This is a genomic window from Halostagnicola sp. A-GB9-2, assembly GCF_030068615.1.
GTDB lineage: Archaea > Halobacteriota > Halobacteria > Halobacteriales > Natrialbaceae > Halostagnicola.
Window position 1 is genome coordinate 57,672 of the sequence record NZ_JASJOC010000007.1, and the last position, 57,671, is coordinate 115,342.

Sequence of the window (57,671 nt, forward strand, 5' to 3'; positions counted from 1 at the left end):
GGTTCACACCGGTTGAACAACCTGTTTTACAATACGGCCGCATTCGACGAAGCAGGTATCGACGCGGAGGATCTCGGGAGCACATCCGACCTGCTCGATGCACTCGAGACGATCGATCAAGACACAGACTATGTCCCGTTCGCTCACGGAATGCGGTCGGCGTTCCTCGGGTTACAGACGTGGGTCCAGATCCTCGCGAGCCAGAGCGGTGTCGACGCCTACACGGACTTCATCGAGGGGGACGGTGACAGGGACGCCATGATCGACGCGCTGGAAACGCTACAGGAGATCCAGGAGAACTATATCACCGACGACGCGTCTGCGATCGGCTACACCCAGGCCGCACAGAACCTCATCTCAGATGAAGCCGCATGTATTCACGGCGGAAATTGGCTCTATGGAATGTTTCGCGCCGACGACGACTTCAACTACGGGGAGGAGTGGGACTGGATCCCGTTCCCCGGAACTGAGGGCGTGTATTTCTATCACCTCGACGCGTTCGTTACGCCGGGAGACAACCCGAGTCCGGAAGAGACCGTCGAGTGGCAAAAATTCGTTGGAACGCAGGAAGCACAAATTGAGTTCAATAACCTCAAGGGATCCGTCCCGCTTCGAACAGATATCGAGTCGGACGAATTGGCGGACTTCCTCAAGATGACATACGAGGACCTCCTAGATTCCGATGAGTATCCGCCGACGCTCGCACACGGACTCGCAGTCGAGCCCGAACAGCAAAACGACTGTGAAGGTGCAATCGGCGATCACTTCATGGATCCATACGATGCCGAAGCGGCGGCGGACGGGTTGCTCGATGCCGTATCCGAGTAACCGCGGAAACCCAATCCAAGTGAGATCGACATGCTACAACTAACAAATCCTGTATCAAGGTATAGTAGAGCAAATAGTTAAATGGCAACACACGACACGACCGAAGCGACGGATTCGACGACGGGACCGAGTAAAGAGGTGGTAACTTGGAAGACCAAACTTCGATACTTCCTCAACAGTGACTTCGTTCGGTCGTCACCATACTGGGGGATACCATTCGTTCTCATGGGAATCGCAGTGTACGGCGGAATCGGTTACAATCTCGCAATTTCCTTTACGGATTACGCAGGAATCGGTCGTCCGGAGTTTTCTAACTTGAGCCTCGAGATGTATCGAACAGCGCTTGCAGACGGGTCGTTCCGACAAGCCGCGTTTCAAAACTTCGTTCTCCTCGTCGGTTTTACATCGGTTTCTCTCGCCCTCGGACTGTTTCTCGCCGTCCTCCTCGATTACGGTATCAGGTACAAGGAAACGATCCAGACGATCTATCTCCTGCCGATGGCCCTCTCGTTCGTCGTAACGGCGCAGGTCTGGTTGTGGATGTACAGCCCCGGGAATGGCGTGTTAAACGTCTTCGTGACGGCGCTCGGGTTCGGTTCGATCGATTGGCTCGGCAATCCCCGGATCGCACTCGCAGCGGTTATATTCGCGCTCGTTTGGCAGTTCAGCGGGTACGCGATGGTCGTCTTTCTGGCCGGGCTTCAGTCGCTTCCGTCGGACCAGTTCGAAGCGGCGAAAGTCGACGGCGCGAGTACGGCCAAGACCTACATTCGGATCATCATTCCACAGCTAAAACAAGCGTCCGTCGGAGCCGCCGTCGTCCTCATGCTGTTCGCCCTCAAAGCGTTCGACTTCCTTTACGCTATCACCGGCGACTATCGGCCGCCGAACGGAACCGACATCCTGGCGACGCTGATGGTTCGAGAAGCGTTCCAGTACGGACAATGGGCGTACGGCGCGGCGATCGCAACGATGTTGTTACTGCTGTCGCTCTCCGTTATCGCACCGTATCTCGTCTACCAGTACCGACAAGGGGCGCTCTAATAATGTCACAATCAACACCCGACACGAACATCGACGTTGCATCGGTCGTCGAGGACGTCAACCTCAGACGGATCGGTCACTATACGCTGATCATCTTCTTCCTCGGATTCTTCCTCCTCCCCTTAGTGACGGGGATCATGACGGCGCTGAAAACCAACGAAGCCATCGCCCGGACGGTCCCGTTCATGCCACCACTGGGTGGAGGATTCACGCTAGCAAACCTCGAGTACGCGTTTAGCCAGCTATCGCACGCGTTCATCAACTCGCTACTGATGGCGATCCCGGCGACGATTATCAACGTATTGCTAGCGAGTATGGCGGCGTTTGGTCTCACGATGGTCAAATGGCGCGGCCAGCTCGTGATACTGATTTTGTTCCTCATCGGGATCTTCGTCCCGTATCAGGCCGTGCTGGTGCCACTGGCTCGGTTCTGGAACAACACCTTCCCGCTCGCAGACATGTTGTCGCCGCTGTTCGCGGGGATACCGCTCCTGCAGAGCTATCACGCCGATCTCGTTCCGTTGATAATCACCCACGTTGCATACGGCATTCCGATCTGTATGATCCTCTTTCGGTCGTACTACCAGAGTCTACCGAATTCACTGGTCGAAGCGGCCAAAATCGACGGCGCGAGCATCACGAAGATCTACCGACGCATCATTCTGCCGATCTCGAAACCGATGTTCGGGGTCGTTTTCATCTACCAGTTCACCCAGATCTACAACGAGTTTCTGTTCTCGTTCACCCTCGTTTCGAGCGCGAGTTCGCCGGAAGCGCCGGTCACCCTGATCATCCCGGCTATTGGAACCTCAACTTCCGGGATCGATTTCGGGATCCGGATGTCGGCGGCGTTCCTCGCGGCACTGCCGACGATCATCCTGTACGTTGCGTTCGCCGAACAGTTCGCCAAAGGACTGGAAACGGAGAGTGGATAACAAATGGGAAGCATTCAACTCGATCACCTGACGAAGCGGTTCGGAGAGACGGTCGCTGTCGAGGACGTCACGCTCGACATCGCGGACAGCGAATTCTTGGTCCTCGTCGGCCCCTCCGGCTGTGGGAAATCGACGACGCTCCGCATGCTGGCCGGTCTCGAAACGCCGACAGCGGGAGACCTTTACATCGCCGGCGAGCACATGAACTATCGCGTTCCGCAGAATCGGGATATCGCGATGGTCTTCCAAGATTACGCACTCTACCCGCACATGACGATTCACGAAAACGTTCGATTCGGGCTGGAAGAGGAAGCGGGGTACACGGATAGTGAGATGGACGAACGAGTCGAGGAGGTCGCCGAGACCCTTGGAATCGACGACCTGCTAGATCGAAAACCTGGAGAGCTTTCCGGCGGACAGCAACAGCGGGTCGCGCTCGGCCGAGCAATCGTTCGCGATCCGGAAGTGTTCCTGATGGACGAGCCGCTTGCGAATCTGGACGCCAAACTCCGCGCGAAGATGCGGACGGAACTCCAGCGCTTGCAGGCGGATCTGGACGTGACGACGGTGTATGTCACCCACAATCAGACGGAAGCGATGACGATGGGTGATCGGATCGCAGTGTTGAACGACGGACAGCTACAGCAGGTGGGCGAACCGCTCGAGCTCTATCACGAACCCGCGAATCAGTTCGTCGCCGGATTCATCGGCGAGCCTATGATGAACTTCCTCCACGGGAATCGCGCCGACGCGGGATTTGTCGGCGAGCACATCGAGTATCCGTTCGACGAACGGCTCGAGCGAGCCGTCGACGGTGTCGACGATCTCGTCCTCGGGGTGCGTCCCGAAGCTGTAGACGTTCGCCGCGCCGACGAGTCGTCAGCACCGAACCTCGGTCCGCACGAGTTCGAAATGACCGTCTCAGTCACCGAAACGCACGGCGATCAAAATATACTGTCACTCACACACGCAGCCGAGTCGGTCGACCACGACGTGTTACGTGCGGTCACCGACGGAATGCACATCGTCAAACCGGGCGAACCAGTCACCGTCGCTATCGATCCGGAGACGATTCACGTCTTCGATGGAAAGACCGGCAAAACGATTTGTAATCGTCGAATCGAAACCGCACGCGAACTCACGATCTAATATGGCACGCTTAGCACTCGACGACGTGACCAAGGAGTACCGGGACGGAGAGATGAGTGTCGTTGCCGTCGAGGACGTCTCTCTGGACGTGGCCGACGGGGAGTTTCTCGTTCTCGTCGGTCCCTCCGGCTGTGGGAAATCGACGACGCTCCGAATGATCGCCGGCCTCGAAACGATCACCGACGGGGAGATCACACTCGACGATCGATCCATCAACGACGTTCCCGCACAGGAACGAGATATCGCAATGGTGTTCCAGTCGTACGCGCTGTACCCGCACAAAACCGTTCGGGGAAACATGTCCTTCGGCCTCGAGGAGTCGACGGAGCTTTCCGACTCGGATATCGCCGAAACGGTCGAAGAGACGGCTGGTATGATGGGTATCGAGGACCTACTGAACCGCAAGCCCGGCGAGCTTTCCGGCGGTCAGCAACAGCGGGTCGCGCTCGGTCGGGCGATCGTTCGCGATCCCGACTTGTTCTTGATGGATGAGCCGCTGTCGAATCTCGATGCGAAACTCCGCGCGGAGATGCGAACGGAGCTTCAGCACCTTCAAGAACAACTCGGAGTAACATCGGTTTACGTCACGCACGATCAGACGGAGGCGATGACGATGGGCGACCAGATCGCGGTCCTAAACGAGGGAACCCTCCAGCAGACCGGTACCCCGCTCGAGTGTTACCACCAACCCAACAACCTGTTCGTCGCGGGCTTTATCGGCGAACCATCGATGAATTTCTTCGACGGCTCTCTGGAAGAGAACGCCCTCGTGACCGAATCGCTCGCGTATTCCCTGTCTCCGGATCTGCGGCGAGATATCGAAGCGGGAACCGATCTCGTGCTTGGGATCCGTCCGGAAGACGTTCGAATCGACGAGCCACGGACGGATGGTCAACGGTTCGCGGCCGAAGTCATCGTCGTCGAGCCGATGGGTAACGAGAACGTCATCCACCTTCGGTTCGATGACGCGATGGCCGGTGACGAGTTCATCGTAACGACCGAAGGAGTTCCAACCGTCAGCGCCGGTGACCGGGTCGACGTCGAATTTTCAGAGGCGGTAGTCCACCTCTTCGACGGCGATAGCGGCGTCGCGATCAAAAACAGGACGTTGTCGTTTTCTGGAACGCCTGACGAGGTCATTCCGTAGGAACTGATCGAAGCGGACGTTTCGATACTGACGGTGGACCCCGACGGTCTGCAGGCAGTAAACCGAGGAGAGCGGTTCGAACGTCCGGTGCTATACGATCGTTTTCGTAGCGAGGACGATCCCTTCAATACACCTCAGAAGATCGACGTTGTGAGTCGCTTCGATAGTGTTCTGTAAAGATGAAAATTGTTCTGTAGTAGGAAACAGCGTTCCGAGGCACCAGACGCGTTATCTCCGTGAGAAACGCGAAGATGACTGTGCAGGTGTTTGGTCCGGCAATCACCGGAATCGACGCACCGCCCGATGGGATCACCAGTTAGAAGAGCGTCCGTACGCAATCAAAAATCGTGGCCGGCGCTGGGTCAGTCGCCCGTTAGAAGGTATCGTAGACCGTCTTCTCGATCGTATAGAAGTCGATGCCGGCGTCACCCTGTTCGCGCCAGGTTTCGCTCGAGGAGCGTTTGAACCCGCCGAAGGGAACGTGAAGTTCGAGACCGGTCGTCTTTGCGTTGATCTTGGCGACGCCAGCCTCGACTTCTCGGACGAATCGCTCGGCTTCAGTATGGTCGTCGGTAACGATGCTCGCCGACAGGCCGTACTGCACGTCGTTCGCCGTTTCGAGACCCTCCTCGTAGTCCTCGACTTCGATTACCGCGAGGACGGGACCGAACACCTCCTCCTGGGCGATTCGGTACTCGTTGTCGACATCGGAGAAGACCGTCGGTTCGACGTAGTAGCCGTCTTCGAACCGCTCGCCTTCGGGCCGGCCGCCGCCGGTCTCGAGGGTCGCACCCTCCTGCTGTGCAACATCGATGTAGTCGAGGGTTCCCTCGAGTTCGCTTTCGGTGACCTGCGGCCCCATATCGTACTCGTCGCCGGGGCCGATTTCGATCGACTCCGCCCGATCGACCACGGCGTCGACGAACTCGTCGTAGACATCGGTGTGGACAATCGCACGGGAGCAGGCCGTACAGGCCTGCCCGGTGACGCCGAACGCACCGTTGGCGACGATATCGGCGGCTTCCTCGACGTCCGCGCTGTCGGAGACGACCGTCGGATTCTTCCCGCCGAGTTCCGTCTGGACGCGCTTGCCGTCGTCGGTCGCCTTGTCGTAGACCATGTGGCCGACTTCGCCGGAGCCGGTAAAGGAGACTCCATCGACATCCTCGTGTGTAATAATCGCATCTCCAACCGTGCTCCCGGGACCGGTGACGACGTTCGCGACGCCGTCCGGGATGCCGGCCTCGTCGAGTGCCTTGAACAACTCGAGCGCGACGCCGGGCGCGACGGAGGCGGGGTTGAGCACGACGGTGTTTCCGGTCGCCAGCGCCGGTGCGAGTTTCCAGGCCGGGATAGCGATGGGGTAGTTCCACGGCGTGATCAGTGCGGTGACGCCGACTGGTTCGTTGACCGTGTAGAGGTTCGTCCGCGGTCCACTCGCGGATTTAACCGAGCCGCCGAGATCTCGAGTCTTCTCGGCGTAATAATAGAAGATATCGATGGCGCGCTGGACTTCGCCGCCGGCTTCGGCGTGGGTCTTGCCCTCTTCCCGGGTGAGCAGTTCGGTGAGTTCGTCCTTCCGATCGGCGAGGATCGAGCCCGCCTCTCGAAGGATTGCGCCTCGCTCAGGCGCGGGCGTGTTCGCCCACTCGGACTGGGCGTCGCTGGCCGCTTCGACCGCAGAATCCGCGTCGTCAGCTGACGCCTGTTGATACGTCGCGACGACTTCTTCGGGAGCTGCTGGATCGGTGGTTTCGAACGTCTCGGTCGTTTCTGCGTCGGTCCACGCACCGTTTACGTAATTTTGGTAGTTTGCGGTCACGAGAATCCCTATGTGATGCTCGTATACGGATCTTATGATTCTTACAGGATTCTCCGGCTCGCGAGAATCTGAAAAATAGCAAACGAGCACCAGACCTATTACGGATGCGAATAAACTAACTGGTACTCACATGCGTTATTATCAGCTTCGCGAGGAAGGAGACCCCCGCCTCGCGGTCGAAGCGGCCGGATCGGTGTACGACCTCACCGCAGCGAAATCGCGATTACAGACGTTCGACGACCTGCTCAGTGCGGCCGACATCGCGAATCGGTCGGTCGACGCACTCGTCGACCAGCTCATCGAGGAGGCCAACGTCCGCCAGATCGAATCGGTGAACGACCGGGCAATAGAATCCCCTCTCTCGTCGGGTGAGGTCTGGGCTGCCGGCGTCACCTACCAAATCAGCGAGAAAGCGCGAAAAGCAGAGAGTTCGATGCCGGACATGTATCTCGAGGTGTACGAGAGTGACCGTCCGGAGGTGTTTTTCAAGGCGACACCCAACCGAACAGTCGGGCCGGACGAGACAGTCGGTATCCGTGCAGACTCGGACTGGGACGTTCCGGAACCCGAACTCGGCGTCGTCCTCTCCCAAGACGAAATCGTCGGGTACACGATCGGCAACGATATGAGCAGTCGATCGATCGAAGGAGAAAACCCGCTGTACCTTCCGCAGGCGAAAGTCTACGATCGGTGTTGTTCGATCGGCCCCTGCATCATATCGGCCGACGCCATCGACGACCCCCACGAGCTCGAAATGTGGATGCGGATCTCTCGCGACGGCGAAATTCGTTACGATGAATCGACGAACACGTCGAAGATGGTCCGTTCGGTCGAGGAATTGACCGAGTACTACGTTAAACACAACGCCGTTTCCGACGTCTCGGTGCTGTTGACCGGAACGTCTCTCGTCCCGGGCGAGGAGTTTACGCTCCAGGAAGGGGACGTGGTCGAAATCGGTATCGAAGAGATCGGTACACTCACGAACACCGTTGTCGAAGTCTGAACGATCGATCGGGGCCGGTTCCAATATCGTACTTGAGACCAGTTTCTCATGCGGGAGTTGCGGCTAAGTGATGGAGAACAACGTTTACTGTGACAGAACCATTTATATATCCGTTATGTCTACTAGGCGAATATGGCTGAACCGAATCATCCAGTTCGTACGGTCGGCCGGACCTTCGAGATCCTCGAGGTAATTCAGGAGCTCGACGGTGCCGGGGTTTCCGAGATCGCTGATCGCGTCGATATCGGCAAAAGTGGCGTTCACAACCATCTCACGACGTTGACGAACTGCGAGTACGTCGACAAGGAAGACGACGAATACCACATCGGGCTGGCGTTTCTCGGTCTCGGAGCGTACGCCAGAAATCGAACACCGATCTACGACACCGCACAGGCCCAGGCCGACGAACTCGCGGAAGAGACGGGTGAACTGGTAAACCTACTCGTCGAAAAAAACGGCAAAGGGATCTATCTCTACCAGGCCAAAGGCGACAACGCGGTCGAGCTCGACACGCACGAAGGCAAGCGAGTCAGGTTGCACTGCACCGGCCTCGGAAAAGCGATCCTCGGGTTTCGACCGGAAACGGAGGTAGAACAAATCCTCACAGAGCATGGCCTCCCGGAAGCAACGTCGCACACGATCACCGATCGGGACAAGCTCCTGAGCGAACTCGAGGAAGTTCGCGAGCAGCGATACGCGATCGATCGCGAGGAACGACTCAACGGATTGCGCTGTATCGCCGCCCCGATCACCGACGACGAGGATCGGAGTATCGCGGCCATCAGCGTCTCCTGTCCGGTCCACCGCGTCGGCGATGAACGGTTCTACGAGGACCTGCCGGAATCCGTCCTCGCCGCGGCGAACGTCATCGAACTCGAGTACAACTATTCCTAATTCGGGAGGTTCAACCATCGAGCGACCGGTCGAACCGGACGAAACTGTCGATCAGGTGCAAACGACCGTGGAGACACACGGACGGGTCACGAAAAAACGAAAACCGTTCTCAAAAGAACGGATGGTGTGGAATAGCGAACGAGTGTTCTAATTATCGGATCGAGATCGCTGCGACCGTCGACGGTGGCAGCTCGGTCGTAAGGGTGCCGTCACCGTCGACCGAAACGGCGAGGTCTTCGGGACCGAACTCGTCGGCGTTGTTCGCCGTGACCTCCATATCTGGCTCCTGACCGGCAAACAAAACGGTTCCGGTAACGTCCGCTTCGCTTGGCGTAGGGCCCTCGAGTCCGATTTCGACGGCGTGAGAATCACGGCAGTCGAGGTTCGTGAGCGTGACGTAGGTTTCGTCCGCACCGACCGACGCCGAGGAACCGACCAGCGGCAGTTCGCGGTCGTCGTCGAGTTCTCGGGCGGGCGTCGTTACGGATGTCTGGACGGCTTCGTTGCCCTTGTGCGGGGCGTAGAGGTCGAACACGTGGTAGGTCGGTCGTGCCCAGGCGTCGTCTTCATCCGTTTCGACGAGACACTGGAGTACGTTGACGGTCTGGGCGATGTTCGTCATCGTCACCACGTCGCTGTTGTCGTTGAAGATGTCGAGAACGGCCCCGGCGGAGAGTGCGTCAAGAACGGTTCCAGGCTGTTCGAGCCCGTTGTCGGCCGTCGCTTCGGGATGCCAGGACCCCCATTCGTCGATGATGACGCCGATATCGCGGGTCGTCGCGACCGCGTTGATCGCCGCGGCGATCCGGTCGATGTGTTGTTCGGTCTCGAGTGCGTCCGCGAGGAACGTATCGTACTGGTCCTTGTCAGCCTCCGAGACGGTCATTGTCTGCCCGTAATAGTGATGGAGCGTCAGATGATCGAGCGGGAACTCCGTCCCCCACGGTGCACCCGCGACTTCCTCCATGAAGCGTCGGTTCCACTCGTGGCCTTCGAAGCCACAGGCGATAAGTTCGAGGTCCTCTTCAACCAGCAAGTTGTCCATGGTTCCGACATATGTCGCGTACCGGCGGTACTCTCGAGCGTACTGCTCGGGGGTCATGCGACCGCCACAGCCCCAGTTTTCGTTCCCGAGCCCCCAGTATTTGACGCCGTAGGATTCTTCGCGGCCGTTCTCGCGACGGCGGTCCGCCAGTTCGGTGTCGCCCTCGTAGTTGCAGTACTCGACCCAGTTTGCGGCTTCCTGCGGGTCGCCGGAGCCGACGTTCGCCGCGAGGTAAGGCTCCGTTCCGATTCGTTCGCACAGTTCCAGAAACTCGTCGCTGCCGAAGGCGTTCGACTCCTCGGGAATCTCCTCGGGGCCCTGCGCCCAGAAGAGGTTTCGTCGGCGCGGCCGGTCCTCCTGTGGACCGATTCCATCCTCCCAGTGGTAATCGTCCGCGAAACAGCCGCCCGGCCACCGGAGCACGGGAAGCTCGAGATCGTTCAGGAGAGAAAGTGTATCCTCGCGAAATCCGTCCTGATCCGCGCTGTCGGCATGCCAGATACCGCCGTAGATACAGCGTCCGAGGTGTTCGGCGAAGTGGCCGTGAACCTCGGGCGCGATGCGATCGATAGTCGCCTCCGTATGAACTGCTACTCGTGCGTCAGTCATGCACTAATTTGATATTTTCGGAGAACGATATAAATACTTCGAATTATATCAATTATCAGACCGGAGTGAGGTGTAAACGATCGGTCATCGCCGCCGACGCGGCGTGTTCGGTTGCACGACTGAGACGCTCCGAAAGACGGAAATCATCCAAGGGACCGGGTGAGAAAGGCGTTGGTCGATCCATCGATGGAAACGTTGATAATACAGGATAAGGTTGTCCTGTATATGCAGGAGTATTCACACGCACCCGTTTCAGTCGCGGGCAAGCGTGCGATCGTTATCGGTGGGACGAGCGGACTCGGACAGGCAATCGCCGTCGGGTTTGCGGCCGACGATGCCGACGTCATCGCGACGAGTCGCGGCCAAGCGGCTGTCGAGGACACTGCCGCACTTCTCGAGGACCGCGGCGCAACCACCGCTCGAGTCACGTGTGACGTCACCGATCGCGAGTCGCTCGAGAACGTTCGTGACGTTGCCGAAGACGAGCTAGGCGGCATCGATATCGTCGTCGCCTCGCAGGGAGCGATTTCGAGAGAAACCGTCACCGGAATCGAGGACGACGACTGGGAGTTCGTCACGGACGTTGCCCTCGACGGCGTCCGGCGCGTAACACAAGTGTTTGCCCCCGCAATGGACGACGGCGGGTCCATCATCAACATCTCCTCGCTCGCAGCGCGTCTCTCGATGGAAAACCTGCCGGCGTACTCGGCGGCCAAAGGTGGTGTGGAGGCCTTCACTCGAGCCTCGGCCAAGGAGCTGTCGCCACAAATTCGAGTCAACGCGATCGCGCCGGGATTCTTCATCACACCACAGAACGCGGATACCTACGCGGAAGGAACGGAAAAGCGCGGACGAATCGACGAGCGAACGCCGCTCGGACGGGTCGGCGAGCGCGAAGAACTAATCGGGGCGGCGATCTACCTCTCGAGCGATGCCGCCTCGTTCGTCACCGGCGAGGTGCTCACCGTTGACGGCGGATTCGCGGATAGTGCGTTTTGACACCGAGATTACGATCTCACGCGACCGTCGTCTACGGTTGAATCACGTTGGACGACGATTGTGAGTCACGGATGCCGGGTCGGTCCGGACTTCGTTCAGCATATCAGTCGATAAACCAAATACTTATGTGTTATGGATATGATCTTACCGACATGGCAGACAGAGCCACTCATGGGGATAGATCCCTCAGCCGTCGGACCGTCTTAGGTGGTCTCGGCGCCGGGGGACTGACCTCGTTGTCGGGATGCATCGGCCTCTTTACCGGCGGCGGTGCCGTTCCGGACGGGGCCGGGAGCGACGATACCATCGTCACGTTCTGGGAGCGGTTCGGCGGTGGTGACGGCGAGGCGCTCGAGGGGATCGTCGAATCGTACAACGAAGACGCCAGTGGAACGTTTATCGATCGGCAGCGAATTCCGCCGGACGACCACTACGACCGCTTGTACACGTCGTTCACCGGCGGCGACGCACCCGACCTGACGATCACCCACGGAAGCGTGCTCGGTCAGTACAACGATTATTTCATGGATCTGAGCGACGAGTTCGCCGATCTCGAGGACGAGTACACTGAAGCAATCTGGGAAAGCGGCCAGTACGACGACGAACAACTCGGGATTCCGATGGACGCCCACCCGCAGGGGATGTACTACAACAAGGACCTTTTCGAGGAAGCGGGGCTCGACCCCGAAGATCCGCCGGACGGCTACGACGAGTTCGCAGATGCCTGCGACGCCATCGTCGAAAACACCGACGCCTACGCGTTTCGGTCCGCGATTATCGACAGCGAGTTCTTCATGTTTCTCCGCCAGTACGGCGGACAGATGATCAACGAGGATAACACGGCGGTGAGATACGACGAGGAAGCCGGAATCAAAGCCGCGGAGTTCCTCTACGAAATCGGCGAACGGGGGTGGGACCACACCGATATGGCCGCCGGTCTGGACGGCTGGCGCGGTGGAAACGTCGCTATGGTCTACGAAGGAACGTGGGCGTATCCGGTCGCGGCCGGCGCCGAGTTCGACTGGGGCTACTTCAAACCGAATATCGCCCCGGACGTCGAACAGGTCGTTACCCGTGCGGACACGCACCTCGTTTCGGTCCCGGTACCTGAGCTACGCCACTCTTCGACGAGCGTGGAAACCGATGCAGGTATCGAGTTCACGAGGGAACTGACGACCGAATACATCGAGGAATGGGCGTTGAACGGCGGTCACCTGCCGGGGAGCATCGCCGCGACCGAATCCGATACGCTGCGGGAAGCAGAGTCCTGGAAAGTCCAGGGGCCGCTACAGGAAATGGCTGCGGACGACGCTCTCGCGTATCCACCCCGAACCGAGTTCGGTGACCGGTGGTGGGAGCCGCTGAACGAAAACCTCGGCGAGCTGTACTCACATCGGATGGAACCCGAAGAAGCGATCGAAGACGCCGCAGAACGATCGAACCGGATCATCGAGGAAGAACGAGAGTGGACACTATGAGTACTGGTTCAACAGCCGACACCGACCGACCGAAGGGATTGCTCGAGCGACTGCCGTTCGTCTCCGACAGTCGTTCGGCTCGAGAAAGCCTCGCGGGTATCGGGTTTGCAAGCCCGTTTCTCGCACTGTTCGGTTTGTTCCTCCTCTTCCCGCTCGCGTACGGGTTCTACATCAGCCTGTTCAACTGGGATCCGGTCTTCATTGGCCAGTCTGAGTTCGTCGGACTGAGCAACTACACGCGAATGTTCGAGGACCCGGTGTTCTGGACATCCCTGACCAATAGCCTCCTGTGGACCCTGATGATCGTTCCGCTGGTCATTACGGTACCGCTCGTGCTCGCACTCGCTGTCACCAAAGACGTGAGAGGCAAGTGGTTCCTCCGGACGGTGTTTTTCAGTCCGAGCATGCTCACGGTCGCCGTCGTCGCGCTCATCTGGATGCAACTGTACGAGCCGACGTACGGTCCGATAAGCTACTATCTCGGCTTCATCATGGAGAACCCGCCGAACTGGCTGAACTCCCACACGTACGCGATGCCGGCGGTCGTGATCGCTTCATTGTGGGGCGGCATGGGCGTCAATTTCGTCATCTTCATTGCCGCCCGCCAGGGGATCCCCGAACGCCTCTACGAGGCGGCACGACTGGACGGAGCGAGCACGTGGCAGATGTTCCGGGACATCACGCTCCCCCAGATGAAACACGCGCTGCTGTTCGTCATGATCACGTCCCTGATCGCATCGTTCCAGGTGTTCGAGATCATCTTCATCATGACAGACGGCGGCCCCGGACAGAACACCCAGACGATGGTCGTCTTCCTCTACGAGGCGGCCTTCGGCAACCAGAACTTCGGCTACGCCGCGGCGATCGGCTACGTCCTGTTCGTGATCCTATTCGTCATCTCGGTCGCGAACTACTACCTGCTCGAGGGGTACACGTCTCGGGTCGAGGGGGAAGTCATCGAGGGTGATACCAATGAGTAACGAAACACAGTACGCGCGCGGCTACGAAATTGGCGGCATCGAAATCAGTAAAAGTCAGGTGCGATCCGTCGTCCTCCACCTCGGACTGTACGGCTTTGCAGGGCTGTTCCTGGTTCCGTACGTGTGGATGGCCTCGACGTCGATCAAACCCGAATACCTCATCTACGACTCCAGTCCGCACTGGTTGACCACGGACGTCACCTTCGAGTGGTATCGCGTGATCCTGTTCGAATCTCCCGTCGTCTCGTGGACGATCGCGACGTTTGCCCTCGCGGCCGTCGGAACGCTCGTCGTCGTCCTCGTCGACTCGATGGCCGCCTACGCGCTGGCCAGACTCGAGTGGCCGGGTCGACGAATCGTGATGGGAATCATCCTCGCGAGTTTCATGGTTCCCGCGGCCGTCAACCTGATTCCGATCTACGCGATCGTCTCCGAGCTCGGGCTCGTGAACAACCTGCTGGGGATCATCTTCCCGTACGCGGCCGGCGTCTTCGGCGTGTTCATGCTCTACCAGTTCTTCAAGAACATTCCCGAGGAACTCGAGGAAGCCGCGAGACTCGACGGCTTTTCGACGACCCGGATCTTCTTCCGGATCGCCGTCCCGATGCAGTTCCCCGCGATCGCCGCGCTGGGACTGTTCTCGTTCATCGGGCTGTGGAACTCCTTTCTCTGGCCGCTGATCATCCTCCAGAACGAGGCGATGTACACGCTCCCGATCGGCCTCGTGACCCTCGAGACCCAGGAAGTGACCGATCCGGGGCTCGTGATGTCCGGCGCGATCATCGCCTCGGCGCCGCTTTTGATCCTGTTCCTGGCGATGCAGGATTACCTGTTCAAAGCGGTCGCATTACAAGGGACGGTGAAATAACGTGTCGGCGACCATCGATTCGGACGGCGAACGGTTCATGTCAGCTGTCGGTGATACCGGCCGGTTCGTCTTCCAGAACATCCACCGGCTTATCGTCGTGAGCGTGGGCTGGTTCCTCGCGTCGCTCCCAGTTATCACCGCCGGCCCGGCAACGCTGGCCGCCTACGCCGCGATCCAGTCGATGCGCTCGAGTCCGGCGGGAACGATCGATCGGGCTCACGTCCGTCACGTCGTCAAAACGAACGGCGCAAACGCCGCCGCCCTCGGTCTCCTACCGGCCGTGTTCACCGTTATCGGCTCGCTGTACCTCTATCAGTACACCGTTACGGGAGCGCTTCAGTTCGGCGCGCTCGGCGTTCTCGGCGTTACGGCGGGGATGTACGCCGTCATCATGCTCATTCCGACATTCGTCTCGATGGCCGGTGGGGCGTCGATGGGCGATTCCCTTCGAACCGCTCGCACGTGGACGGCCGGTCGTCCGACGCTCAGCCTGACGACGCTGGTGCTCACGACCGCCGTTGCGATCGTCACGATCCTGTTAATGGTCGCGTTCGTCCTCATCTTCGCCGGAGTCGCCTTTAGTTATCACGTGGTCCTCTACGGCGAGGATCGACCGCAGAGACGATCAACCGACCACTCGACTGTGAGGACGATCACGCCATGAACACTCCGAGCACGAATCGATCGACCGTAGGTGAGTGGGCGGCCGTCAGCTTCGCCCACCCAACGCGAAATGAGCATCGACCGAAGAAACAAGACACTAGCGACCAATACACACAATACCAATGAGCGATATCAGCTTCGAGAGCGTCCGGAAGGTGTACAACGAGGAAATTATCGCGGTCGACGACTTCGATCTGACCATCGAAGACGGCGAATTCGTCTCTATCGTCGGCCCGTCGGGGTCGGGGAAATCGACGCTGTTGCGCATGATCGCCGGCCTCGAGGAGATCTCGAGCGGAACGATTGCGATCGGCGATCGACCGGTCAACGAGATTCCCCCACAGCATCGAGGGGTCGCAATGGTCTTTCAGAACTACGCGCTGTATCCCCATATGAACGTGCGAAAGAACATGTCTTACGGGTTAAAGCTCACGAGCGATCTTCCCAAAGACGACGTGAGAGAACGCGTCGAGGAAGCCGCGGAGATGATGGGGATCGAGGATCTGTTGAACAAGCGCCCAAGCGAGCTTTCGGGCGGCCAACAACAGCGGGTTGCGACCGGCCGTGCAATCGTTCGGGACCCCGAAGTCTTCCTGATGGACGAGCCGCTTTCGAACCTCGACGCGAAGCTCCGACTCCACATGCGCACTGAGCTCCAGCGGATTCAGGACGATCTCGAGACGACCACGGTGTACGTCACGCACGATCAGGAGGAGGCGCTGACGATGAGTGACCGAATCGTGGTCCTCGACGCGGGCGATCTTCAGCAGGTCGGAACGCCGGAGGAAGTGTTCGAGCAACCAGCAAACCTGTTCGTCGCACGCTTCATCGGGAGTCCGACGATGAACTTCCTCGAGGTAAGCTACGACGAGGGGGCGCTCGTTGGCGATGGGTTTAGCGTCGATCTTCCGGCGGCAATGGCGGATCGGATCGAAACTGGACGGTCGGGATCCGGGCTCCGGCTAGGGATTCGACCCGCGGCGCTGTCAATTGCGGATGAAACCGATGAGTGCCGAATTCCCGCAGAGATAGACGTCGTCGAACCCGCCGGGAGCGACACGTACGTCTACCTGGAGCGCGACGGTGCAGAACTCACCGTCCGAACGGAGAGTAGCACGGAAATTACGGCTCAGGGCGCAGTAGAGGCAACGTTTGACGTGTCGGACATCCACGTCTTCGACATCGATAGCGAGCAAAACCTGCTACTCGACGAAGGGGAAGACGTCTCGATAGAAGCGACCGCCTCGAGCGCGTCGTCGGCGTCCAAGACGTAGGTAGCGGCTCAGGGACGTATTTCGCGAACGGGAACCGATTACTGGCCCATATGCGTTTCAGCCGACACCGCGACGATCGCTTGCCGGATAGCGGTTCTGACACGTCGAGAGGCGGCGGCTTCGAACGCAGAGGGGATCGTCACTCGAACAGAGTGTGAAATCGTGGTTTCGGTACGGAGACGAACAGCGAGTGATTCGGTCGGATTCTTCAGTTGTAACCCATAATCCAACATCTATAATCAGTACTATTATTATCTCGCAATACGCAATAATACGCGTGGCTACCAATAACAATCACACCGACTCGAGTAGCGCGTGCTCCCGCCGCACGTACCTCGCTCTGAACGGCGCGGCCGCGACCGGTCTACTGGCCGGCTGCACCGATTTCAGGTCAGACGGCGACGAACAAGCGGACGAGCCGATGGAAGCGACGGTGACGGCAAATGACGACGAGCGCGGTGATCGAACGGTTCCTGAGACGCTGTTCGGTCGGTTCGCCGAACACTACGGCTATCACGAGATATATCCGGGTATCTACGCGGAACACGTGACAAACACCTCGTTCGTCGACTGGCCCCAGATTCACGGAAACGACTCGCACGTCTACGGAATGGACCAGATCGGCGAATACGACGACGTCCCGTTTCCGTGGGAACCGTTGGGTGAGAGCGTAACTCTCGAACGGCCCGGCGAGGGAGGCGTTCGCGGCTACGGAACGTGGGAGTCCGATGGCGGCTGGCCGGAAGTGGGTCAAGAACACAGGGACACCCACCAGCGAATCATCCCGGAAGATGGTAAATGCGGAATTCGTCAACAACTCGTCCTCCCCGACTGGCGAACGCTCACCTACGAGTTCGCCGTCTCGGCCAGAGCCGAAGGTATCGACGACCTCGAGGTCCGCTTGACCGCCCCCGATGGCGATGAACTGGCGAGCGTAGTGATCGATGATCTCGCCGACGAATGGGATCGATACGAGGAGATCGAACTCGAGTTGCACGACCAAAGCGGGAGTCAACTCGAGGGGGGATCGCTCGACGAAATCGAGTCGCCCTACGGCGAATACGTTCTCGAAATCGTCACCGAAGGGACGGGCCACGTGGATCTCGACTGGGTTTCGCTCATGCCGGACGATGCCGTCAACGGGAAGTTCAATCCGACGACGGTCAATCTCATGGAGGACCGCAACGTCAGCCTCCTGAAGTGGCCCGGCGGGAACGTCACCAGCACGTACAAATGGGAAGACGGGATCGGTCCGCTCGAAGGCCGTCCGATCAGGCCGAACGTCGTCTGGGACGGGCTCGATACCAACCAGATGGGGACGGCCGAGTACGTCGAATTTTGCGAATTGACGGACGTGGAGGCGACGATTACCGTCGGTGTGACCGTCGACGAAGACGACGAGCGGGAGTTTCAGCCCCCAGAACCGATAACGCCCGAGGACGCCGCAAACTGGGTCGAGTACTGTAACGGTGACGTGGACACCGAATACGGCGCGCTTCGCGCGGCGCATGGCTACGAGGAACCCTTCGATGTCGAGGTCTGGGAGGTCGGCAACGAAGTCTGGGGCGGATGGCAAGCCGGCGGCACCCACGATCCGGAGCTGTTCGCCGAGCGAGTGACGGAGTTCGCCGCGGCGATGCTCGAGGTCGACGACTCGATTACAATCATCCCGGACGGCATGGATCCGAAATACGACGATCCGGAACTGCCCGATCCACGGGAGTGGAACGAAGCGCTCTTCGAAATCGCAGGCGAGTACCTCGACGGAATCGGCATGCATCGGTACAACTGGGGAATCCGCGAGGAAGACTCGGGGAGCGTCGAGGAGTGGAAAGACGAACACGACGCGGACGGCATCGACTACAGCGAGGTGCTGATCATGTTCCCGACCCAGTTCGGGGAGCTGTTGGCCGAAACCGCGCAGAAAGCAGCGGAAGCCGGCCTCGAGGATACCCACATCATGGTCGGCGAGTGGGGGCTGTACCCGACGGTCGCCGAGGGCGATCCATGGCCCGGAATGCCCACGATGGCCGGGGCGTCGTACGTCGCGGGAATGTACAACGCGTTCATTCGGGAAAGCGACCACGTGCGGAGAGGGTGTCACACCCACCTCCCGGTTCGAATGTTTCCGCCGGAACACGTCGAGCACCCGGCGAATCCGAACCCGTTGAAGCCGGTCGGGTACACGCTCCGGTTGTACGCGAGTGCGTTCGAGGGAGACGAAGAGTGGGAGGTGATCGAAACCAGCGTCGACAGCGAAACGCGCGACATCCCTGAGACCGGCTACCGAATCCGAGCGATGGACGACGTTTCCTACGTCGACTCGACGTCGATGGCGACGCCGGAAACAGACGCGTTCTGTGCGTTCCTCACCAACCGAAACCTTCGGGAGGACGCATCCGTGACCCTCGAGGTGCCAGAGCCGTTCAACGGTGCGGAGGCGGAGGTGATTATCCAGCGGCCGACGGACGACCCGCACGACCCGCAGGAGGGAGTCGGTGAGTTTCCCGACGCGTGGTACGACTGGGACGATCTCGAGGGGTACGAAATCGACGAACACGAATCGACGGTTGAAGACGGCTCGTTGACGATACCGCTCGATCCCTCCGCAGTCGCACGCATTCGAATCGACGCGTAAGACGGTTCGGGGCGGTTCGCAGCGACTCAAGGAGATTGCCAGAAGGCGAAACGTTACGGATGTTCAACGTGTTAACGAACCAATGGAAGACTTCCCCCACGCCGAGTCAATCGGCCTGACCGACGTCACGATCGACGAACAGTTCTGGAACTCGTGGCTCGAGACGAACCGCGAGGTAACCCTCGAGTACCAGTACGAACAGCTCGAATCGAGCGGCTGTCTCGAGAATTTCCGGCGGGTCGCCGACGGAAAAACCGGCGGGTTCGAGGGAATGTGGTTCGCCGATTCGGACGCCTACAAGTGGCTCGAGGCCGCAAGCTACGTGCTGGCAGGCGAGGACTCGAATCGCGGTGACGATCGTAGCAACGCGCGACGAAACGAACTCCAGAATCGAGTCGACGAAACCATCGACCTCGTCGCCGGCGCACAGGACGAAGACGGCTATCTCAACACCTACTTCACGCTCGAGGAGCCCGAACAGCGCTGGACGAACCTCAACATGATGCACGAGCTTTACTGTGCGGGCCACCTCATCGAGGCGGCCGTTGCAAACTATCGCTCGACCGGCTATCGATCGCTGCTGGACGTGGCGACGCGATTTGCAGATCACATCGACTCGCGAGTCGACGACGAAATCGACGGTTCGCCGGGCCACCAGGAGATCGAACTCGCTCTGGTGAAACTCGCTCGCGTCACGGGCGAGGATCGATACGTGGACCTCGCGAAGACGTTCGTGGACCGGCGCGGCAGGGCGGATCGCTTCGAGCGGGAGTTCGAACGCGTCGAAAATATTGCCGGCTACGATCCCGACGATGGCGGCATCGCGACGGACGCTCGAGGTGCCTTCTACGAGGACGGCGAGTACGACGGGCAGTACGCGCAAGCGCACGCTCCGCTCTCCGAGCAGGAAACGATCGAGGGCCACGCCGTTCGGGCGGTGTACTTTTACACTGGCGTCGCGGCCATCGCTGCGGAAACCGGAGACGGGGATCTGGTCACACGGCTCGAGACGCTCTGGGAGAACATGACGAGAAAGCGCATGTACGTCACTGGCGGGATCGGCTCGAGCGAGCACGGCGAGCGCTTCACGGAGGATTACGATCTCCCCAACAAAACCGCCTACGCCGAGACCTGTGCGGCGATCGGGAGTCTCTTCTGGAATCAGCGACTGTTCGAACTCACCGGAAACGCGAAATATACCGATCTGATCGAGCGAACGCTGTACAACGGCGTCCTCTCGGGCGTCTCGGTTGACGGGACCGAGTTCTTCTACGACAATCGTCTCGAGAGCAGCGGCGACCATCACCGCCGAGGGTGGTTCGACTGCGCATGCTGTCCGCCAAACGTCACGCGGTTGCTCGCCTCCCTCGAGGAGTATCTGTACGCGGCTTCCGGGGATTCGCTCTACGTCAACCAATACATCGGGAGTACGGTTTCGACGACGGTCGAGGATTGCGCGGTCGAACTCGAGCAGACGTCGGCGTTTCCGTGGGGCGAAGACGTCACTATCGACGTACGAACCGCGGAGCCGACGACGTTCTCGCTCGAACTCCGGGTACCGAGCTGGTGTTCCGACGCGACCGTTCGCGTCAATGGAGAACCAATCAGCATGAACGAGGACGTGCTATCCAGTGACGACGGCGAGTACGTCACGATCGAACGCGAATGGGACGACGATCGAGTCGAGGCGACGTTCGCTCAATCGGTCGTCCCGATGCGAACCCATCCCGCCGTCGGCGAAAACTGCGGTCGCGTCGCGCTCACTCGAGGGCCGCTGGTGTACTGTCTCGAAGGGGTAGACAACGACCGCCCGCTCGACCAGTACAGTCTCGAGCTGGACCGCGGCTTCGACTCGCGTGGTGGCGACGAAATCGGCGATTCGCTCGAGGGCGTAAACGGATCGGACCTTGTCGTCATCGACTGTGAGGCGACTGTGCCGTCGCTCGAGCCATGGGACTCGGAGCGCGAGCCTGTGAGGGAATCGGGAACTCCCGTCGAGGCCGATATCGAAGCGCAACCGCCGCTGTACCAGCCTGACGAAGACGTAAGAGACGAGACGGAGTCTGTAACTGCCGTTCCGTACTTCCTCTGGGACAACCGAGCCCCCGGCGAAATGGCCGTCTGGATTCGCGGAACGTCCTCCAACCGCTGAACGCAACCGACTATCCACACGTTTATTGTGAGGGATGACAACTTTTCACTAATGGTGAAAATCGCGTTTATCGGCGCTGGAAGCCACACGTTCACGCAAACGCTCGTCCGTGACGTACTCTCGTTTCCGGCGCTACAGGATTCGACGCTCAGCCTGATGGACATCGACGGCGACCGACTCGAGCGGATCGAAGCCGCGACGAACGTCCTTGTCGACGAACACGACCTTCCCGCGACCGTCGAAGCGACGACCGATCGGCGGGAAGCCCTTGAGGATGCGGACTACGTCATCACGATGATCCACGTCGGCGGCGTCGAACCGGTCCGAAACGAGATCGACATTCCACAGCGCTACGGCGTCAACCAGTCCGTTGGCGACACGCTCGGTCCCGGTGGCGTCTTCCGGGCACAGCGGACGATCCCGACGATGGTCGACATCGCCCGCGATATGGAGGTGCTGTGTCCGGACGCGCCGCTCTTACAACACACGAACCCGATGGCAATGGTCTGTAGGGCCATCGACGAAGAGACCGACATCGACGTCTACGGGATCTGTCACAGTATCGTCGGCACGGCTCACGATATCGCATCCTACGTCGACGTCCCGTTCGAGGAACTCGAGTACTGGGTCGCCGGAATCAACCACATGGCGTGGTTCCTCGAGATCGAACGCGACGACCAGGATCTCTATCCCGAGCTTCAGGAGGCGATGACGGATCCGGAAATCTACGCCCAAGACATCGTTCGATTCGAAGTGATGGATCACTTCGGGTCGTTCATCACGGAGTCGAGTCACCACTTGAGCGAGTACCTTCCGTACTTTCGCCACGACACCGACGAAATCGAGCGACTCGTCGGGGCGAGCGCCTACGATCCAGACAAAGACGAGTTCGAATACTCCCCCGTCTGCTGGCTCCCGACCGGCGAGTACTTCGACCAGTGGAGTTCACTCGACCACGCCGATCAGTTCGACGAAACCGAGATGGATCGCTCGCTCTCGCGGTCGGGCGAGTACGCCGCACGGATCATCCATTCCCTCGAGACCGGCGAACCTCGTCGGATGAACCTCAACGTTCCGAACGACGGTCGGCTGATCACGAACCTTCCCGACGACGCGCTCGTCGAAGTCCCCTGTCACGTCGACAGAACGGGCGTTCACCCATGCGCAGTCGGCGAACTTCCGCCCCAACTCGCCGCACTCAACCGATCGAACGTCAACGTCCAGTCACTCGCCGTCGATGCCGCACTCGAGCCCGACGAGGAGACGCTCCGGCAGGCGCTGAAACTCGATCCGTTGACGGCCGCAGTCTGTACGCTCGAGGAAATAGACGGAATGGTCGACGATCTGCTCGAGGCGAACGCGGAATACGTTCCCGAGTACGCGTAAGTGTAACCGACAGTCATCCACGTGGCTACAGCCGACCACGTAACCACAGTTAGCCGTGTGGGTCTTGCACAAAGTGTATAATCACGGACGTTGAACGGTCCGTATGGCCTACACAATCGCCGTTATCGGAACGGGTTCCGAACCGGAGAATCCCGGCAGTGACGGCTACGCCATGGCGTATCGCCACGCGGAAGCCTACGAATCGATCGAGGACTGCGAACTCGTCGCGTGTGCCGACCTCGTTCGTGCAAATGCCGAGGCGTTCGCGGACGAATTCTCCGTTGGGCAGGACCGGATCTTCGAAGATTACAGCGCGATGCTCGAAACGGTCGAGCCGGATATCGTTTCAGTGTGCGTGCCGCCGGCCGTTCACGACTCGATCGTCATCGACTGCGTTCGATCGGGAGTCGTCGACGCGGTTCACTGCGAGAAGCCGATGGACGACACGTACGGCGGCGCTCGGCAGATGGTTGAAGAAGCCGACCGTTACGACGTTCAGGTGACGTTCAATCACCAGCGGCGGTTCAGCGATCCCGTCCGGAGAGCGAAGGAACTCCTGGACGAGGGCGAAATCGGCGACCTCGAGCGAATCGAGTTCTCGGCACCGATCGGGATCTTCGACTACGGCTCTCACTCGTTCGATCTCTGTAACTACTTCAACGACGAAGCCGCGACCGAGTGGGTGATGGCGCAGGTGGATTACCGCGAGGAAAACGTGCAGTTCGGGGCGCACAACGAGAATCAAGCGCTCGTCTGTTGGGAGTACGAGAACGGCGTTCACGGGTTCGGAACGAGTGACGCAACCGGCGACGGCGGTCCGGCAGGAGCGGTCGGCTGTCACAACCGGTTGATCGGAACCGACGGAACGATCGAGGTTGGACCCGCTGGTGATGACGACCTTCCATCGCTTCGGATCCGACGCGCCGGGGACGAAGACTGGACGGCCGTAGATACCGAGGGAGGCCTCCACGGGTGGGAGCTCGTCGAACGGGCAATCGACGACGTCGTCGACGCCCTCGAGACGGGAGATGAGTCCGAACTCGGCGCTGGAAACGCGCTGAACGCGACCGAACTCATCTTCGCAGCCTGGGAGTCGTCCCGTCGACGCGGTCGCGTCGATCTCCCGCTCGAGATCGAGGACAACCCGCTTGAGGCGATGGTCGAGTCCGGCCAACTACAGCCCGAACCGGCGGAGGAGGAGTGACGTGGTGGACGTCTCGTTCTGTCTCGAGATGGTGTACGACGACGAGCCGTTCGCCGATCGGGTCGACCGAGCGGCCGATGCCGGTGCCGACGGAATCGAGTTCTGGGACTGGCGCGAGAAAGAGCTGGAGACGATCGAAGCGGCGGCGAAGGAGGCGGGGCTTCCCATCGTCGGTTGCGTGGCGGGCGGAACGCTCACCGATCCAGCCCGGGCCGACGAGGCCGTCGAAACGATTCGAGAATCGATCGAAACTGCGAGCGAGATCGGCTGTCGATCGCTCATTTCGACGGTCGGCCAGGATCAGGCGGGGCTCGAGCGGGACGTACAACACCAGAACATCGTCGAGGTGCTTTCGACCGTCGCTCCAGACGCAGAGGACGCGGATGTGACCATCGTTGTGGAGCCGTTGAATGCGGCCGTCGATCATCCGGGGTACTACCTCACCGCCGCTCGCGAGGGATACGAGATCATCGAGGCGGTCGACTCGCCGAACGTCAAACTGCTGTACGACGTGTATCACCAACAGATCACGGAGGGAAATATTATCCAAAATCTTACGGAAAACATAGAACACGTCGGCCACGTTCACGTCGCAGACGTCCCCGGGCGACACGAACCAGGCACCGGCGAACTGAATTACGCGAACGTGGTTACGGCACTCGAGGACAGCGGGTACGACGGCTACGTCGGCCTCGAGTTTGCGCCAACCGAAGATCCGGACGAGGCGGTGGCGACGGCGCTGGACGCGCTCGAAGACGGAGTCGAGTAGTAGCTAAACGACGGAGAAGCGGGCGTCTCGGTGGTCGACAACAGCGTGAAACGGGTGAGCGGGACCTCGGTCCAACGGCCGTGCTGAAGTGCCCATACTAGTCGACAGCTCCGTCGGTAGAGCGACTTCTACTCCGGCTCGTCACTATCCAGCAATCGAACGAACGGAGGTATCGGGCGAATTGAAGGGAGCGGACGATCAGGGAGAGTAGTATTCATTACACCCATATGTATGTAATTACGCTGGCCCGATGGTCGGAGTCAAGCGAGAACGAAACCGAATACTACCGCGCCAACAGAAGCCGCTCGACAGCAAGGAGGATGTTGCCGTGTGTCGTGATAATTGTTCTATACCGAAAGTGGTTCGTTTTCGCTTGGAGAAAGAATGGACGTACAGTTCGGGACCATCAATGGAGAGGGCGCTCGAGATCAACGACAACCCGCCTGAGGCCGGTGAGCGTACTCCCGAGACGGACGACAACGATAGCCGGCTACGACAGTTTCGATCAAGTGGTCCGTTCCACGATAACAACTACTCGAGGTCTCCCTCGACCGTAATCGAGCAACTGTTTTCTCACGGGGAACGCGGTCGACCACCGGAGTAATTCTACGCTTCCGGCCCCGAACGTCGCAAGTTCGTGGATACCGCGTTCATCGATTCGGATATCCGTTGTATTAGCCAATTCGTGACAGTATTTATTTATATCCATCTGTGATAGCCGGTACTGCCATGAATTTTGATGCCAATACCCAGAGAGAATCGGTCAAGCGTCTCGCGCGACGAGCGCTCTTGAAGACGACGGGTATCGGTATGGGAACGCTCGCGTTCGGTCTCCCGGCGACTACCGCGACAACGGCGCAGATGTCGATACAGCGCCTCCAGACCAACGGCAGATGGATCGAAGATCGGGACGGCAACAGCGTGACACTTCTCGGGATCGCTCCGGCCGATCCGGGGTTTTACGAACTGTACCACCCGAAGAGCGCGACCGAGGTACTCGAGTGGACGATGGACCCCGGACGGGGCTGGCTTCCGAACGCCGTCCGTCTTCCCTTTACACAGGACTCGGTCGAGGAGTCGGTAGCGGTCGGTGCGGATGAAGAAGCCGAAATCTCAGTGGCGCTCGATGAGATAATCGAAGATGACTGACGCCTAAACAGGTTCGATCCGGTCGTTCAGGCGGTGGTGTTCGTCGAATCCACAATCCGAGGCAGGTAAACGCCGTGATTCACCTCACCGATCGATCGCCACACTCGCCTCGCTCCCGTCGTAGGAAATCGTCGCGTGTGCTTCGTGGGTCTCGACCCCGGTTCCGACACCCTCCGTGACGACGACGGCCTCGAACCGGCGTCGTTCAACCAGTTCGGGGAACGTTCCGTCCCGTTCCCCGATCGAAAATTCGTTCGCGGCGTCATCCCACTCGAGGGACGTGACAGCGTACTCACCGTCCTCGTACTCGTAGCCGTCGCCAGCGTCTTCGTACACGTCGAACGAAGCGTCGCGGCCGGGATAAACCCGGACTTCCCACGGCGCGTCAGGATTTTCGCCGGTGTGTTGAACGACGGGCCCCATCGGGACGATGCTCCCCGCTCGGACGAACAGCGGGAGCTTCTCGAGCGGGGCATCCGCGAGAATCGTCTGTCCGCTGTCGTAGCGTTCGCCGGTCCAGAAGTCGTACCACTCCGTCCCCTCGGGGAGATAGACCTCGCGAGCCTTCGCTTTCCCCTCGAGGGGCGTCGACGCTGGGCCGTAGTACATCGGTTCCGTGACGGGACACACCAACAGCGACGGACCGAACATGAACTGGTCGGTGATGTCGTGAACCGCTTCGTCCTCGCGGAACTCGAACGCGAGGTGGCGAAACATCGTATAATTTTCGAGCGTTTCCCATCCCGCGAGCGAGTAGATGTACGGCAACAACCGGTACCGCAATTCGTCGAACGTGACGAGGGTGTCGTAAATCCGCTCCCCGGGCTCGCCGAATCGCCACATCTCTCGAGGGGTGTCGGTGCCGTGGGACCGAAACAGCGGCAGGAAGGCACCGAACTGGAACCACCGCGTGTACAGCTCGCGATAGCCCGCATCCTCGTAGCCCGCATCGAAGTCGCCGTTGGCGTAGAACTCCTCGTCGGTCCCATCGCGGACAAAAAAGCCGCCGATATCCAGCGTCCACTTCGGGTTACCGGTCACCGTAAACTGCAGGCCATCGGCGATTTGCCTTTCGAGACGGTCCCAGGTTGCTTCGATGTCGCCCGACCAGGTGATCGCTCCGTATCGTTGCTGACCCGGATACCCGCTCCGGGTGAGATTCAGTACACGGCTCTCCTCAGTCGTTCCTCGCTGGCCCTCGTAGAGACCCCGCGCCTGGTAAATCGAGTAGGCGTTGATGTAAGCCGGGTCGAACACCTGCTTGTAGTCGTTGGTGATCAACTCGAGACGCTGTTCCGGTTCGAGAGGAGTCTCGAGCCCCCAGTCGGGATTGTACGGTTCGGTCGAGTCGGCCCACCACGCGTCGACGCCGTATGAGAACAGTCCTGCCTCCGTCTGGTTCCAGTAGCGTTCTCGAGCCGCTTCAGAGAACACGTCGTAATAGTGGCGCTCGTTGTCGGGAGCCGAGAGATCACCGTCGTCGAGTAGGTGGCCGGCCGCCGCCATCTCCTCGTGATTTTCGCCAGCGAGCATGTTCGGCCAGAGGGAAATCATGAGGTTGACGTTCCGCTCGTGGAGCCGGTCCGTAAGCGCGTCGGGATTCGGGAACCGGTCGGGTTCGAAGGACTTCTGTCCCCATCGTCCCCAGTCACCGTCGGGGCCACCCCACTCCTCGAAGTCGGGGTCCGATTCGGTCGAATCGGGCCAATACTGCCAATCCTGAACGATACAATCTATCGGGACCTCCCGCTCGCGGTACTCGTCGACGACCTCGAGCAGCTCCGTACTCGTTTCGTATCGCTCTTTCGACTGGATGTAGCCGTAGGACCACTTCGGGAGCATCGTCGCTTCGCCGGTCAGTTCGCGAAATCCGGAGACGATCGAGTCAAACTCCGGCCCATAGACGAAGTAGAAATCGAACTCGTCGACGCATTCCGACCAGAAATAGCTCCCGTGCTGGTCGTCGTGGAACGTCGACAGCGAGTACGAGTCCCAGAGAATGCCGTACCCGCGCGTGGAGACGAGGACCGGCATCGACACCTTCGTGTTGTGTTGATAGAGATACTGAGCGTTTCCTCGGTAGTTCGAGACGCCGTCGTCGTGTTGACCGAGCCCGTAGAGCGCCTCGTCGTCGAACTCGAGTTCAAGTTTCGTCGAGTACCCGCGACGCTCGAGCGTCTCGAGCGGAGTGACGGCGTTTTCACCGGCCATCGACTCGACATCGACCGGATTCCGCTCCTTGCCGCCCGTTTCGGGTTCGCGAACGAGCAAGGTACCGTCGATATCCCGCCAAGTGAGCGCACAGGTTTCCTTTGCCATCTCCACGCGGAGCGTTGCCGTCTCGAGCGTAACGGTCGTTGCCGTTTCAGAAACCGACCAATCCGGTCTATGAGCGGGCTGCTCGACGATCATCGGACTGTTCGTTGACGGATCGGTGATCGACTCGTCATCGCCGACGACAACTCTGACGATGGCATCGTCGATGACCTGAAGCTTTAGCATTCCCTCGTCCGTTCGGACGAGTGGACCGTCCGGTTCCGTTCGAATCGCTTCGTACTGCATACTAAATAAAGACAACCGTGGTCTCTTTACTGTTCCGCCTCTCAGCATATCGTTCGTCCCCCTCTGTACCGGTTCCGCCAGGGGTATCTAGCCGGCGTTCGTCACCGAGGCGATGGAGAACGACCGTCGGTTGACTAATTCGGGGCTCGCGGAGCGTCGGTTCTCTCGACCAGTTGCTACATTTTAGTTCCCCATAGCCGAATCAGTTCGTGTGAAATCGAGAATGAATAATTTAAATTACAACAACACACTATCCTGTAATAGTACGAGTATGCTGATCTAGAAAGAGCTTTTCGGAATTATCGGTACGAGCGACCCACGACAGTCCGACGCAGTTGTCCATGCTCGAACGCGACAAAGAGGCTCACAAGCTGGCTTTCGTTCGAGACGAGAACGGACAATTTGCAGACCAGAAATTGTTTGCTTGGGTATATATTTGCTAACGTTTCGAACGGAGAAGACGATACCAACAAAATCTGGAATCAAATAGGAATAGCCAAACCCGTTTATGCCAGGCATATAACCCTTCTAAACCCAATATTCGGTTATCGCGAACGCCCCCGATAGGTCGCCAATAACTGGGACTACCAGCGCTGGAGCTAATCGGCCATATGGCAGTGAAATTATATACACCGTCCCCGTATAGGTGTAGTATGGTCGAACCGAAGCACCCCGTCCGAACAGTCGACAGATCGTTCGAAATCATCGAAATCGTACAGGAGCTCGACGGTGCAGGGGTTTCAGAGATTTCAGAGCGCGTCGACATCGGAAAAAGCTCGGTGCACAACCACCTTAATACGCTCGTCAACCGCGAGTACCTTTCTAAGGAAGGGGACGAGTATCACATCGGAATCTCGTTTCTCGGCCTCGGAGCATACGCAAGAAATCGAACCGAGATTTACGACGATGCACGGCAAGAAATCGACAAGCTTGCGGATGAAACCGGAGAGCTCGCAAACCTTCTCATCGAACGGAACAAAATGGGCGTCTATTTGTACCAAACTGAAGGCGAGAACGCAGTTGAGCTCGATACGTACGAGGGAAAACAAGTCGGACTTCACTGTACAGGACTCGGAAAGGCTATTCTCGCGTTCCGCCCTCGAGAAGAGGTCGAAAATATTCTCGATACACGCGGCATGGAACCGCTGACCGAGCAAACGATAACAGACCGCGAACGGTTTTTCGACGAACTCGACGAGATTCGCAGCCACAAGTACGCGTTCGATCGAGAGGAACGATTAACGGGACTCTGTTGTGTTGCCGCTCCGATCACCAACGCTAACGACCGAAGTGTTGGGGCGATCAGCGTCGCGTGCCCGATCCACCGCATCAGCGACGAACGGTTCTACGAGGAACTTCCTGACTCAGTACTGGGAACGGCGAACGTCATCGAACTCAAACACAACTACTCATAGGGCGCATCTCGGTGGTCGGAGAACGTACAGCTACACCGAACTCTCCCTCGAGTCCCGTCTAACTACCTCCTATAGGGTGGAAACGGTTCGTATCCCGACTCAAGCGACGTCGGAGTCTCGCCGTCCGAACTGAGAAGAGCGGAATCAAATCGAATCCCCATGACGCGATATTCGTCCGACTCGAATAACAACTTAGTAATGATTATCAGATATTGTCTCTTGTTGGATGTTTTAATTTACCAATAGAAAGCGACATCAAACACGTATTTTCCACAGAATTTCCAGAAATATCGATATAATTATAATGGCCTCCTTTTTGCTAACATATTTCGTTACATACGAATCATAAGGTGTGAACAAGATCGAACACCTAAATTGGTATACGGAACCGTTCGTAGTAATGGTTGATCCGTACTATCATCCGAGACCGTCCGTATATCGTTCGAACATGGAACTAGAGGGCCAGCGGGATCAGCATGTCCGAATATAGTCCAACTGTCGAGAGTTGTAACTGAGACAAGGGTAAAATCGGCTTTTGTATTGTATAGTACCAATGTTCGCTGTTCTATACGGACGCCTGAAACGAACTCAGGGCGTGACGTTCGCAGTAACGTGTTCTCACTTGACACGGTGTTGGGCAGAAAAGACAATGATTCACCGAAACGTCGACGTAATCGCCGTCAGATTTCCTTCCGGAACAAAATAAAGATCAGGTTAAGTATATTTCAATTTTGTAGTAAGATCGACAGACACCGGACGGAACGAAGAACACCGATGGCGATTGGTAAACCCAGTCGTCTCTATCGAGAGCATTTCGACCTACAAGAACGGCCTCTGTTTTACATTCATATCTTTGTAAACGATTTGTGTCCGGGTAAATCGAACGGGAAGATTATCATTCCAATCTCACGTAATTATCTTGCATTATTTAGAAGATATTACTCGATTTTTCCTGTATCTGTCGTAACCCGAGTATGCAAACGCCATCCGTCCGAGTGCGGTCCGGCCTATTCGACATACTCGGTCAGACGTTCCGCTCGAAGACGCAATTTTTATTCGTTTGACCGGCGGATATGTGAGCAATGATACCGGATGTCCCACTCAGTACGGTCGGTCGAGCGTTCGAAATAATCGAATATATTCGTAACCAGGATGGCGCAACCGTCGCGGAGATAACTAGTGCACTCGAGTTACCAAAAAGCACGGTGCACGATTACGTACGGTACACTCGCTCAACTCGGGTATCTGACCAACGACAACGGAACGTACGACCTGAGTCTCCGATTTCTCACTCCCGGCCGGTACGTCCAGAAAGATATCGCGTTTGCTGCCGTCGTTCGGCCGTATCTCGAGGATCTCGCATCGAAGACCGGCGAAATCGTCTGGTACATTGTCGAAGAGGATGGGAAGGCGGTGTACGTTCAAAAAGCGACCGGAAACGACGCCCTCCAGCCATATGCCTCGATCGGGACCCGGTGTGACCTTCACAGTATCGCAGGCGGAAAAGCAATTCTCGCCGCACTTCCCGACGATAACGTCGACAAGATCGTCGAGGAGCACGGACTCGAGCAACGAACTGATCACACGATCACGAGCGCGAGCGAAAAGAAGAAATCGCTCAACACGTCGCAACCGAAGCCGGGGAAAACGTTTCCCGCGACCACGAGGCCCACGGACGCCACGGTAATCCGGCCGAAGAGATAATCGAGTTTGCGAACGAAACCGATGCCCACTATATCGTTATTGGCGGCCGAAAACGATCGCCTGTCGGGAAAGCGCTGTTCGGCAGCGTCACCCAGTCGGTGCTCCTCGATGCAACCCAACCCGTCGTCGCGGCGATGCAGTAACTGATAGGGATTATCGTAGCCAGCCGGATGGTTCGCCTCGCAGGGGTGGACACTGTGTTTCGATCCCCCGAACAGGCAATCTCTGAACTCCAACGATAATCCCTATGAGTCTCAGGGATCGATTTCGACGCCGGTGCAACAAATCTCGACACTAGTATTCAGTCGTTCAGTCCTCCTCGAAGGATCTCACGATTCACTCGAGTCCACCGATTCGAGTAGCGAACGAATCGTAATCGCACACGTCACCGTAGCTGGTAAAGTAGATTAGAATTGAGTTCCCATTCTTTGCTTCCCTACCACGTGTGGTGAGAATACCGCTCAGATCTTCAGAACGCAATAGTTCGAAAAGTCACAATTTTTCTACAATAGGACCCATATTAGTATGTTATCTTTAACATTCATAGATTTAGCAGACGTGTATAGATATCTAGCACATCTTTAGCCATATATACCATATTCGGTTCGTTCATAATCGACTCCAATTTGACGTGCAAAAAGACACCTCAGGAATACCGGATCGAAAAGCCGTGTATCCACCCGTATATCCATGCCTCTCGTTCTGTGAGAGTCCAATGGAGAGTCAACAGAGTAACAGTCGGTGAAGATGTTCCGGTAAGAAAGACGATTTTGAGAGCATCTGTATCGAGATAATATGAGTAGATGATTTTGATTTCTCTTCCTCATTCGAGGACAAATGATGGGCCAGTAATACCGTTCCCGGAGAGTCCATCAGAGTAGCACCCGAACCGCTCCGCACGCAAGCGATACGCTACGAGAAGTCGTTTACCGTCGGGATAGCGGTTGCAGAGACCGGAATCGGCTCATTGGGCAGGGTTTTCGACATCGGGTGGACTCTCCCATTCCGAGCCGTCGTCCTGTGGCTCGTAGTCCAGAACCTCCTTTGCGTGTTCAACGTCGAACCAGCTTCCCGCATTATCGCTGACCGCGTAGAACGTATCGTAGGTCACCGTCTCGTTCTTGAGACAGCATTCGATCAGATGGGCAAAGTCGCGCTGGGAGGTCCAGGTACATTTCAACCGTTTTACCATCTCTTCGTACTCGTCGCTACCGCGCTCCCAGGATCCCGCCTGTGACGGATCCCAGGCACCGTCCTCGGGGTCGACTCCGTCTTCGGTTCCCCGTTGTACGCCCCGCTCGGCGTCGCCGTAGGGGTGATCGTACGGATCGGGGCGCACGCTCGAGATCCGAATAGAGAAAAACTGCGACGGAGGAGAATCGTTTCTCGCGTGAACGCGGCCGATGTGCTCCCCGAACATCTTCGTCGCCCCGTAGTAGCCATCCGGTTTCGGGAGCGACTCGTGGTCGAGCAAGAGGGGATGATCCGCCTCGTACAGTTCGGGTGAGTTGTCGTCCTCGTACAGCCCCATCACTCGCTGTGAGGAGGCGAAGATTACCTTCTCCACACCGGCATCCTCGGCCGCTTTGATGACGTTGTAGGTACCGACGACGTTCGGTTCGATGACTCCTTCAAACGATGCGCCGGCATCGGACTGCGCCGCGAGATGGATTACTGCGTCTTGGCCGTCGAAAGCGGGTCGTATCTCGTCGTACTCGCTGACGTCTGCAACGTGCGTCTCGTACTCGGGGTGATCGTTCAGGTCGAGAAGGGTAAATTCGTACTGGTCTTTCTCGAACAGGTGTTTCCGCAAGGCCTGTCCGGCTTCGCCGTGCGGACCCGTGATTAGAACGTTCTGTTTGGCCATTTACGAACACGAGTACATCTGGGCCGCACTTATAGATTGTGTATTCGGGACTCTCCGGCCAGTAGGGGATTTCTGTGTTCGAAATCCGTCGCTCGTTTCGCCAGCATTCGTTTCACGATCGCTGAACCGATAGTCGGTTCGCTCGCCCGTCTCGGCCCGAAATTCTGGAAGAAAACGGGCGCATGTGGACGACGTGCGGACGACGCTAGTTTTTCGATATTATTGAAATACCCGCGAACTCGGCCAGTTGCATTACAATCTTATGGTTGTAAATATCCTCGAAGAGGACGGTTACCCGAACTGGAACGATACTGCCGATCGAAGCGGAATCGACCGCCGTCGGCTGGAACACCCGAAGCGGCATTTACGAGCAAATCGGGCACCGGGAGCACAACGGCCTCAGCTAAACTGGCGGATTTTGAGTTCGATGATGTTCTTCTTATCCAGTAGTTCCGGGGCGAGCTCCGACTCGATTCGCTCGGTTCCCATCCGGCTACGCGGACCGCTGATACTGATTGCGCCTATTACTCCATCGGGTTTCGATACTATTGAAGTGCCGACGGCACAGACGCCGCGAAAGTGTTCACCCCGATTTACCGAGTAACCCCGTTCCCGTATTTGAGCCAACTCTTCGCGCAGGGAATCACTAGCAGTGATGGTGTTATCCGTTTGCTGTGGAAGCCCGTGCTTTTCGATCACCGCCTGTACCTCATCCGGCGAGAACTGGGCGAGGATCGCCTTTCCCGTCGCGGTTGAGTGCATGTACAGGTGCTGACCCAACGGGGCGTTGTCGTCTATCGATTCTGGACTCTCCGATTTGTACAATTGGACCGAGTGTCCGTCCTCCGCAACGGTGAGGTTCGCGTGTTCGCCCGATATCTCGCGAAGGTCGTCGATTTCCGGCTTCGTCGCCTGGTAGAGCACCATCTGATCTCGCATCTCGCCACCCGACTCGAGGAATCGGAACGTACAGCGGTATTCGCCGTCCTCTTTGAGGACGTACCCCGTTTCGACGAGCGTACCCAGATGAATGTGGGCCGTACTCACCGGTATATCGAGCGCGTCGGCGATCTCGGAAAGCGTCGCCGTGTCGGTGTTCTGGAGGTATTCGACAATGGTAAAAGACTGAGAAACGCTCTTCAGCCGCCGAGTGTCCGATTTTCCGCTGTCAGTCATGATAGTATCTTCTTGTGGGCCATCTTAAGCCCTGTGAAAGAATTCGATAATATTGAAACAGAGAGAGAGAAGCCGCGAAGTCACCGCAAAACCAGTGCGAAAGGACAGGACGATAGTACGGACCCCCCTGTAACTGACCGGAGCACTATCGAAATCGGCTGTTCGACGCCGCTGACCGAAAACGACGCGTTACTGGATCGAATCTTCAGGACCGACGACGTTCAGGTTCTCGAATAACTCGTCGTAGCCGTTTCGTTCGTAGAGGTACGTGCCGTCCTGAATATCCTCGCGAACCGTCTCTTCTGACTCGAGTTTTTCCTCAGATCGCTCGAGGACTTCTTCTGCGCCGTCGGACGGAACGACGGCCAGACCGTCATCGTCGCCGACCACGATATCGCCCGGGTTGACGGTAACGCCGCCACAGGAAATCGGGACGTTGATCGAACCGGGGTCTTGCTTGAGCGGCCCTTTCGGGTGAACGCCGCGGCCGTAGACGGGGAATCCCATCTCGGCGATTTCGTTTTTGTCCCGATAGCTTCCGTCGATGACCAGACCGGCGAGATCGTTAGCCTGACACGACGTGCACATGAGTTCACCGAGATGGCCCGTCTCGGTGAACCCATCACAATCGATGACGAGAACGTCGCCGGGTTCGGCCATCGTAATCGCTTTGTGGATAATCAGGTTATCACCCGGAGCGGCTTTCACCGTGATAGCGGTTCCAGCCATGTCGATATCGCTCCGGCAGGGGTTAATGCCGGAGTCCATTGTAAGTCCGATGTTCCCTGTAACGTCCGAAACTATCGTACTCGGAACCGTTTCGAAGGCTGAAACAATAGATGAATCTGGACGCTCTACGTCGTGCTCGATCGTGTGCATGGGAGAACGAAGACCTGTGGATTACGTTAATCTACCGATTTCTGAAGATCGCACACGCGTGCTGAGCGCTGTAGAAACGGACTCGAGTCACTCGCTCGATTCTGCCGTTTCCGGAACGAGCACGACGCGGAGGTCATTGACGTTCGTCCCCGTGTGGCCCGTGATGATCAGCGCGTCGCGTTCCTTGAGGTAGGTGTAGGCGTCGTTATCCAAAAGGAAAGCGCGTGCAGTAGGTTTGCTCTCGATCGTCTCGTTCGAAACGAGCGCGCCGGCGGCATCGGTCGGCCCGTCGATCCCATCGGTATCGACTGCGCCCAGAACCACATCGTCGGGCAACTCGAGGCCGGCACTCAAGGCGAACTCCTGATTCGGGCCGCCGATACCGTCCCCGGTAATCGTCACCGTCGTTTCGCCGCCGGAGATGATTGCGGCCGGGGGGGACACCGGGTTTCCGGTGCGTCGGATCTCTTCGGCGATGCCGACGTGCGTTTTGGCCGCCGCCTGCGTCTCGCCTCGAACTGACGACGAGAGGATCATCACGGTCAACCCTTCGCGTTCACAGACGTCGGCTGCAGCCGAGAGCGCGGTGAAGTTATCCGCGAGAACGGAGACTTCGACCGTTTCGAACGCAGGGTCGTCATCGTTCGGCGTCTCGGCCGCGTCGCCGTTCTCGCCCGATCGCAAGCGATCTGTGACCGAATTCGGGACATCGACATCGTACTCCTCGAGAACGGCGCGAGCCGTTGCATACGTGGTCGAATCCGGGGACAAGGGGCCGCTCGCAACCACGGACGGATCGCCCGACGTCACATCGCTAAAGACGAGCCCTACCGTCGTCGCAGGTGCGAGTTCGCGCGCCAGCTGTCCACCCTTCAACGAGGACACGTGCTTTCTAACCGCGTTGATCTTCGCGATTGGCGCGCCGCTACGAAGGAGTTCGTCCGTCAGTTGTTGGAGGTCCGAGAGCGCCACGCCGTCGACGGGCGCAGCGAGGAGAGCGCTTCCACCCCCAGTGACGGGGACGACCGCGAGCGTGTCCTCATCGCAGTCACGAGCGTGCTCGAGGAGGCGGCGCGTGCCCTCGATGTTCGTCTCTGTCGGCGACGGATGATTTCCCTCGACCATTTCGACGGGGCCAGCGGGTGCTGGATCGTCGGTGACCACAATTCCGCCAGACAAGTGGGATCCGAGGATGTCTTCGAGCGCGCTCGCAACCCGACCAGCGGCGTTCCCGCCGCCGAGGACGCGGATATCGTCGTAGGCCGAGAGATCGAACTGTTGGGGTCCGATTCGGAGTCTGCTGTTTTCGAGAGCGAGTGAGTCGGCCAACACCGTCCTGGGGTGAGCAGCGGTGATTCCGGCCTCGAGTGCCTCGAGGACTAGCTCGTGCGTGGGCGTGCCGACCTGGATACGGTCGCGTTCGATCATGGTACATGGTGGTTCGTGTCACTGCATAAAGCCTTCTTTCACACCATCGTTTGTGGTTTGAATTTGCAACGGGGGTTTGGAATGGCTGTTTGTAATGGCGGGAGAAAGAGAGTGCAGATCGATCGCACTGTCGCCCACAGGTGAACATTGGGACAGTGTTCAGCGATACGTCAAAATTCGACGATACGTCACAAAGATTGACTCGAGAGAGCCGAGCCGCTACGGCTTACCCTTCGATGCCGAGGTCGTCGACGAGTTCTTCGTAGTAGTCGTATTGTTCGTCGAGGAACTCCTGGAACTCCTCGGGACCGCGTCGTGCTTGTGTGAAGTGATTGTCCTCTAAGAACGACGAGAATTCGTCCGAGTCGTAGACGGACTCGTAGACATCCGCGATATCGTCACGAACGTCGTCTGCGAGATCCGCCGGTGCGAAGTGGCCGAGCCACGAACCGATCTCGATGTCGATACCTTCGGCCATCATCGTCGGCGTGTCGGGGAGCGCGTCGAGTTCCTCGTCGTACATCACGCCGAGTCCATTCAGGTCGCCGTCAACAACGTGTGAATGGACTTCCGCAGCGCCGACGACGGTACAATCCACTTCGCCGTTGACGACCGCCGTGATCGCCGGGTCCGCACCATCGTAGGAGACGTAATCGACTTCGATCCCTGCTTCATCGGCGAATCCGGCTCCAGCCAGATGCCACGACGAGCCGGTTCCCGAGTGCGACATATCCAGGTCGCCCGGGTTGTCTTCCGCGTAATCGACGAACTCGCCCACCGTCGAATAATTGTCGTCTTCGTGGACGACGAGCGCCGCTGGCATATCGGCGTACTGCATGATCGGCGTGATATCGTCCGGATTCAGATCGTCCTGTCCGAGGTGATCAAACAGGGTGATTTCTGGGGCTGCAACGCCGAGCGTATGCCCGTCAGGTTCCGCGTTCGCGACTTCGTTCATTCCGACGGAACCGGATCCACCTTCCTGATTTGCGACGTTCCAGGACACGTCCGTGAACTCCTCTGCGGCATCGGCGACCGCCCTACTCGTCGTATCAGCGCCACCGCCGGACGCCCACGGGACGACGATTTCGATCTGTCGCGATGGCCACTCCCCATCGGTCTGCAGTTCATCGAGACATCCCGCAGTCATTGCAAGACCCGCCCCACCGACGGCCTTGAGAGCATTGCGACGAGTTACGACACGCTTCCCACTGGTTTCACTACTGTGAATGTCTGGCATTCTACCGGTAAGTTATGATCTATAATTTTAAACCTTTCGAATGGGTGCCCGGAACAGGTGTGCTAATTGAAAATAGCCGACACGTCGAGCGGAGCAAGCTCGCTTCGAGACGCGGTGTACCGGCGGGTTTCGATAATTGCTTGAATAGTGTCGATAGACCCTAACCTATTGGATGCGAATCCAATCCGAACTGAGTGCGTCTGCGTGGAACTTCTACTTCGATCCACAACTTTATACAGAGGCATCGATGAGAACCCGGTATGCGCGGTTTAGCTAAAACCAGTCGCGACGCTGGAGGGATGGAACTCGTCGATATCAAACGGCCCGCCCCGGCGTCAGACGAAGTACTGATCGAAATCGAATACGCTGGCCTCTGCGGAAGCGATGCGGGGATCTACAAGTTCAAACCAGCATTCGAACGAATGGAGTTACCTACCGTTATCGGGCACGAATACACCGGCCGCGTGATCGAGGTCGGAAACGCAGTGACGAACTTCGCGACGGGTGACCGCGTCGTCGAACGACCGATCCGAGGTTGTGGCGAGTGTTACCAGTGTAAAATGGGCGAAGAGAACGTCTGCCAGGACACGGAGATTACCGGCGTCGATCACGACGGCGCGTACGCGGGCTACATCGCCGTTCCCGAATCCGTCGTCCAACACGTTCCCGATACCGTCGAGCCTCGACACGCAGCGCTCGTCGAACCGACTGCGATCTGTGCACGAGCGGTGATCGGTAACTCTCGAGTCAGCGCTGGCGACCGCGTTTTGGTAGCCGGTCCTGGTCCGATGGGATTGCTTACCGCACAGATTGCAGACGCTCAGGGAGGCGACGTGGTCGTTGCCGGGATCGGCCAAGACACCGAGTACCGACTTCCGCTCGCCGAGGAACTCGGATTCCCGACGATCAACGTCGAAGCAGACGACCTCGATGCAGAACGCGAAGCGCGGACAGCGGGGGTTGGCTACGACGTCGTCTTCGACACGACCGGTCATCCGTCCGGTCTCACGATGGCAGTTGACGAGGTTCGAAAAGGTGGACAGATCGTGCTCATCGGCCAGACCGGTGAAACGACGATGGCGTACACCCCGCTCGTCCGATCGGAAATTGATCTGCAGTGTTCCTACGGTGCGACATACGAAGACTTCGAACACGCACTCCGACTGATCGGGTCCGGAGACGTAGATCACGAAACCTTCCTCGATGACCGATTTAGTTTGCTCGAATCAGAAGCCGCGTTCACCGCGTTCCTCGAGGGCGAGACCTGCAAACCCGTCTTCGATGTCTCCGTCCTTCGGGAGTAACTCGATTTCCAGCCCGATATTCGGTACTGCTTTTCGAACGGAATCTGAATGGAAGCCAAGCTGAGTGGACAAAACGGGAAATGAAACGAGACCTGTGTAGAGGTTCCGAAACAGACCGACCGGTATGATTGAATCAGCGGAGTGGTGCAGTCTCGTGGCAGTCAGGGACGTGGGTCCCATTCGCGTTCGACGAGGAAATCGTCCAGTTTTTGCTTTGGGTCCTCGAAGACGTGAGCGCCGTGGAAGACGAGGAGGGTTTCGAAGTCGTATTGAAGGAGATCGTAGAGATTGATTTCCGCAGCCTCGTGATCGTCGTTGAACAGGGCCGGCGGTGGGAGCAAGTATCCCTCCGGAAGGCCACCGCGATCAGCACCGTCGAGTGCGTCTCCTGAAATGAGCAGATCGCGGTCCTCGAGCAACAACGCTGACGTCGCTTTCGTGTGGCCCGGAACCTCGATAACGCGGATGTTTCCGTCGAGCAGGTCACCGTCTTCGAAGAGAACGTCAGGATCGTGGTCGATTGCTTCGTGGAGTTTATCCTCGTTAGCCGAAGCGACGAGTTCCGGAGAGAACGCCTCCATAACGTGGTCGAGTCCGCCGTGGTGACCGTGATCGCCGTGAGTCATAATGACTCGATCGATCGTTCCGTACTCCTCCTCGAGAATGTCGACGAGCTCTTGGCCGTTTTCCTCGAAAGCGGTATCGATGAGTGTCGTCTTTCCGGACGGGGTATCCTCGAGCACAAGTACGCGAACGTGCTCGAATTGAACCTGCGCAATACCATCGGTGATGGTACTAAAGCTCATAATCAGTTACAGATGGAGCATTTCGGCAATTAAAGCTATCGGTTAATTACTATCGGGTGGGTTTCCGACAGGGTGTTCTACCGGACTGATCCATCCCTTTCGGATCGAGTTCCGGCCCGGAGGCGTCTCCAGCGAAACAATAATAAGGAGTCTCGAGAGCACTATAGCATGGTCGTTGTCGCAGCGGTGGATAGATCCAATGGTGCATCCGACGTCGTTTCAGAAGCTGAGAGACTTGCAACTGAGTTCGATGAATCAATTCATGTCGTTCATGCACTGACCAGGTCGGAGTTCGTTACGCTCGGAACGGCGAACGCGCAAGCGGACCAACCGCTCAACTTAGACCAAATACGCGAGGAAGCAGCAAAAATGGCTGCAGAAGCCGTTCTAGAGATTGACGAACGCCACGAGACCGTCGGACTCGTCGGCGATCCGGCAGACGAAATTATCGACTACGCTAACGAAGTGACTGCTCGATATGTCGTCGTTCGTCCACGTCGCAAATCGCCGGCTGGAAAAGCGCTGTTCGGGAGCGTCGCACAGTCGATTTTACTGGATGCGAATTGTCCGGTTGTAACCGTTAGCTGACCCAACACTGAACTCGGTAACAGGTCAACACGGCCTCCGGACGGTCAACCAACTCACCACGATACCTGATCGAACACCATTGGAGATTAATACATGTCACCACGATATACCCACCACATCAACCACCATATCAATCATCGCGACAATATCAATCACCCTGCATCAATTGCCTCGGTTAGTAAGCGCCACCTCACCAGTGCATATTACTATCCAATAGTAGTATCCGATTCTAAAATAGTTTACAGTTAACCGAGGCACGCTTTAATCAACCTACACCAGTAAACTTATACAGATGTAAGATAGCCACTCTATTATCGAACCGGAGTGAAAATGATTACGAACAGTAACTTTCGTGTAACGTACGAACCGCCGTCCGACGCGAACGACTGTACTGGCCTCGGTGGTACTGACCTCGGTGGTACTGGCCTCGGTGGTACTGGCCTCGGTGGTACTGACCTCGGTGGTACTGACTCCGATAGTACTGGGTTCAGCGGAACTGGCCTTGCTGGTACCGGCCTCAATATACCGATCACTCCGGTAACAAAATAGTTCGCTTCACTCCCACTTATGGCACTCACCAAACTCAAATCTAATCCGCTCTCGGTGATTTTCATACTGGTTTCAGTTGTAGTCATCGCTTACGCAACCCGATTTCCCGACGGTGGCGAACTCGGACCCGGATTCTTCCCGATTCTGGTGTCAGCCGCTATCATCGTATTCGCAGTCGCGGATATCGTAGTCGACGACGATACCGAACTCGAGATCAGCGATTTCTCCATGGTGCCAGCAGCCGTTATGTTCGGCTTTCTAACGGCGTATTTGCTCCTCATGCCGTATACCGGATTCCTGGTCGGAACGATGCTCTTCTTACCGGTCGGTCTCTACTACTCGAACATTCGGTCGAAACTGATGATAACCGTCATTTCGATCGGGCTACCAATAGTGTTATTCTATATCTTCAGTGACCTCTTCATGGTCAGGCTACCGGAGGCTATAATCCCGGTTTCAAGGCTCCTCCCACCACTTCCACTATGATAACGATGGTACTGAATGACATTTCCCACGGCCTCGCAAATGTACTAGACCCCACGATACTCGCGCTGATGGTCTTCGGCGTGTTATTGGGTATCCTCATGGGATCAATCCCAGGGATGACCGCCACGATGACTATCGCAGTGTTACTGTCGTTTACCTTTACGTTAGAGCCCGCAACGGGAATGATGTTACTGCTCGGTATCTTTGGCGGAGCAGTGTATGCGGGATCAATTCCCGCAATTCTAATTCGAACACCTGGGACCCCATCAGCCGCCGCGACGATTTTCGATGGCTATCCGCTCTCGCAAAAGGGAGAAGCCGGGCGTGCGATCAGGATGAGTACCGTCGCATCGTTCATTGGCGGGTTCATCAGCGTGCTCGCATTGATGTTCCTCTCCCCCCTCATCGCAGATGCCGCGCTTCGATTTCGGTCGCCGGAGTTCTTCGCGCTCGCGCTCTTTGGCCTGACGATAATCGCGAGCGTAAGCGGGGACTCGCTCACGAAGGGGATGATCTCGGGCCTTCTGGGAATGCTGATCGCAACCGTCGGAATCGATCCGCTAACCGGATATCAACGGTTCACATTCGACGTTCCAAACTTGATGGGCGGTATCGAATTCATCGCGGTGATGATCGGATTGTTCGGGATCGCCGAAGGACTTCGCAAATACGCCCAGGGAATTGATGACGACCAGAATCAGATCAACCAGAAGATTACAGGTGTGTTGCCGTCTCTGTCCGACATCAAGTCGATCGCCCCGATTTCCATCGTTTCCGGGTTCATCGGATCGCTCGTCGGAGCGATTCCGGGGGCCGGCGGAGACATCGCCTCGTTCATCACCTACAACGAAGCAACACGGTGGTTGAAAGACACTACGCCATCGTTCGGAGAAGGAAACATTCGGGGCGTCGCAGCAGCCGAATCTGGAAACAACGCGAGTACCGGCGGCGCACTGATTCCGACGTTCACACTTGGAATTCCCGGGGACTCCGTCTCAGCGCTCCTCATCGGTGCGTTGATGGTCCACAACGTCACGCCGGGTCCGGAACTCTACCAGGACGAATCCGGACTCCTGTACACGATATTCGTCGGGTTCCTCCTTATCTACGTTATTATCCTCATCTTCGGACTCCTCGGTGCGAACTACTGGGCACGACTCATCAATATCCCGCAAAATTATGTCTGGCCCGTCATATTCGTCCTCTGTGTCATTGGAGCGATCGCGCTCTCAGGAACTGTTTTCAACGCTTGGGTGATGCTCGCCGCGGGAGGACTCGGATTCGTGATGCGCTTCCGGGGGTATCCGCTCGCTCCGATGGTTCTCGGACTGATACTCGCGCCGATCGCCGAAGCGAACCTTCGGCGTTCGCTGGATATTTCTGGTGGCTCACTGGACATTTTCTACACCAGCCCAATCGCACTCACCGTGATCCTCCTGAGCATCGCAACGGTGGCAGTGCCGGCGATCAGATCGGTTCGGGACTAACCTGATTCAGCCGGATTACTCTCTTCTCGTTTCAGTTTTCTCATTTCTTATTTCAGTTTCTTGTCTCTCATTCTAGTTTTCTCGTACGGCCCCTCGAGGAGCATCGCGGTTCGGTTTGACAGTAGTGGCTACTACGTTCGGAACAATAACGGCAACAACAGCATGAACAACGGAGGAATACGAATCGTCGAAACGAATGTTGTAACTCTGGGACAAGGCTCTGCCACCGTGGAACAGTTTCGCTGGCAAATACGCGTCAAAGAACGACAAAACGTGCGAAAACGGTAAGATAGCTCGTCAGTATCCAAGGTCAAAGAGGGCGTTAACGACGAGCAACAAACAAACGCCGACGAGCAGAACAGTCAAGAAGCCGAAAGAAACGGTCCAGCTAAACAGGTCTGCCAACAGTCCAACGACAACCGACCCAGCGGCGGCAATAGTCATGTACACCGTCCGAAAGAGCCCAAACCCAAATCCTCGTTCGTCTTGCGTGAGACGATCCATAAGCCGCGGGAACACCCCCGCACCCCACGCCATTCCGAGACCGAGCAAGAGCGCCCCGAGTATCATCAACCAGGTTCCTGAACCTTGGATAAGCAAGAGCAACCCTGCGATAGCAGAAGTCATACAAATGCCGATCGCTATATCGCGACCGAAGCGATCCGCTATAGCCCCGACACCGACCTGTAAAACACCTTGGGAAAGGAAATACAGGCCAAACAGGATCGCCGCAAACGTCGTCGAAAAGCCGTGTTGTTGGACCAGAAATGCGGGTAAAAACGACGCGACAGCTTGCCAGACGAACTCCACGATGATAGCGATCGTTCCAGTGAACACGACCGGTGGACGGGAGAGTAGCCCCAGTATCTGCTCTAGTTGTACCTGTTCTCGCATCGACTGGTCAGGATTGGACGGCTCGATCGGGCGAATCTTCCATAGAGCGAGACCGAATACGAGAAACGCGACGATAGCGGTGCTGAAAATGGCAGGACGCCAACCATACCGAACGGCGATCCACGAGATGATAACCGGCGTTGCGAGACCAGCGAGCGGAGCCCCTGAGTTATGGATGCCAATTGCGGTCCCGATATCGTCGTAGATCCGCGTGAGCAACGTGGTTGCAACGCTGTAGTGAAGACCGGCGACACCGCCGAGCAGAATCGTTCCCAGAACAAAGACGCTGAAACTAGGTGCAACCACGAGTATCAGCGTCGTAAGACCGGTTCCAGCAACAGAAATGAGGATAATCAGTCGCTCACCATACCGATCAGCGAGGATGCCGCTTGGAAATTGAGTGAGTGCATATGCGAGCCACATACACGTTAGCGAGATGCCGATGAGCGTGTTTGAAATCTCGAACTCGGCGGCGATATCAGGAACGACTGGACTGATCGCCAGACGACCAAATACTGTCACGAACAGAGCTAATGTACAGATGGCTAGCACTGTATCCCGATATTGCCAATCCATCGATTGATAAGATATGTTCATGTTGAGTCATCTAAACACTTCGGAAAATACACCAACTCGATAGCGAGAAAATGTCGAAGTGAGAGAATAAATGATAGATCGAATCACCTACAGTGAGTGAAATTGAATATATTACTACTGTGGTATAGAGGATTAGCTACCAGCCACCCCACATACCACATATTCGATATATGAGTTATTTTGATTTTTTCACTTCAGACGGACAATTGACGAGAACGTGATTCTCAATATTCGGTCAGAAGCTATCTGTTCCATTATAAACTAGATTCCTCGTTTGAAGGTATACCCGTTTGAAAGAGCGTATTATTTATTATCTTGATTTCTAAATTCGTGATTTGGGTTCTTGTGTGCTTTTCTATATCGTTACAGTATAATTGAAATTGGCAACCGAAAAGACCACAGTGACTTGGGTAATTTCCAATCTCATCAGATCCCACACATGTATGTAAATCAGATATGGGTCTGAAATAACTCTAATCAATTCGATCCAGTACATCATGAATAATCAGAGATAACAGAGAATGGAATAGGAACATTTTATAAGATCGAGTGATAAAACATACCATGGACCGCGACGAGTTCGCTCTGGCAGCGACAACAAACGATCTGACACGGGAGTCAGAAGCTCGAGGGGCGGCTGATTTTATTGAATTTCGGATGGACAAAGCGGATGAACCGATCGCTCAACTCGACTCCTACGACGGGGAACTACCAATCATTGCGACCAACCGTTCACAATGGTTCGGCGGAAACGCGATCGACCACGGTCGCCTTGATCGACTGATGGAGGCTGCCCGATCCGATGCCGTCGAAATGGTCGATATCGAGTTAGAAACCGCTCGCGGAAAAGAGTGGGTTGTGGACGAATTTCGTGAGACGGATATTGAACTAATCATTTCATTTCACGAGTTCGAAGAAACACCGGATCAATCCACACTTAACGCAATCATCGAGGAGTGCACTCAGTACGGAGATATCGCAAAGGTGGCAACCTTCGCCAACGATCAAACTGATACGCTCCGGATGTTAAACGCGATTAATACGGCGACTACGGACGGAACGAAGATTGCCGGAATTTCGATGGGTGAGATTGGAAGCCACGTTCGAGTCCTCGGTCCACTGTACGGTTCAAAGCTCGGATACGCACCGCTTGAGACCGATACGAGCGAATACGCGCCAGGGCAAATTTCTCTCCAACGGCTCAGGTCACTAATCGAAGCGATCAAGCAGGGGGAAACGGAGACGCAGATAATTGACGGGGTAGAAGAAAGCGTCTCAGCGTCACAGGGATTTAGCCAGACGGACTAATCAGCAGACGAACTATTTCGGCAAACAGACTATTTCGGCAAACGAGCAATTTTCGTTGGGTACGGGTTAGCCGGTTCCATTCGTGACGATTTTCGGACTATCTTCGTAACAATTTGGCAGGTTCTATCTATACTCGGTCGTGGCCCGGTCGCGTCAATAGTGGTACTAGCTACGAATAGTGGATTAGTTCTTGAGTGTATCATCGACGGATCTGGCAGAAACGTCCACCGAAACGGCGAACACCGCACCAAGAAGCATTCCGAAGAGGACGTGTCCGATCATTGCCTCGGCGGCTAAAGCAGGAAATTCCTCGATTGCTGATTGACTGATAAGGCCAAGTTGAGCCGGAGCCGCAAACACGGGAAGGATTGTCCAGACTAGAATACCGTAGGCGAACCCAGCTCCGACAAAACGGATTGTATCAGAGAGTTCAGAAAGCGCTTCGGTTTCAACGGACGCGAGTAACGTCCCGAGAACCAAATCTCGAGTTACAATAGAGGCGAAAATGAGACCCAGTATTGCACCGTGAACAAGATGGATTACCCAACCGGTTTCGCTACCAGGTTCAAATCCATACAATCCGGGAATCGTCGCTTGAATGATTTCGGGATTTACGAACCACACGAGGAGTCCAAATGCCCCTGTTCCGATTACCCCTCCAAGAACGCCGCCGACTGGCCATCCATATACACCGCCAATTCCGTACTGAACAGCGTCTTTAGATTCGTTTCCCATGGGAAGGGAATTCATGGGCAGGAACTGATAAGGATTTTGCAGTAATTAGCTTGCATGAATTTCGATTGTTCGGAACCAATACCACCGAATTGGACTGAAAGTCGTTACTGTACATTGAATCGAAACTAGTGTATTCGCCTACGGCTACTAGGTTGAGAAAGCGTCAGACACCACTATGTCCGCTGTTTTTCTTCAACGTCAACCGCTCAAGAACAGCGGACAAGGTGGAGTTGATTGGCCAACCATAACAGCGGACATTGTGGTGTCCACATGGGCAAAATTGGGATGGAAAAGGGACGTACTATTTCCTCAAGTAGTGGAAGGGAGCGAGATCACCCACACCACCTTGTCCGCTGTTCCGATGAAATTCACTCATTGGTTAGTAGAACAGCGGACAAAGTGGTGTCCAAAGGAACAGTTGTAACGGACAATGTGATAGTACCTAATTTTCAGATATTTCTTCGAACCGGACGAAAGGTATAGTAAAATGCGTTCATTACGTCGGTATTGGCAGATAGGAGAAGACATCCATTCGTCTGCCTCTAAATTCCAATCCCGGGATTTATCCGTTTTCGAAAGATGCAGAATGTCCGAATTAGAGGATAGGACGAGGTCACCAATGCGGTGTGTTCCACACTCTTCCTAAAATACTCCTCCAACGATATTAGGAATAACTACACACCACCTTACGTTGTACACACCCACCCCACTTTGTCCGCTGTTCTGACCAGAGCATGTGGGTGGGCTGTTGATCGATAGGAAGTGCCGAAAATATCTACCTAGGACCAGATGATATTCACTACACATCCAATGAATATAATCAATAAGGTACAGTACGGACTAATCTCTCAGAAGAGGTTATAAAACTTTCTACCCAATAAACCCCATTTCTCTCCCCCGCTTCTTCTTCACTATAACAGCGGACAAAGTGGGGTGGGTGTGTTTTCCCGTTTATTATAAAGTAAACAGAACAGCGGACACTCCGGACGCGGTGGTTTTATAACCATCCATGATAACGGTCTGTTAAGAAAACGAATGGGTCTATTCGAACGCGACACAGAAATATACAAAAATCGCGATGCGCTACGCGAGGACTATCAACCCGAAGAGTTGGTCGGACGTGACGAGGAGATTCAGATGTATCAAGCATCACTTCAGCCAGTAATTAACGGAGAACAACCGAACAACGTCTTCCTCTATGGAAAAACGGGTGTCGGAAAAACGGCTGCGACGAGATATCTTCTTTCACATCTTGAGGAAGATGCGAGCCAGTACGACGACATCGATCTCAACCTCACGTTTCTCAACTGTGACGGCCTAACCTCGTCATACCAAATCGCGACTCGACTCGTCAATGAACTCCGCGAAGAAACGAATCAGATCAGTACGACCGGATATCCACGAGCGACCGTTTACGAAATGCTCTGGGACGATCTCGATTCTCTGGGAGGAACCAACTTAATTGTTCTCGACGAAGTCGATCACGTCGAAGACGATTCGATTCTCTATCAACTTCCTCGAGCGCGCGCAAATAATAATCTCAGCGATGCTAAGATCGGTATTATCGGAATTTCGAACGACTTTTCATTCCGCGACGATCTCTCACCGAAGGTCAAAAGCTCTCTTTGTGAACAGGAGATTCATTTTCCGGCATACGATGCAGGAGATCTCCAGAAAATCCTCGAGCAGCGCGCGGAAGTCGCGTTCCACGATGGTGTCATTGACGATGCGGTGATTCCGCTTTGTGCTGCGTACGGAGCGAAAGATGCCGGTGATGCTCGGCAATCGATCGACCTCCTCATGAAAGCAGGTGATTTGGCTCGCGAAGAAGAGGTAACCCAAGAACAAGCAAACGAAATCATCATCACTGAAGAACACGTCGAGGCAGGACGCCACGACCTGGAACGAGGTCGAATAGAGGAAGGGATTAACGGCCTTACCCAACATGGACATCTCGTTTTGTACTCGCTTCTCACGTTACACCTGCAGGATGAAACACCGATCCGATCACGGGACGTCCGCCCGCGATACACGAACTTCGCACAGCGGGCGGGACGCGACCCGCTCGTTCCACGCCGAATGCGTGATCACCTTTCGGAACTCGCGATGCTCGGCCTCGTCTCTGTTACAGAACGGAATGAAGGGAGACGAGGTGGGACGTATCGGGAATACACGCTCGATATGGATATCGAGTTAATTCTTTCTGCGTTAGATGACATTCTCGAGGATGTTGGCGTTCACGATTCTATCCAGAAATATATGTCTGATGAAAACTCCCAAAGTGAAGACACATCATTATTGGAGTTTCAATAATATAATTTACTGCCCGTTCTTTCGACAACTAACCGTTCGCCAGACTGCTATTGTCTTTGAATAGTCTACTGACTTTGATCACAAAACTTTCTCCTAAAGTACTGTCTCTCTTGTATACTAGAGTAAACGTAGGGGATGGGAACTATCCGCTCGAACAGCGGACGGAGTGGTGTAGTGAACTGACTGTCTGTGGTTAATTTACGGTTGATTGTCGCAGTAGTCTGGTTCGAGTCGCGTACGGTGCCGATCGCTATCGTACGTGTCGACTCGGAAGCTGTCGTATGAGGTGACCGAAAGTGATCCGTCACACTCTGTCTCGTCCGATATCCACTACCTCAGCACCTCTATCAACTACTTCCGCTCCACTCATGGCGCAGGTTCATACACTCTGGAGGCGTCTACCTAGCGAGGAGAACGTGATGACCACCAACCCCCAAACTGAGACGGCTGCGGTGCGTTATTCCACTTGCCATCTATCAGAATTCTGTGAATTGCAGGTGCGAAGATGACTGAACACGAACTCACAGGAAACCGAACTGAATTCCAGGGATCGTCGACGCCTGCAGAGATGACTTCATCAGAGCCGACTCAATCTCCCCCCTCACCTACTCCGGCTAAGGACGATCGGACTCGAAATCGGTCGTTCGGGGCTTTGGACGATACGGCACTCGAGAGCAAGCAGGTGACCGATAGCGTTCCACTCGCAATCGAGACCAGCGGCCTCGTCAAACACTTCGGCGAGACGAAAGCCGTCGATGGAATCGACATGGCAGTTCCAGCGGGTGGTATCTACGGCCTCCTCGGGCCGAACGGTGCGGGCAAGACGACCACTATTCGCATGCTCGCGACGTTGCTACAGCCCGACGAGGGAACGGCGAACGTACTCGGGCACGATGTCGTCCGCGAAAGTGACGCAGTGCGATCCAGCGTGAGCATGACCGGACAGTTCGCGTCGGTAGACGAGGATCTCACCGGGAACGAGAACCTCCGCTTGCTGGCACGACTGTTGGGCTACTCGAGGTCACGATCCAAGGAACGAACTGCTGAACTGATCGACGCCTTCGGGCTGACCGAGGCGGCGACGCGTCAGGTGAAAACGTACTCGGGCGGTATGCGACGACGGCTCGACATCGCGGCGAGCATCGTCGTCACACCCGATTTGCTCTTTCTCGACGAACCGACGACGGGTCTCGATCCACGAAACCGAAACCAGGTCTGGGATATCATCCGGGCGCTCGTCGATAATGGGACGACGGTACTTTTGACCACGCAGTACCTCGACGAGGCCGACTACCTGGCCGATCGGATTGCGGTTATCGACGATGGAAGAATTATCGCCGAAGGAACACCGAGTGAACTCAAATCCTCGATCGGCTCCGGAGTACTGAACGTCCGATTACGCGATCCAGAACGTCGAGTGGATGCCGAACGGCTGCTAGCTGAGATACTCGACGCGCCCATCGAGATCGACTCTGATCCGGTGGCGCTTTCAGCGCGGATTTCCGACGCCGCAAACGCCGCAAACGCGTTCGAAGTACTCTCTCGATCCGGGATCGAAGTCACGGACTTTGCGCTCGGACAGCCGAGTCTCGACGAGGTCTTCCTCGCTCTGACTGATCGACCAGCTACCGACGAATTGGGGGAGGGAGGGAATTCTCGATGACGGTTTCGAACGAGTCCGACGAGCCGGACGTCGAAATGCTACAGTCAGCGGTGGCGACCGGGGATCGACCAGACGGTCCGAACGCCGTCTCCTCGTCGCTCACGTTCGGCTGGCGGGCGTTGCTGAAGATCAAACACGTCCCCGAGCAACTGTTTGACGTGACCGTCTTTCCGATCATGTTCCTGCTGATGTTCACATACCTGTTCGGCGGTGCGCTGGCTGGTTCGACGGGTGCGTACCTGCAGGATCTCTTACCGGGTATCCTCGCGATGACGGTCGTGTTCATCACGATCTACACGGGGGTTACGCTGAACAACGACATCGACAAGGGCGTCTTCGATCGCTTCCGAACGCTACCGATCTGGCAGCCGTCGGTTATCGTCGGTGCACTGCTCGGCGATGCGGTCCGATACACGATCGCGTCGACGCTGGTGATCGTTCTCGGTCTGATACTTGGATTCCGACCGGAAGGCGGGGTAATCGGAGTGCTGGCGGCGGTGGCGCTCCTGTTGGTGTTCTCCTTTAGCCTGTCGTGGATCTGGACCGCACTCGGGTTCGTTATGCGCTCGCCCGAGTCGCTCATGGGCGTGAGCATGATGATCCTGTTTCCGCTGACGTTCGTCAGCAACGTGTTCGTCGACCCCGAAACGATGCCCGGCTGGCTCGAGGCGTTCGTCGATATCAACCCGGTTAGTCACCTCGTGACGGCGATGCGCGGGCTGATGCACGGAAGCGCCACGGCCGGAGAGATTGGCGTGGTGCTCGCAATGTCCGTCGCGCTCGTGGTCGTCTTCGGGCCGATTACCATGTACCTCTTTCGCACTTCGACGTAGCCCTCCGTATAGCCATTTTCGGTAGTGAAATTTGAACGGGTTTGGGAGTATTTCGCTTGCCCAACCGCTGAATATTTCACTTGTCCGACCGATGAATACTTTGGTTGCCCAACCGCGGATGCGCCTTCCTTTGCGAGGGCGGATTTGCTTACCGAGCACACAACTTATAAACAAATACTGTCGTGATAATATGATCACGTCAAACGACCTTGTCTCGTGGATAACAAAAAGAGAGACTATACACACTATCTGTTATCGACATACACGAAAAACTTTTAATACTCCTGATCGATCCTCTCACTAGAGTCCCTGTTATCATGTCACGAGATGTCTTCGACCAATCCGAGTACGAACGCCGAGTGAACCGGACGAAAGCACGATTGCGCGAGGAAAACCTCGACGCGATCGTCGTCTCCGACCCGGCGAACATGAACTATCTGACGGGGTACGACGGCTGGTCGTTTTACGTTCATCAGGCCGTAATCGTCACGCCCGATGCGGACGACGAACCGGTCTGGGTTGGTCGCGAAATGGACGCAAACGGTGCGCGGGCGACGGCCTGGCTCTCCGAGCCGAACATTCGATCCTACAGCGACGATCACGTCCACTCGCCGTACGACCTCCATCCGATGGACTACGTCGCAGACGTCCTCGAGGACTTGGACGTCGAGGACGGCCGAATCGGTCTCGAGATGGACGCCTCCTACTTCACCGCAAAGTCCTACACGCGCCTGCAGGAGAACCTCCCAGAGGCCGAGTTCGAGGACCGGACGTTGCTCGTCAACTGGGTTCGAGTCAAAAAATCCGAGCGGGAACTCGAGTACATGCGGGAAGCCGCGCGGATTTCGGAGGTAGCTATGGAGGCCGGGCTCGAGACGATTGAGGAGGGCGTTCCGGAGTACGAAGCCGCCGCGGCAATCTCCGAGGCACTCATTACCGGGACCGACGCGTTCGGCGGCGACTACCCGTCTATCGTCCCGCTGATGCCGTCGGGTGATCACACCGGAACGCCGCACCTGACGTGGACGGATCGGCCGTTCGAGCAAGGTGATCCCGTAATCATCGAGCTCTCGGGCTGTCGCCACCGGTATCACTCCCCGATGGCGCGGACGACGTTCGTCGGGGATCCGCCCGCAATCCTCGAAGACACCGCAGAGATCGTTGTCGAGGGCCTCGAGGCGGCGCTCGACGCCGCCGAGCCCGGCGTTACCTGCGAATCCGTCGAGAAAGCTTGGCGGGATACCATCGCGAAGTACGACATCGAAAAGGAGGATCGAATCGGGTACTCGATGGGGCTGGGCTATCCGCCGGACTGGGGCGAGCACACGGCGAGCATTCGACCGGGAGACGAAACGGTCCTCGAGGAGGACATGACCTTCCACATGATCCCCGGCATCTGGACGGACGAGGTCGGCGTCGAGATCAGCGAGACGTTCCACGTGACCAGCGACGGCGCGGAGACGCTCGCGGAGTTCCCGCGAAAACTGTTCACGACGTAAGTCACGTCCGATTGTTCGACTCCGGAATCGGTACCGCTCTTTGGCTTCTTCTACAGCCGTTACAGATACTCGAGAAGCATCTCGATCGCATCCTCGAGCGGCTCGGCACGAATCCGGCAGACGTAGTCGGTTACCAGATTGGGTTGGAGCGACGCAACAGCGTGTGGAACGATCGAACTATCGCTCGGTGCTCGACGATGCCGAAAGTCGTCATCACTCAGCGGAATACGTCTCTCGTACCATGTTCGTGTCGTTATCCCATCACGACGTATTGTTCCCCGTCGAATGGGTGTGTTTCATTATTAACGACTACCCAGAGTCTCGTCGCCTCGTCGGTTTCTTTGAAAGGGTCCGGCGCGAGGACGACGTGTCCCCGTTTGAGGCCGTCGGACGGCGGCTGTGAATCTGTCACTCGTCGTCCTCGGCGCCGGACTTTTGTACGGCGTCGAGCCACTCTCGACGGTCTTCTGCGCCCAACGTTTCGTCGAGAAACTGACTCGTCGACTGAAACACGAACGCATCACGAACCCGCTCGAGATCGCCGATCGCCCAGTACGGTTCCTTGTGTCGGACGAGTTCGCGCGATCGGAGCCGATTGAGAACCGGCTGAATCGAGTTCTCGTTGATGCCGGTTTCGTCGGCGATTTTCTGAATCGTGTATTATGTATCCGACTCTAGCCAGTACGGCCTCTCACCGCGGACCCAGTTGCGACACCGCGTTTTCCAAATTATCGCCCGACTCGAGGGCCTTGACGTTGTGCGCGACGATGTCGGCCAGTCGATCCCAATGTTTCGGCGTGTGACCGCCGGTGTGGGGTGTGATCAGACAACTTTCGAGATCCCAGAGTTCGTGATCGCTGGGAAGGGGCTCGGGGTCGGTGACGTCGAGTGCGGCGCCGCGAATGCCGTTGTACTGGAGCGCGGAGACGAGCGCGTCGGTGTCGACGATCCCGCCCCGAGCGGCGTTGACGATCACCGCGTTCGGCGGCAAGGTCGCCAGCGCGTCCTCGTCAACGAGATTGCGGGTTAGATCGTTCAACGGACACGCGAGGACGACGTACTCGCTCCGGGAGAACGCCTCGTGGATGTCTTCTTCATCGAAGCTCAGCACCTCGTCCGTCGGCCCGCCCTTCGACGGCGTGTACCGTATTCCGATCGTCTCGACGCCGAAGCCCTCGAGTCGTCGAACGACCTCCTGACCGATCGAGCCGAGGCCGACGACCGCGACGGTGCTGTCGGTGAACTCGTGAGACTGGAAGTGACGCCATTCGTTGTTCGCCTTGCGGCGCCACCCTTCGTGGAGGTTTCGGGCGAAGACGAGCATGTTCCCGATCGCCTGCTCGGCGATGCCGGGGGCGTGAATACCGCCGGCGTTCGTCACGGCGACGCCGCACTCGGCGAGCGCGTCGATCGGAACGTGCTCGGTGCCAGCGAAGGTACAGGCGAAGAGTTCGAGTCGATCCGCCCGCTCGAGGAGGGCTTCGTCGATCGTGATTCCGGTCACGACCTGCGCCTGCGGGACGAGTTCGCGCTCAGCTTTCGGCGTCCGTGCGAGTTCGACGGCGTGGTTCGGCAAGCGCTCGGACAGCGTCTCGGCGTACGATTCCATCGACAGGCCTTCCGTCCCTTCGCGGAGGACGACGACATCTGGGTTCGTGCTCATATCGATCTCTTCGCGCCCGGGTGACGCTTGCGTGAGGATTGTCACGAACAGTCTTATTCTTTATGTGTAAACGACGTTAACGAGAATTGTGTATTATTAAGGTAATGGGGCGCGTCAGCTAGTCGCATGAACGAACCGGTTCAGGATCGCCTCGTCACGCTCCGTCGAAGTCTCCACCGCCATCCCGAACCCGCGTGGCGGGAGTTCTACACGACCGCTCAACTCGTCGAGGAAATTAGAGCGATCGGCGTCGACGAACTCGCCGTCGGCCCCGACGCCTACGATCCGGGCGACCGAATGGCCGTTCCCGCCGACGAAGAACTCGCATGGTGGGATCGACGAGCGCACGAGCGCGGTGCCGACCCGGAATTGCTCGAGCGAATGGCTGGCGGAAACACGGGAGCCGTCGCAGTTCTCGAGTGCGGCGACGGACCTCGGATCGGCCTCCGCGTCGACATCGACGGCCTGTTCGTCGAGGAGGCCTCGGGCGACGACCACGTACCGGACGCCGAAGGCTTCCGCTCGGAGATCGAGGGAACGATGCACGCGTGCGGGCACGACGTTCACATGACTTGGGGACTGGCCGTTCTCGAGGCGATCAAGGAGAGCGATTTCTCTGGTCAACTGGTGGTCTTTTTCCAGCCCGCAGAGGAGGTAAGTGGCGGCGGCTGTCCGATGGCAAAGAGCCCCTTCGCCGACGACCTGGATTACCTGCTCGCGATCCATGTGGGTCTTGACCACCCAACAGGACAGGTCATCGCGGGCATCGAGAAACCGCTCGCGATGTGTCACGTCGACGTGACGATCAAGGGAACGTCTGCCCACGCGGGAAAGGCCCCGCAGGAGGGCGACAACGCGATCCAGGCTATGGGAACGGCGATCGAGAACACCTACGGAATCCCCCGTCACAGCGGTGGGATGACCCGGATAAACATCGGTCGTGCGGAGGCGGGAACCGCGAGCAACGTCATCGCCGAACGCGCCCACCTCGAAGCCGAAGCACGGGGTGAAACGACGGAACTGATGGAGTACGCGAAAGCCAAACTCGAGCGTGTCATGCGATCTGCCGCGACAATGCACGGCTGTGGAGCCGACGTAGACGTGATTAGTGAGTCGCCGCGAGCTGACAGCGATTCGGAACTCGTCGACGTCATCGCGACCGTTGCGGGTTCCGTCGACGGGATCGACGACGTCGTCCCCACTGCCGATTTCGGCGCGAGCGAGGACGCCACGTTTCTGATGGAACGCGTACAGGAAGACGGCGGCCTCGCGTCCTACCTGATCGTCGGTACCGACCATCCGACGAGCCACCACACGCCGACGTTTGACGTCGACGAGGCGAGCCTCGAGCACGGCGTCTCGGTGCTGGTCGAGACGATCCGAGAACTCGAGCACCGACATCCGGTCCCCGGGTTGGAGGAGCGTTCCAGCACGCGGGCGGAAGAACGTCCCGTCTCGCGTTCGGAGGGCGAGAAATGAGTGGGGGCCGCGTCTCGCTCGAGGACATCGAAGCCGCCGGAGAACGCATCGACGGCGTCGTTCACCGCACGCCGCTCGACACGTCCTGGACGTTCGCCGAGATGAGCGGTGCCGAATCGGTCGGGCTCAAACTCGAGAACACCCAACGGACGGGATCGTTCAAGATTCGCGGCGCGTACAACACGATGGCCCAGCTTTCGGATGCGGAACGCGACGGCGGGGTCGTCGCCTCGAGTGCGGGCAACCACGCACAGGGGGTGGCGCTGGCCGGCGACGTACTCGATATCGACACCACCATCGTCGTTCCGGAAGTCACGCCCGCCGCGAAGATCGAGGCGACCCGCGGCTACGGAGCTGAGGTCGTCGTGGAGGGGAAGATCTACGAACAATCCTACGAGTACGCCCTCGAGCGGGTCGGCGAGACGGGCGAGACCTTCGTTCACCCGTTCGACGACGAGGCGATCATCGCGGGCCAGGGAACGATCGGGCTCGAGTTGCGAGCACAGTATCCGGAACTCGATACCGTGCTCGTCGCCATCGGCGGTGGCGGACTGATCTCCGGCATCGGAACCGCACTGAAGGCCACGGATCCGGATATCCGCGTCGTGGGCGTCCAGCCCGAGGGCGCCCTCCACGCGAAGCCGTCGCTTGAGGACGATCGAATTCACGAACTCGAATCCGTCGACACCGTTGCGGAAGGAATCGCCGACACCAGAATGCTCGAGACGACCTTCGCGGTCGCTCGCGACGTCGTCGACGACGTGGTCGCCGTCAGAGACGACGAGATGGCCGTCGCCGTGACGCTACTGGCCGAACGCGCCAAGACGGTTGCGGAAAGTGCCGGAGCCGCACCGCTCGCGGCTGCGCTTTCGAATTCGAACTCACTCGATCTCGAGGGCGAACACGTCGGTGTCGTCGTCTCGGGCGGCAACGTAAATCTCACCGAGCACGCGGAACTGACTCGAACCGGATTGGGGGAACTCGAGCGTTATATCGAGGCCAGGCTGGCCGTCGACGGCTGGCCCACAGCACTCGGCGGGCTCATCGAGACGGTCGAGGACCGCGGAGCCGAACTCGACGTTCTCGAGCGCGCTCGCCGTCGCCCCGTCGATCAGCCAAATCGCGTTCCGGTGACGATCGGACTCGAAGGGAGCGGTCCC

The 57,671-nt window shown here is 57.3% G+C and carries 46 protein-coding genes and 1 pseudogene (2 of these 47 cut by a window edge); 34 read left to right on the forward strand and 13 right to left on the reverse strand.

Going from position 1 to position 57,671, the window contains the following annotated elements; all coding sequences use genetic code 11:
• The 5 genes from QNM96_RS16515 to ugpC form a co-directional block, all read left to right on the forward strand.
• Nucleotides 1-828 carry the 3' portion of an ABC transporter substrate-binding protein gene (locus QNM96_RS16515; protein WP_283837722.1) on the forward strand. 456 nt of this gene lie to the left of the window's left edge, so only the last 828 of its 1,284 coding nucleotides appear in the window; the start codon falls outside the window, past its left edge; its stop codon occupies nucleotides 826-828.
• A gap of 81 nt (nucleotides 829-909) precedes the next feature.
• Complete coding sequence (locus tag QNM96_RS16520) at nucleotides 910-1,872, forward strand: sugar ABC transporter permease (protein ID WP_283837724.1); 963 nt, start codon at nucleotides 910-912, stop codon at nucleotides 1,870-1,872.
• Between the two features lie 2 nt (nucleotides 1,873-1,874).
• A complete protein-coding gene (locus QNM96_RS16525) occupies nucleotides 1,875-2,807 on the forward strand; it encodes a carbohydrate ABC transporter permease (RefSeq protein WP_283837726.1) in 933 nt (310 codons plus the stop codon).
• A gap of 3 nt (nucleotides 2,808-2,810) precedes the next feature.
• Nucleotides 2,811-3,956 carry an ABC transporter ATP-binding protein gene (locus tag QNM96_RS16530; protein WP_283837728.1) on the forward strand — a complete coding sequence of 382 codons (1,146 nt, stop codon included), beginning with the start codon at nucleotides 2,811-2,813 and terminating at the stop codon, nucleotides 3,954-3,956.
• A 1-nt stretch (nucleotide 3,957) separates the two neighbouring features.
• Nucleotides 3,958-5,103 carry a sn-glycerol-3-phosphate ABC transporter ATP-binding protein UgpC gene (gene ugpC, locus QNM96_RS16535; RefSeq protein WP_283837730.1) on the forward strand — a complete coding sequence of 382 codons (1,146 nt, stop codon included), beginning with the start codon at nucleotides 3,958-3,960 and terminating at the stop codon, nucleotides 5,101-5,103.
• 373 nt (nucleotides 5,104-5,476) lie between these two features.
• Here the strand turns inward: ugpC and QNM96_RS16540 are convergent, their stop codons facing one another.
• A complete protein-coding gene (locus QNM96_RS16540) occupies nucleotides 5,477-6,925 on the reverse strand; it encodes an aldehyde dehydrogenase family protein (protein WP_283837732.1) in 1,449 nt (482 codons plus the stop codon).
• A gap of 130 nt (nucleotides 6,926-7,055) precedes the next feature.
• Between QNM96_RS16540 and QNM96_RS16545 the strand changes: the two genes are divergently transcribed.
• Together QNM96_RS16545 and QNM96_RS16550 are read left to right on the forward strand one after the other, a co-directional pair.
• Entirely contained in the window at nucleotides 7,056-7,928 is an 873-nt protein-coding gene (locus QNM96_RS16545; protein ID WP_283837733.1) for a fumarylacetoacetate hydrolase family protein, read from the forward strand.
• 132 nt (nucleotides 7,929-8,060) lie between these two features.
• Entirely contained in the window at nucleotides 8,061-8,822 is a 762-nt protein-coding gene (locus QNM96_RS16550) for an IclR family transcriptional regulator (RefSeq protein WP_283837734.1), read from the forward strand.
• A 151-nt stretch (nucleotides 8,823-8,973) separates the two neighbouring features.
• Here the strand turns inward: QNM96_RS16550 and QNM96_RS16555 are convergent, their stop codons facing one another.
• A complete protein-coding gene (locus QNM96_RS16555; protein ID WP_283837735.1) occupies nucleotides 8,974-10,476 on the reverse strand; it encodes an alpha-L-arabinofuranosidase C-terminal domain-containing protein in 1,503 nt (500 codons plus the stop codon).
• A 225-nt stretch (nucleotides 10,477-10,701) separates the two neighbouring features.
• On the opposite strand from QNM96_RS16555, the gene QNM96_RS16560 reads away from it, so the two are divergent.
• The 12 genes from QNM96_RS16560 to QNM96_RS16615 all read left to right on the forward strand — a co-directional run bounded on the left by QNM96_RS16560 (nucleotide 10,702) and on the right by QNM96_RS16615 (nucleotide 26,036).
• The gene (locus QNM96_RS16560) at nucleotides 10,702-11,475 is read left to right on the forward strand and encodes an SDR family oxidoreductase (RefSeq protein ID WP_283837736.1); all 774 of its coding nucleotides are present in this window, start codon (nucleotides 10,702-10,704) and stop codon (nucleotides 11,473-11,475) included.
• A gap of 152 nt (nucleotides 11,476-11,627) precedes the next feature.
• A complete protein-coding gene (locus QNM96_RS16565; protein WP_283837737.1) occupies nucleotides 11,628-12,953 on the forward strand; it encodes an extracellular solute-binding protein in 1,326 nt (441 codons plus the stop codon).
• Nucleotides 12,950-13,933 (forward strand): sugar ABC transporter permease, encoded by a 984-nt coding sequence (locus QNM96_RS16570; protein WP_283837738.1) that lies wholly within the window; start codon nucleotides 12,950-12,952, stop codon nucleotides 13,931-13,933. The genes QNM96_RS16565 and QNM96_RS16570 overlap by 4 nt, the downstream gene beginning before the upstream one ends.
• Nucleotides 13,926-14,801: a carbohydrate ABC transporter permease gene (locus QNM96_RS16575; RefSeq protein WP_283837739.1), complete on the forward strand. Its 876-nt coding sequence runs from the start codon at nucleotides 13,926-13,928 to the stop codon at nucleotides 14,799-14,801. Before QNM96_RS16570 ends, QNM96_RS16575 begins: the two co-directional genes overlap by 8 nt.
• 1 nt (nucleotide 14,802) lies before the next feature.
• Nucleotides 14,803-15,465, forward strand: coding sequence for a hypothetical protein (locus QNM96_RS16580; RefSeq protein ID WP_283837740.1), 663 nt, complete (start codon nucleotides 14,803-14,805; stop codon nucleotides 15,463-15,465).
• A 121-nt stretch (nucleotides 15,466-15,586) separates the two neighbouring features.
• Nucleotides 15,587-16,738 carry an ABC transporter ATP-binding protein gene (locus tag QNM96_RS16585; RefSeq protein WP_283837741.1) on the forward strand — a complete coding sequence of 384 codons (1,152 nt, stop codon included), beginning with the start codon at nucleotides 15,587-15,589 and terminating at the stop codon, nucleotides 16,736-16,738.
• Between the two features lie 277 nt (nucleotides 16,739-17,015).
• A complete protein-coding gene (locus tag QNM96_RS16590; protein WP_283837743.1) occupies nucleotides 17,016-19,376 on the forward strand; it encodes an alpha-L-arabinofuranosidase in 2,361 nt (786 codons plus the stop codon).
• Nucleotides 19,377-19,458: 82 nt separating this feature from the next.
• Complete coding sequence (locus QNM96_RS16595) at nucleotides 19,459-21,528, forward strand: beta-L-arabinofuranosidase domain-containing protein (protein WP_283837745.1); 2,070 nt, start codon at nucleotides 19,459-19,461, stop codon at nucleotides 21,526-21,528.
• 51 nt (nucleotides 21,529-21,579) lie between these two features.
• Nucleotides 21,580-22,914 (forward strand): alpha-galactosidase, encoded by a 1,335-nt coding sequence (melA, locus tag QNM96_RS16600; RefSeq protein ID WP_283837747.1) that lies wholly within the window; start codon nucleotides 21,580-21,582, stop codon nucleotides 22,912-22,914.
• Nucleotides 22,915-23,017: 103 nt separating this feature from the next.
• Complete coding sequence (locus QNM96_RS16605) at nucleotides 23,018-24,118, forward strand: Gfo/Idh/MocA family oxidoreductase (protein WP_283837748.1); 1,101 nt, start codon at nucleotides 23,018-23,020, stop codon at nucleotides 24,116-24,118.
• Between the two features lies 1 nt (nucleotide 24,119).
• The gene (locus tag QNM96_RS16610) at nucleotides 24,120-24,887 is read left to right on the forward strand and encodes a TIM barrel protein (protein WP_345782538.1); all 768 of its coding nucleotides are present in this window, start codon (nucleotides 24,120-24,122) and stop codon (nucleotides 24,885-24,887) included.
• A 729-nt stretch (nucleotides 24,888-25,616) separates the two neighbouring features.
• Nucleotides 25,617-26,036 (forward strand): hypothetical protein, encoded by a 420-nt coding sequence (locus QNM96_RS16615; protein ID WP_283837750.1) that lies wholly within the window; start codon nucleotides 25,617-25,619, stop codon nucleotides 26,034-26,036.
• An 84-nt stretch (nucleotides 26,037-26,120) separates the two neighbouring features.
• Here the strand turns inward: QNM96_RS16615 and QNM96_RS16620 are convergent, their stop codons facing one another.
• On the reverse strand, nucleotides 26,121-28,598 hold the full coding sequence (locus QNM96_RS16620) for a glycoside hydrolase family 31 protein (protein ID WP_283837751.1): 2,478 nt from the start codon (nucleotides 28,596-28,598) through the stop codon (nucleotides 26,121-26,123).
• A gap of 653 nt (nucleotides 28,599-29,251) precedes the next feature.
• On the opposite strand from QNM96_RS16620, the gene QNM96_RS16625 reads away from it, so the two are divergent.
• The 4 genes and pseudogenes from QNM96_RS16625 (at nucleotide 29,252) to QNM96_RS16640 (ending at nucleotide 31,860) form a co-directional block, all read left to right on the forward strand.
• Complete coding sequence (locus QNM96_RS16625) at nucleotides 29,252-30,013, forward strand: IclR family transcriptional regulator (RefSeq protein WP_283837752.1); 762 nt, start codon at nucleotides 29,252-29,254, stop codon at nucleotides 30,011-30,013.
• Between the two features lie 1,082 nt (nucleotides 30,014-31,095).
• Nucleotides 31,096-31,179, forward strand: a pseudogene (locus QNM96_RS22935) (IclR family transcriptional regulator); the annotation flags it as partial.
• Between the two features lie 13 nt (nucleotides 31,180-31,192).
• Entirely contained in the window at nucleotides 31,193-31,717 is a 525-nt protein-coding gene (locus QNM96_RS22940; RefSeq protein ID WP_345782539.1) for an IclR family transcriptional regulator C-terminal domain-containing protein, read from the forward strand.
• Nucleotides 31,627-31,860 carry a universal stress protein gene (locus QNM96_RS16640; protein WP_345782540.1) on the forward strand — a complete coding sequence of 78 codons (234 nt, stop codon included), beginning with the start codon at nucleotides 31,627-31,629 and terminating at the stop codon, nucleotides 31,858-31,860. Before QNM96_RS22940 ends, QNM96_RS16640 begins: the two co-directional genes overlap by 91 nt.
• 821 nt (nucleotides 31,861-32,681) lie before the next feature.
• Here the strand turns inward: QNM96_RS16640 and QNM96_RS16645 are convergent.
• The 5 genes from QNM96_RS16645 to QNM96_RS16665 all read right to left on the reverse strand — a co-directional run bounded on the left by QNM96_RS16645 (nucleotide 32,682) and on the right by QNM96_RS16665 (nucleotide 38,307).
• The gene (locus QNM96_RS16645; RefSeq protein WP_283837755.1) at nucleotides 32,682-33,584 is read right to left on the reverse strand and encodes an NAD(P)-dependent oxidoreductase; all 903 of its coding nucleotides are present in this window, start codon (nucleotides 33,582-33,584) and stop codon (nucleotides 32,682-32,684) included.
• Between the two features lie 399 nt (nucleotides 33,585-33,983).
• On the reverse strand, nucleotides 33,984-34,760 hold the full coding sequence (locus QNM96_RS16650) for an IclR family transcriptional regulator (RefSeq protein WP_283837756.1): 777 nt from the start codon (nucleotides 34,758-34,760) through the stop codon (nucleotides 33,984-33,986).
• 189 nt (nucleotides 34,761-34,949) lie between these two features.
• On the reverse strand, nucleotides 34,950-35,639 hold the full coding sequence (locus QNM96_RS16655) for a 4-carboxy-4-hydroxy-2-oxoadipate aldolase/oxaloacetate decarboxylase (protein WP_283837757.1): 690 nt from the start codon (nucleotides 35,637-35,639) through the stop codon (nucleotides 34,950-34,952).
• 87 nt (nucleotides 35,640-35,726) lie between these two features.
• A complete protein-coding gene (locus tag QNM96_RS16660) occupies nucleotides 35,727-37,067 on the reverse strand; it encodes a DUF4147 domain-containing protein (protein WP_283837759.1) in 1,341 nt (446 codons plus the stop codon).
• A 226-nt stretch (nucleotides 37,068-37,293) separates the two neighbouring features.
• A complete protein-coding gene (locus tag QNM96_RS16665) occupies nucleotides 37,294-38,307 on the reverse strand; it encodes a tripartite tricarboxylate transporter substrate binding protein (RefSeq protein ID WP_283837760.1) in 1,014 nt (337 codons plus the stop codon).
• Nucleotides 38,308-38,567: 260 nt separating this feature from the next.
• Between QNM96_RS16665 and QNM96_RS16670 the strand changes: the two genes are divergently transcribed.
• The gene (locus QNM96_RS16670) at nucleotides 38,568-39,611 is read left to right on the forward strand and encodes an alcohol dehydrogenase catalytic domain-containing protein (RefSeq protein ID WP_283837761.1); all 1,044 of its coding nucleotides are present in this window, start codon (nucleotides 38,568-38,570) and stop codon (nucleotides 39,609-39,611) included.
• A 161-nt stretch (nucleotides 39,612-39,772) separates the two neighbouring features.
• On the opposite strand, the gene QNM96_RS16675 is transcribed toward QNM96_RS16670, so the two are convergent.
• Nucleotides 39,773-40,417, reverse strand: coding sequence for an MBL fold metallo-hydrolase (locus QNM96_RS16675; RefSeq protein WP_283837762.1), 645 nt, complete (start codon nucleotides 40,415-40,417; stop codon nucleotides 39,773-39,775).
• 168 nt (nucleotides 40,418-40,585) lie between these two features.
• Here QNM96_RS16675 and QNM96_RS16680 point away from each other — a divergent pair, with 168 nt between their 5' ends.
• The 3 genes from QNM96_RS16680 (at nucleotide 40,586) to QNM96_RS16690 (ending at nucleotide 43,527) form a co-directional block, all read left to right on the forward strand.
• Complete coding sequence (locus tag QNM96_RS16680) at nucleotides 40,586-41,005, forward strand: universal stress protein (protein ID WP_283837763.1); 420 nt, start codon at nucleotides 40,586-40,588, stop codon at nucleotides 41,003-41,005.
• A 567-nt stretch (nucleotides 41,006-41,572) separates the two neighbouring features.
• Complete coding sequence (locus QNM96_RS16685; RefSeq protein ID WP_283837765.1) at nucleotides 41,573-42,040, forward strand: tripartite tricarboxylate transporter TctB family protein; 468 nt, start codon at nucleotides 41,573-41,575, stop codon at nucleotides 42,038-42,040.
• Between the two features lie 5 nt (nucleotides 42,041-42,045).
• Nucleotides 42,046-43,527 (forward strand): tripartite tricarboxylate transporter permease, encoded by a 1,482-nt coding sequence (locus QNM96_RS16690; RefSeq protein ID WP_283837766.1) that lies wholly within the window; start codon nucleotides 42,046-42,048, stop codon nucleotides 43,525-43,527.
• 297 nt (nucleotides 43,528-43,824) lie between these two features.
• On the opposite strand, the gene QNM96_RS16695 is transcribed toward QNM96_RS16690, so the two are convergent.
• Nucleotides 43,825-44,997: an MFS transporter gene (locus tag QNM96_RS16695; RefSeq protein ID WP_283837768.1), complete on the reverse strand. Its 1,173-nt coding sequence runs from the start codon at nucleotides 44,995-44,997 to the stop codon at nucleotides 43,825-43,827.
• Between the two features lie 585 nt (nucleotides 44,998-45,582).
• Between QNM96_RS16695 and QNM96_RS16700 the strand changes: the two genes are divergently transcribed.
• The gene (locus QNM96_RS16700; protein WP_283837770.1) at nucleotides 45,583-46,326 is read left to right on the forward strand and encodes a type I 3-dehydroquinate dehydratase; all 744 of its coding nucleotides are present in this window, start codon (nucleotides 45,583-45,585) and stop codon (nucleotides 46,324-46,326) included.
• Nucleotides 46,327-46,509: 183 nt separating this feature from the next.
• Here the strand turns inward: QNM96_RS16700 and QNM96_RS16705 are convergent, their stop codons facing one another.
• Complete coding sequence (locus tag QNM96_RS16705; RefSeq protein WP_283837772.1) at nucleotides 46,510-47,061, reverse strand: hypothetical protein; 552 nt, start codon at nucleotides 47,059-47,061, stop codon at nucleotides 46,510-46,512.
• 1,035 nt (nucleotides 47,062-48,096) lie between these two features.
• On the opposite strand from QNM96_RS16705, the gene QNM96_RS16710 reads away from it, so the two are divergent.
• The 4 genes from QNM96_RS16710 to QNM96_RS16725 all read left to right on the forward strand — a co-directional run bounded on the left by QNM96_RS16710 (nucleotide 48,097) and on the right by QNM96_RS16725 (nucleotide 53,369).
• Nucleotides 48,097-49,374 (forward strand): orc1/cdc6 family replication initiation protein, encoded by a 1,278-nt coding sequence (locus QNM96_RS16710; protein WP_283837773.1) that lies wholly within the window; start codon nucleotides 48,097-48,099, stop codon nucleotides 49,372-49,374.
• A 652-nt stretch (nucleotides 49,375-50,026) separates the two neighbouring features.
• A complete protein-coding gene (locus QNM96_RS16715) occupies nucleotides 50,027-51,037 on the forward strand; it encodes an ATP-binding cassette domain-containing protein (RefSeq protein ID WP_283837774.1) in 1,011 nt (336 codons plus the stop codon).
• Complete coding sequence (locus QNM96_RS16720; protein ID WP_283837776.1) at nucleotides 51,034-51,870, forward strand: ABC transporter permease; 837 nt, start codon at nucleotides 51,034-51,036, stop codon at nucleotides 51,868-51,870. The genes QNM96_RS16715 and QNM96_RS16720 overlap by 4 nt, the downstream gene beginning before the upstream one ends.
• Before the next feature lie 317 nt (nucleotides 51,871-52,187).
• Complete coding sequence (locus tag QNM96_RS16725) at nucleotides 52,188-53,369, forward strand: M24 family metallopeptidase (protein WP_283837778.1); 1,182 nt, start codon at nucleotides 52,188-52,190, stop codon at nucleotides 53,367-53,369.
• Nucleotides 53,370-53,622: 253 nt separating this feature from the next.
• Here QNM96_RS16725 and QNM96_RS16730 read toward each other — a convergent pair whose 3' ends face one another.
• Nucleotides 53,623-53,781 carry a hypothetical protein gene (locus tag QNM96_RS16730; RefSeq protein ID WP_283837780.1) on the reverse strand — a complete coding sequence of 53 codons (159 nt, stop codon included), beginning with the start codon at nucleotides 53,779-53,781 and terminating at the stop codon, nucleotides 53,623-53,625.
• 279 nt (nucleotides 53,782-54,060) lie between these two features.
• Nucleotides 54,061-55,032 carry a D-2-hydroxyacid dehydrogenase gene (locus QNM96_RS16735; RefSeq protein ID WP_283837781.1) on the reverse strand — a complete coding sequence of 324 codons (972 nt, stop codon included), beginning with the start codon at nucleotides 55,030-55,032 and terminating at the stop codon, nucleotides 54,061-54,063.
• Between the two features lie 126 nt (nucleotides 55,033-55,158).
• Between QNM96_RS16735 and QNM96_RS16740 the strand changes: the two genes are divergently transcribed.
• Together QNM96_RS16740 and ilvA are read left to right on the forward strand one after the other, a co-directional pair.
• Nucleotides 55,159-56,511: an amidohydrolase gene (locus QNM96_RS16740; RefSeq protein WP_283837782.1), complete on the forward strand. Its 1,353-nt coding sequence runs from the start codon at nucleotides 55,159-55,161 to the stop codon at nucleotides 56,509-56,511.
• On the forward strand, nucleotides 56,508-57,671 hold the 5' portion of the coding sequence (gene ilvA, locus QNM96_RS16745) for a threonine ammonia-lyase (protein WP_283837784.1). Its footprint extends 69 nt past the window's final position; 1,164 of the gene's 1,233 nt are visible here — the first part of the coding sequence; the start codon lies at nucleotides 56,508-56,510; the stop codon falls past the right edge of the window. The genes QNM96_RS16740 and ilvA overlap by 4 nt, the downstream gene beginning before the upstream one ends.

What these genes read in the sequence shown, in the direction of transcription:
- QNM96_RS16725 (WP_283837778.1), top strand. Translation starts at nt 52,188, where the DNA reads ATGTCACGAGATGTCTTCGACCAATCCGAGTACGAACGCCGAGTGAAC.
- QNM96_RS16605 (WP_283837748.1), top strand. Translation starts at nt 23,018, where the DNA reads ATGGCCTACACAATCGCCGTTATCGGAACGGGTTCCGAACCGGAGAAT.
- QNM96_RS16670 (WP_283837761.1), top strand. Translation starts at nt 38,568, where the DNA reads ATGCGCGGTTTAGCTAAAACCAGTCGCGACGCTGGAGGGATGGAACTC.
- QNM96_RS16520 (WP_283837724.1), top strand. Translation starts at nt 910, where the DNA reads ATGGCAACACACGACACGACCGAAGCGACGGATTCGACGACGGGACCG.
- QNM96_RS16545 (WP_283837733.1), top strand. Translation starts at nt 7,056, where the DNA reads ATGCGTTATTATCAGCTTCGCGAGGAAGGAGACCCCCGCCTCGCGGTC.
- QNM96_RS16695 (WP_283837768.1), bottom strand. Translation starts at nt 44,997, where the DNA reads ATGGATTGGCAATATCGGGATACAGTGCTAGCCATCTGTACATTAGCT.
- QNM96_RS16650 (WP_283837756.1), bottom strand. Translation starts at nt 34,760, where the DNA reads ATGACTGACAGCGGAAAATCGGACACTCGGCGGCTGAAGAGCGTTTCT.
- QNM96_RS16665 (WP_283837760.1), bottom strand. Translation starts at nt 38,307, where the DNA reads ATGCCAGACATTCACAGTAGTGAAACCAGTGGGAAGCGTGTCGTAACT.
- QNM96_RS16655 (WP_283837757.1), bottom strand. Translation starts at nt 35,639, where the DNA reads ATGCACACGATCGAGCACGACGTAGAGCGTCCAGATTCATCTATTGTT.
- ugpC (WP_283837730.1), top strand. Translation starts at nt 3,958, where the DNA reads ATGGCACGCTTAGCACTCGACGACGTGACCAAGGAGTACCGGGACGGA.
- QNM96_RS16675 (WP_283837762.1), bottom strand. Translation starts at nt 40,417, where the DNA reads ATGAGCTTTAGTACCATCACCGATGGTATTGCGCAGGTTCAATTCGAG.
- QNM96_RS16585 (WP_283837741.1), top strand. Translation starts at nt 15,587, where the DNA reads ATGAGCGATATCAGCTTCGAGAGCGTCCGGAAGGTGTACAACGAGGAA.
- QNM96_RS16720 (WP_283837776.1), top strand. Translation starts at nt 51,034, where the DNA reads ATGACGGTTTCGAACGAGTCCGACGAGCCGGACGTCGAAATGCTACAG.
- QNM96_RS16705 (WP_283837772.1), bottom strand. Translation starts at nt 47,061, where the DNA reads ATGGGAAACGAATCTAAAGACGCTGTTCAGTACGGAATTGGCGGTGTA.
- QNM96_RS16560 (WP_283837736.1), top strand. Translation starts at nt 10,702, where the DNA reads ATGCAGGAGTATTCACACGCACCCGTTTCAGTCGCGGGCAAGCGTGCG.
- QNM96_RS16735 (WP_283837781.1), bottom strand. Translation starts at nt 55,032, where the DNA reads ATGAGCACGAACCCAGATGTCGTCGTCCTCCGCGAAGGGACGGAAGGC.
- QNM96_RS16620 (WP_283837751.1), bottom strand. Translation starts at nt 28,598, where the DNA reads ATGCAGTACGAAGCGATTCGAACGGAACCGGACGGTCCACTCGTCCGA.
- QNM96_RS16550 (WP_283837734.1), top strand. Translation starts at nt 8,061, where the DNA reads ATGGCTGAACCGAATCATCCAGTTCGTACGGTCGGCCGGACCTTCGAG.
- QNM96_RS16645 (WP_283837755.1), bottom strand. Translation starts at nt 33,584, where the DNA reads ATGGCCAAACAGAACGTTCTAATCACGGGTCCGCACGGCGAAGCCGGA.
- QNM96_RS16595 (WP_283837745.1), top strand. Translation starts at nt 19,459, where the DNA reads ATGGAAGACTTCCCCCACGCCGAGTCAATCGGCCTGACCGACGTCACG.
- QNM96_RS16565 (WP_283837737.1), top strand. Translation starts at nt 11,628, where the DNA reads ATGGCAGACAGAGCCACTCATGGGGATAGATCCCTCAGCCGTCGGACC.
- QNM96_RS16615 (WP_283837750.1), top strand. Translation starts at nt 25,617, where the DNA reads ATGAATTTTGATGCCAATACCCAGAGAGAATCGGTCAAGCGTCTCGCG.
- QNM96_RS16575 (WP_283837739.1), top strand. Translation starts at nt 13,926, where the DNA reads ATGAGTAACGAAACACAGTACGCGCGCGGCTACGAAATTGGCGGCATC.
- QNM96_RS16685 (WP_283837765.1), top strand. Translation starts at nt 41,573, where the DNA reads ATGGCACTCACCAAACTCAAATCTAATCCGCTCTCGGTGATTTTCATA.
- QNM96_RS16625 (WP_283837752.1), top strand. Translation starts at nt 29,252, where the DNA reads ATGGTCGAACCGAAGCACCCCGTCCGAACAGTCGACAGATCGTTCGAA.
- QNM96_RS16555 (WP_283837735.1), bottom strand. Translation starts at nt 10,476, where the DNA reads ATGACTGACGCACGAGTAGCAGTTCATACGGAGGCGACTATCGATCGC.
- QNM96_RS16570 (WP_283837738.1), top strand. Translation starts at nt 12,950, where the DNA reads ATGAGTACTGGTTCAACAGCCGACACCGACCGACCGAAGGGATTGCTC.
- QNM96_RS16525 (WP_283837726.1), top strand. Translation starts at nt 1,875, where the DNA reads ATGTCACAATCAACACCCGACACGAACATCGACGTTGCATCGGTCGTC.
- QNM96_RS16690 (WP_283837766.1), top strand. Translation starts at nt 42,046, where the DNA reads ATGGTACTGAATGACATTTCCCACGGCCTCGCAAATGTACTAGACCCC.
- QNM96_RS16660 (WP_283837759.1), bottom strand. Translation starts at nt 37,067, where the DNA reads ATGATCGAACGCGACCGTATCCAGGTCGGCACGCCCACGCACGAGCTA.
- QNM96_RS16740 (WP_283837782.1), top strand. Translation starts at nt 55,159, where the DNA reads ATGAACGAACCGGTTCAGGATCGCCTCGTCACGCTCCGTCGAAGTCTC.
- QNM96_RS16680 (WP_283837763.1), top strand. Translation starts at nt 40,586, where the DNA reads ATGGTCGTTGTCGCAGCGGTGGATAGATCCAATGGTGCATCCGACGTC.
- QNM96_RS16530 (WP_283837728.1), top strand. Translation starts at nt 2,811, where the DNA reads ATGGGAAGCATTCAACTCGATCACCTGACGAAGCGGTTCGGAGAGACG.
- QNM96_RS16710 (WP_283837773.1), top strand. Translation starts at nt 48,097, where the DNA reads ATGGGTCTATTCGAACGCGACACAGAAATATACAAAAATCGCGATGCG.
- QNM96_RS16700 (WP_283837770.1), top strand. Translation starts at nt 45,583, where the DNA reads ATGGACCGCGACGAGTTCGCTCTGGCAGCGACAACAAACGATCTGACA.
- melA (WP_283837747.1), top strand. Translation starts at nt 21,580, where the DNA reads ATGGTGAAAATCGCGTTTATCGGCGCTGGAAGCCACACGTTCACGCAA.